This window comes from Mitsuokella jalaludinii DSM 13811 (genome assembly GCF_000702905.1).
Taxonomy (GTDB): Bacteria; Bacillota; Negativicutes; order Selenomonadales; family Selenomonadaceae; genus Mitsuokella; species Mitsuokella jalaludinii.
Genome location: NZ_JNKR01000004.1, coordinates 57,672 through 115,342 on the forward strand (window position 1 = coordinate 57,672; position 57,671 = coordinate 115,342).

Consider the following 57,671-nt stretch of genomic DNA (forward strand, 5'->3'; position numbering starts at 1 on the left):
CAGCAGCAGCAGCAGGAAGCGAACGACGCGCTCGACCAGTCGCGCAAGGATGTCGAGACGCTCAAGGCACAGCAGCAGGAGCTCGAGGCAGAGTCGCAGCGCCTGCAGGAGGGCAACCGCCTCCTGGAGCTCGCAAAGGCTGAACTCATGCAGCGCAACGACGCGCTCGTCGCGCAGAACGACCAGCTCGGGCAGCAGAACAGCTCACTTTCTTCTGCCAACACCGCACTGCAGGGCCAGAATTCGCTGCTGACCGGCAAGAATGAGGAGCTCACGGGCAAGAACGCGAGCCTGACGGCCGATAACAAGGACCTCGAGACGCGCAACCAGGATCTGCGCAACGGACTCTTGACGATCCGCGAGGGCGACATCGTCTTCCGCGCCGGCGAGGTCATCGCGAGCGGCGTCATCCGCGGCAACCGCCCGGCAGCCGAGGTCGACAAGGACCTCCAGTCACTGGCGCAGCTTGCGAGCCGCAATGTCTCGTCGCGCCTTGGCCGCAATGTCTCCGACAAGGACGTCTGGATCTACAAGCCGGAGTACAATTCGGCCGTACAGGCCATCGCGAGCAGTCCGCAGGACATGGTCGTGCGCATCGTGGCGGCCGGCAACCTCGTGCGCGGCGAGGAAGTGCGCGCCTCGCTCGAGCTCTACAAGAACAGCATCATCTACAAGGACCGCGAGTTCATCCTCGCGCGTCCAATCGCGCTCAAGGGCGCCGGCAGCGGTGGCGCTGAGCAGGCTGTCATGAGCTTCCTCAAGGAGGTCAATGCGGCGGCATCGGCCAAGGGCATCCTGCCCGATCCGATCCGCGGCTCCATCGGCGTCATGGACGGCGCGCAGTTCTACGAGGTCGTCAACGCCATCAACGGCATGCACGGCACGGTCGTGCTCTCTGCCTACGCCAAGGGCGATACGGACGCGCTCGGACCGCTGCGCCTGATCATCAAGGAAGAACAGATGCCAGATCAGCCGTGAAGATAAGCAGGGCTCTGCAAGGCCGACAGCCTGTGCAGGGCCCCTTTTGCTGTCCGGCGCACAGTCGAGGCAGCAAGAGCAGAGAGAATCAAGAAAGGAAATGCACCGTGGATATTGTAGATACGATGGACACCATGGAACGGGAACGGATCGCGGCACTCGATCCCGGACGCGAGAAGTGCGGCTTTGCTGTGCTCGCGCTGGACGGCAGCGTCCTCCTGCAGCGCGTCATCGAGACGGCGAAGCTCGAGCAGGAAGTCAGGGCGGCGCAGCAGTCGTACGGCTTCTCTGTGCTTGTCGAGGGCAATGGCACGACGAGCCTTGAGGCGCGCGCGCGCCTCAAGGAGGCCCTGCCAGACCTTCGCATCGAGGTTATCGACGAGTACCGGACGACGGACCTCGCCAAGAAGGCGTACTGGAAGGCCAAGCCGCCGCGCGGTTGGAGGCGGCTGCTGCCGGTGACCATGCAGGTACCGCCAGAGCCTGTCGACGACTTCGTCGCCGTCATCCTCGCATCACGCTATATAGAAAGCATCGAACAAAAAGGAGACTACCATCATGAATGAGAAACAGCAGCGTCCCGACTGGACGGAATACTTCCTCGACATCGCCAAGGCCGTCGGCCGCCGCGCGACCTGCCTGCGACGCCGTTACGGCGCAATCATCGTCAAGGACAAGATCATCATCAGCACGGGCTACAATGGCGCGCCGCGCGGTGAGGCCAACTGCATCGATACGGGCAACTGCGAGCGCGAGCGCCTCCACGTGCCGAAGGGGCAGAACTACGAGCTCTGCGTCGCTGTCCATGCCGAGCAGAATGCCATCATCAACGCCGATTCCGCCGCGATGGAGGGCGCGACGATCTACATCGTCGGCGTCAACGCCGACGGCAGCCTCGCGTCGGGCAAGCCGTGCCTGCTCTGCCGCCGCATGCTGCGCAATGCGAAGCTTGCCAGGGTTGTCTACTACGAGACGGATGGCAGCATCGTGAGCTGCCGCCCCGACGAGATCCACGACTGACAAATGATTGACAGTGTCATGGCCTTGCGTTAAAATAGGTTTGTTATAATGGATGGCACCCTGGATGCCCTGCGGCATCGCAGGAGTGCAGCTGTGTATTCGAGAAAAAGGAGTGCGCTTGTATGCCAGTCTATATGTTGGCGTTCATCATCGCTGCCGGTGTGGCACTGCTGGTGACGCCTGGTGTCATCTGCCTTGCGGGGAAGACGGGAGCCATGGATGCCCCGGATGCGAGAAAGGTCCACAAGAAGCCAATCCCGCGCATCGGCGGTATCGGCATCTACGTCGCCTTCATGGTGGCAATCCTCAGCGTCCTGGCGTTCACCGAGGTTTCGCCGGAGGTGCTCTATGAGATCATTGGCCTCCTGGTCGGCGGCTCGATCATCTTCATCGTCGGCCTCATCGACGACTACGTCAACCTGCCGGCCAAGGTGAAGCTCCTGGGCCAGATCATCGCGGCCTGCGTGCTCGTCTTTGCCTTTGATGTCCGCATCGATTTCATCACGGATCCGTTCGGCGACTACATCTACCTCGAGTTCCTCGCCATCCCGGCGACGATCTTCTGGCTCGTCGGCCTGACGAATACGGTCAACCTCATCGACGGCCTCGACGGCCTCGCCGCAGGCGTCTCGACGATCGCGTCCATCACGATCTTCCTCGTGGCACTGCAGCAGGGCATCATCCTCGTCGCCGTGCTGACGGCCGCGCTTGCCGGCGCAGCGTTCGGCTTTCTGTACTACAACTTCAATCCGGCTAAGATCTTCATGGGCGATTCGGGCAGCCAGTTCCTCGGCTTCATGCTCGCGGGCATCTCGGTCATCGGCGCCGTCAAGAGCGCCGCGACGATCGCGCTGATCGTGCCAATCCTGGCGCTCGGCCTGCCGATCCTCGACACGACGTTCGCCATCGTGCGCCGCTACCGCGGCGGCGTGCCGATCTTCAAGCCGGATAAGGGACATCTCCATCACCGTCTGCTCGATCTCGGTTTCTCGCAGCGCCAGGCCGTCCTGCTGATGTACGTCATCAGCGCGCTCTTGGGTCTCAGCGCTGTGGCCCTGACGGAAGTCAGCAGCCAGATCGCCATCGCGATTGTCTGCGTCGTTGTGGCCGTCGTGCTCATCGGCGCCAAGAAACTCGGGATCTTCCATATGAAGGATTCTGCACACCAGCACTGAAAAGAGGAGGTCTTGCAGTGGAAAAGAAGAAGATCAAGGTCATGACGGTCTTCGGCACGCGCCCGGAGGCAATCAAGATGGCACCAATCGTGCTCGAGCTCCAGAAGCATCCGGACACCATCCTGCCGGTCGTGGCCGTCACGGCACAGCATCGCGAGATGCTCGATCAGGTACTCAATCTCTTCCAGATCAAACCGGACCATGATCTCAACATCATGGCGGCCGGCCAGACACTTTTTGACATCACGACGCGAGCCATGATGGGCCTCGACAAGGTCCTGACGGAGGAGAAGCCGGACATCGTGCTCGTCCACGGCGACACGACGACGACATTCGCCGGCGCACTCGCTGCCTATTACCATCAGACGGCCGTCGGCCACGTCGAGGCGGGCTTGCGCACCCACAACAAGTACTCGCCGTTCCCCGAGGAGATGAACCGCCGACTGACAGGCTGCATCGCCGACCTCAACTTCGCGCCGACGAGCACGTCGGAGGCTAATCTGCTCGCAGAGAATGTGCCGCCCGAGTCCATCTTCGTCACGGGCAACACAGTCATCGATGCGTTGCACCACACGGTGCGCGATGACTTTGACTTCCAGGAGGAAGCCCTCAAGGACGTCGACTTCCAAAACAAGCGCATCATCCTCGTCACGACGCACCGCCGCGAGAACCTCGGCGAGCCGATGCGCCATGTCTACAAGGCGCTCAAGCAGCTGACGGAGGAGTTCGACGACGTCGAGGTCGTCTTCCCCGTCCACAAGAACCCGAAGGTCCGCGAAGTCGTCAACGAAGAACTCGGCGGGCTCGCGAAGGTCCACCTCATCGATCCGCTCGACTACGAGCCGTTTGCCAACCTCATGCACAAGGCGCACCTGATCCTCACGGATTCGGGCGGCGTCCAGGAGGAGGCGCCGGCGCTCGGTAAGCCGGTCCTCGTGCTGCGTGATACGACGGAGCGCCCGGAGGCAGTCGATGCCGGTACGGTCAAGCTCATCGGCACGGACCGCGAGCGCGTCTACGAAGAGGCGAAGAAGCTCTTGACGGACGAGGCGGAGTACAGCCGCATGGCTGAATCGGTCAATCCGTACGGCGACGGCAAGGCAGCCGCGCGCATCATCCAGGCCATCCTCTACCACTACGGACTGGCAGACGGCCGACCGGATGTCTTTGAAGGCTAAGCGATATAAGCCCTCCCTATGGGAGGGCTTTTTTGGTACAAGCGCACCATAAATCCGATTTTGCAGTACGATGAAATTCTTTTATGTGCCTGTCGGTTTTTATCGAATCTGCAAGGTGCATGGTAGAATGAAAAGAGGGGTTCAAATGGACGAGAAAAACAAGGACACGACGCATGAGATGCTGCGCACGGGCCTGCGCCAGGCCATCAAGGCTTTCGCTGTCTTGAGTGGCGTCGGCATCTACCTCGCCGTCTTCGTCGGCATCTGTCTGTTCCTCGGGAATCTGGCGGACACGTATCTCTTGGGCGGCGGCTATGCAGGCAAGCTCACGGGCATCCTCGTCGGCTTCCCCGGCGCCTTCTACACCCTGTTCCGTCAGCTCAAGCAGAACGGGATTGTCTGAGGGAAGTCAGGCATCTTACTGTCGCAATCGCAAGACTTTTTTGTTTGGTGAAAAAAAGCTTGCCATCTGGGTGCCTATCGCATATAATAGTCATTGCGATAAATCAATAGTAAACAATACCGATGATTTATCCTACTATAAATACTTCTTATCGATATTGTCCGTGATAATAGAAAACATCGATGCTTTCTTTTTGCAGATGGCAGGATTCTTGTCACGCATGTCGAATTGGAAGAAGAAAGAGGAGACCTTGGCTTCCTCGCATCCACATGATATTCATCAAAGACGGCGCCTGCCGTCGTCAGAGGAGGAATATGAAACAGATTTTATCGGTCTTCATGAAGCGCCTCGCGATTGCCCTTGGGCTTGCGGCGCTGATGATCGGCAGCCTTCTGCTCGCGAGAGGAGAAGGGCAGCTCATCGGCGCACTCTTCCTCGGCTATTTCGCGGCGCTGGTATTTGTCTGGAACATGGCCTGGCGCCTCTGGCGCCTGACGTACATGCAGAGTGGCGGCAAGAGGCAGATGCTCTGGGGCATGGTGCTCCGGATGCTCGTGCTCTTCCTCGTCCTGCTCGTCGCGGTGACGATCTCCGTACCGGTATTCCTCGTCACGGCGCTCGGTTTTCTCGTCTGCTATGGACTCGCCCTGTTCCTGCTGATCCACATGAACCTCGGTAAAAAATAATTTGGGTTTTACCTAGGAGGGAGGTATAGGTTATGCATGAAATTGGTGTTCGCGAAGTAGTGCATTTCGCCGGGTTGACATTCAACTGGGAGACCCTTTGCATGACTTGGCTCACGATGGCGATCGTCATCCTGATCTCATGGCTGGCAACGCGGAACCTCAAGATGATTCCGACGGGCTGGCAGAATGTGGTGGAGATCCTCGTCTCGTGGCTCGACACGCAGGTGAGCTCCATGATGGGCAAGCGGGGACTGTTCCTGGCGCCGTTCATCATGTCGCTGTTCATGTTCCTGCTGACGTCAAACTGGCTGGGACTCATCCCGACGTTGTCTTCGCCGACGAATGACTTGAACACCACCTTGGGGCTGGCGCTGCTCGTCGTCGTACTGGTACACGTACTGGGTGTCCACATGAAGGGCGGTCATTATATCGCGCATTTCTTCAAGCCGACGCCGGTATTTGTCATCATCAACGCGATCGAAGAGATTGCCAAGCCAATCACGCTGTCGTTCCGTCTATTCGGCAACATCCTGGCAGGTGAGATCTTGATCATCATCCTGCTCAAGCTGATGCCGATCTGGATGCCGATCCCGTCAGTCATCTGGCTGGCATTCAGTATCTTTGTCGGCGGAGTCCAGGCGTTCATCTTCACGATGCTGTCGATGGCTTACCTTGCGAATGCAGTCAAGGAAGATGAAGAAGAGTCGTGATGTCTGTCGCATGGTGTAAAAAAGCATTGTTCATTCCGTATTCTGTTTTTAATTGTTGAATCAAGGAGGATCTTTTCATGGAAAACGCAATCATGGTCGCAGCAGCTCTCGTAGGTGCAGGTCTTTGCATGGGTTTGGCTGCAGTCGGCGCTGGCCTCGGTGATGGTCTTGTCACGAGCCGCTTTATCGAAGGTATCACGCGTCAGCCGGAAGCACAGAGCAAGCTCTTCACGAATACGCTGATCTCCGTCGGCCTCATCGAGTCCATGGCAATCATCGCAACGGTCGTTGCCCTGATCATGCTCTATGCGAACCCGCTCATCAAATAATTCCATTTTGATGAAGAACGTAAAAGGGGGGCATAGCAATTGATAGATATCAATGCCACATTGATCGCTCAGATCTTGAACTTCTTGATCTTGGCTGGTCTCCTTCGTGCTGTTGCCTATAAACCGGTCGTGCGGATGCTCAAAGCTCGTCAGGACCGCATCCAGGAAAGCCTCGACAAGGCGGATGCAGATGCTGAGGAAGCCGACAAGCTCCTGGCTGAGTACAAGGCAAAACTTGCGGAGGCGAACGTCAAGGCGGAGAACATCGTCCTGATGGCCGAGAAGCGTGCAAGTGAGGAGCGCGAGGCAAAGCGCGCTGAAGTCAAGCGCGAGATTGAACAGATGCGCAAGGCAGCAAAGGCTGAGATCGACCGTGAGCGCGAGCATGCGGTCCAGCAGCTGCGCACCGAGATGATTACGCTGTCCATGGCAGCCGCCGGTAAGATCGTTGCTAAGAACATGGACAAGTCCGAGAACGAAGCGCTGATCTCGGATTTCGTCAAGGAACTCGACAAGGACAAGATTGGTGATCTGCCATGCTAAACTTACAGCTTGTACGGAAATACGCCAAGGCAATCTTCGAGATTGCGCAGGAAGAGGAAAAGCTCGTGGAGTATGGCGATGAACTCAAGGCTGCGCGCGAGGGCATCGAGTCCGTGCCGCAGGCGATGGAGTTCTTCTCCAATCCGCAGGTTGATCCGAAGCAGAAGAAGGAGCTCCTGCAGAAATGCTTCAAGAAAGAGCTCTCGAAGAACGTGTACCATTTCCTGCTGCTGCTGGTCGACAAGCACCGCTTCGTGCTGTTCCCGGCAATAGTGGATGAGTACCGCGTGCTCTCGAATGAAGCCAGGGGCATCCTGATCGCGGACGTGACGACGGTCGCGCCTGCCTCGAAGAAGCAGCAGAAGGCCATCGCAGACAAATTGGAACAGATAACGGGCAAGAAGGTGGAGCTCCGCCTCCACGAGGACAAGTCCCTTATCGGCGGCGTCGTCGTCAAGATCGGTGACCGCCGCATCGATGGCAGTGTCGCTGGCCGTCTCGAGACGATGAAGAGAAAATTACTGGCTAACGAGTGATGAAACTGGGGTGACAGCGAAGTTATGAAAATGAATCCGGAAGAAATAACGGCCATCATCAAGGACCAGATCAAGAATTACGATGTGGACCTCAATGTTGATGATGTTGGTTCCGTTATCGAGATCGGTGACGGCATCGCACACATCCATGGCCTCGACAAGGCTATGGCGGGCGAGCTGCTCGATTTCGGCAATGATATTTATGGTCTGGTCCTGAACCTTGAGCAGGACAACGTCGGTGCCGTTATCTTAGGCGGCGAGACGAAAATCAAAGAGGGCTCGCAGGTCAAGCGCACGGGCCGCATCATGCAGGTTCCTGTCGGTGAGGCCATGATCGGCCGCGTCGTCGATGCCCTCGGCCGTCCAATCGACGGCAAGGGCAAGATCGAGACGACGGAGACGCGTCCGGTCGAGTACCCGGCACCGGGCATCGCAGACCGCAAGCCGGTCAAGGAGCCGCTGCAGACGGGCATCAAGGCCATCGACGCCCTCGTACCGATCGGCCGCGGCCAGCGCGAGCTCATCATCGGTGACCGCGGCATCGGCAAGACGGCCATCGCCATCGACACGATCCTCAACCAGCACGACCAGAACTGCATCTGCGTCTACGTCGCCATCGGCCAGAAGGCCTCGACGGTCGCGCGCGTCGTCAAGACGCTCGAAGAGCGCGGCGCCATGGACTACACGATCGTCGTCGCTGCTACGGCTGCTGACAGCTCGCCGCTGCAGTACCTCGCACCGTATGCCGGTGTCGCTATGGCTGAGCACTTCATGTATCAGGGCAAGGCCTGCCTCTGCGTCTACGATGACCTCACGAAGCACGCAGCTGCTTACCGCGCCATGTCCCTGCTGCTCCGCAGACCGCCAGGACGTGAAGCATATCCGGGCGATGTCTTCTACTTGCATTCCCGCCTGCTCGAGCGCGCAGCGAAGCTCAACGATGAGCTCGGCGGCGGCTCCATCACGGCTCTGCCGATCATCGAGACGCAGGCCGGCGACCTCTCGGCCTACATCCCGACGAACGTCATCTCCATCACGGACGGCCAGATCATGCTCGAGACGGACTCCTTCTATTCTGGTATCCGCCCGGCCATCAACGTCGGCCTCTCCGTATCGCGTGTCGGCGGTTCGGCTCAGATCAAGGCCATGAAGCAGGTAGCAGGTACCCTGCGCCTCGACCTCGCGCAGTACCGCGAGCTCGCAGCGTTCTCGCAGTTCGCCTCGGACCTCGACAAGGAGACGAAGGCACAGCTCGACCGCGGTATCCGCATGGTCGAGACGCTGAAGCAGCCGCAGTACAGCCCGCTGCTCGTCCAGGAACAGGTCATGGTCATCTACACGGCCGCCAAGGGCTATCTCGTTGATATCCCGGTCGAGAAGGTCGTCGAGTTCCAGACGGACTTCCTGAAGTTCATGCGCACGCAGCATCCGGAAGTCGCACAGAAGATCATTGACCAGAAGAAACTCGATGATGCTCTGGAGACGGAGCTCAAGAACGCGATCGTGGAGTTCAAGGAAACTGTACCGTATAAAATGGCGTAAGGCGAGGTGATTCTTTTTGGCTAGTTTACAGGATATTCGCCATCGCATCAAGAGCGTAAAGAGTACCAAGCAGATCACGAGTGCCATGAACATGGTCGCTACGAGCCGTCTGCGCCATGCCAAAGAGGCTGCAACCGCGAACCGTCCCTATGCACAGAAGGTCAGCGAGGTCGTCCACGCCATCGCCAAGAATGCAGGCATGGACTTCTCGCACCCACTGCTCGAGAAGCACGAGGATGGCAGGAAGCTCGTCTTCCTGATCACCTCGGACAAGGGACTGGCAGGTGCGTATTCGTCGAATGCCTGCAAGGCGGCAGAGGCCCTCATCGAGAAAGCGGACGATACGGACTTCGTCATCGTCGGCCGCAAGGGCGTGGGCCACTTCAAGACCCGCGGCCACAAGGTCATCAAGGAGTTCATCGGCATCAGCGAGCACCCGTCTTCTGAGGCGGCGCGGGACATCGCTCTCGAGCTCATCCGGCTCTACAAGACGGGCGAGTACCGCGAGATCGACATGGTCTACACGAAGTTCGTCTCGGCCATCAGCTGCGAGCCGAAATCGGGGGCGCTGCTCCCGTTCGCCCCGCTGAAGGCAGAGGACCAGGACGACCTGAACGTCGAGTACATCTATGAGCCAGATGCCGCTACGGTGCTCGGTTTCATACTGCCGCAGTATCTCTTCACGGTCGTTTATGCAGCGCTTCTGCAGTCGGCAGCCAGCGAGCTCTCCTCGCGCATGAACGCGATGAGCAACGCGACGGACAACGCAGAAGACCTCATGGATAAACTCAATCTGCATTACAACAAAGTACGTCAGGCTGGCATTACCCGTGAGATCACTGAGATTGTCGGCGGCGCCGAAGCCCTTAAGTGAGGGCATATAAGGAGGTTTACCATTGGCAAAAGGTAAAGTCGTACAGGTCATCGGACCTGTCGTAGATATTGAATTCCCGGCGGGCGAGCTGCCGGCAATCCTCAATGCCGTCACCATCAAGGGCAAGACGAGCATTGACATCGACCTCGTCGTCGAGGTCATGCAGCATCTTGGCGACAGCGTCACGCGCTGCATCGCCATGAGCTCGACGGACGGTCTGACGCGCGGCATGGAAGCAGTCGACACGGGCAACCCGATCATGGTCCCGGTCGGCACGGAGTGCCTCGGCCGCGTCTTCAACGTACTCGGTCAGACGGTTGACCACAACCCAGCTCCTGTCGGCAACAAGGAGTCCTGGCCGATCCATCGCCCGGCTCCGAAGTTCGACGAGCAGGAGACGAGCGCACAGGTCCTCGAGACGGGCATCAAGGTCGTCGACCTCATCGCTCCGTACTCCAAGGGCGGCAAGACGGGCCTCTTCGGCGGCGCAGGCGTCGGCAAGACGGTCCTCATCATGGAGCTCATCCACAACATCGCGACGGAGCACGGCGGTTACTCCGTCTTCGCCGGCGTCGGCGAGCGCACCCGTGAGGGCAACGACCTCTGGGGCGAGATGACTGAGTCGGGCGTCATCGACAAGACGGCACTCGTCTACGGCCAGATGAACGAGCCGCCAGGAGCACGTATGCGCGTCGCCCTGACGGGCCTGACGATGGCAGAGTACTTCCGCGATGTCCAGCATCAGGACGTGCTGCTCTTCATCGACAACATCTTCCGCTTCATCCAGGCTGGTTCTGAGGTTTCGGCACTGCTCGGCCGCATGCCGTCGGCCGTCGGTTATCAGCCGACGCTGTCCACGGATATCGGTGCTCTGCAGGAGCGCATCACCTCGACGAAGAATGGTTCCATCACGTCGGTTCAGGCAGTCTATGTCCCGGCCGATGACCTGACGGACCCGGCACCGGCTGGTACGTTCACGCACCTCGATGCCACGACGGTCCTCTCGCGTCAGATTGCCGAGCTCGGCATCTACCCGGCCGTCGATCCGCTCGATTCGACGAGCCGCATCCTCAACGCCGAAGTCCTCGGCGAGGAGCATTACGAAGTTGCCCGTGGTGTCCAGGCCGTGCTCCAGAAGTACAAGGAACTCCAGGACATCATCGCCATCCTCGGCATGGAAGAGCTCTCCGATGAGGATAAGCTGACTGTCTCGCGTGCGCGCAAGATCCAGCGCTTCCTCTCGCAGCCGTTCTTCGTCGCAGAGGTGTTCACGGGTTCGCCGGGCAAGTACGTGCCGCTCAAGGAGACGGTACGCGGCTTCAAGGAGATCCTCGAGGGCAAGTACGATGACCTGCCGGAGAATGCCTTCTACATGGTCGGCACGATCGATGAGGCAGTGGAGAAAGCACGGAAGATCAAAGAAGAGGAGGGATAATCGATGGCGACTATCAAGCTGGAGATTGTCTCACCGGATAAAGTGGTCTACGAGAATGACATCAGCATGCTGATCGTCCGCTCGACGGGCGGTGAGCTCGGCATCCTGCCGCACCATGCCCCGCTCGTCGCGGGTCTCGTGCCGCATGCCATGCGCATCCGCCTCGGCGCAGACCGCGATGAGCAGCTCATCGCGGTTGCGGGCGGCTTCATGGAAGTCACGCCGGAGAAGATCACGGTCCTCGCGACGGCTGCTGAGCAGCCAATCGACATCGACATCAACCGCGCGAAGGAGGCCATGGCCCGCGCCAAGGCCCGCATCGCCGCCTTCCATCAGGGCACGCCTGAGGGCAAGGACGTCGATATCGACCGCGCCGAACTCGCACTGCGCCGCTCGATTGCGCGTCTGCGCGCACTCGGCTCGCAATTCGAAGAATAAGGATTGACTCGAAAGTCCTGCAGCACTGCTGCGGGGCTTTTCTTTTTTCTTGTTGTGTGCGGATTTATGCTATAATGATGAGAGATATCATGCAAGAAAGGGCGTTATTTTATGGAATTATTGGATGTGAACACACTCGCATTCCTCGTATTCTTCGGTTTCATGGCGGCGTTCATCGACTCCGTCGTCGGCGGTGGCGGCCTCATCTCAATCCCCGCGCTGATGTGGACGGGTCTGCCGCCTCTCACAGTGCTCGGCACCAACAAGGTAGCGGCCGTCATGGGGGCCTTCACGAGCTTCGTGACGTTCGTACGTTCCGGCAAGGTCGACGGCTGGCTCATCCGCCGGCTCTTTCCGATCTCCCTGATCGGCTCTGGTGTCGGCGTCGTGACGGTGCGCCTGATCCCGTCGGAGTTTTTGCGGCCGCTCGTCGTCGTCATGCTGGTCCTCGTGTTGATCTACAGCATCTGCAAGAAGGACTGGGGCAAGGAGTCGACGTATCAGGGCATGAGCGCAAAGCTGCTCGCGCTCTCGTGTCTCGTGGCCTTCACCTTCGGCTTCTACGACGGCTTCTTCGGTCCGGGCACGGGCTCCTTCCTGCTCTTCGCTTTCCTGATGGTCGGCTTCGACTTCCTCGGTGCTGCGGCCAATGCGCGCGCGCTGAACTTTGCGAGCAATATCTCGGCAGCTGTCCTTTTCAGCTACTTCGGCATCGTCGATTTCGCACACGCCATTCCGATGGGCCTCGCGATGATCGTCGGTGCCTGGTGCGGTGCGCGAGTGGCGCTCTCGAAGGGCGCGGGCTATGTGCGTCCGCTCTTCATCGTCATGACGACGGTGCTCATCGGCAAGCAGCTCTTCGAGCTCTTCAAGTGAGTGCGGCCTTGCTTTTCTTTGCCGTTGACCTTACAATAGAGTAGTATTTATCTTTTGAAACCACAGTGAAGGGTGATTGACATGAGTATTTTCTCGCGTTTCCTGCCGAAGAAGAAACCGGTAGAGATCAAGAATAATATCCCGAAGGAGAAGGCGAATATCCGCAAGGCGTTCGGCATCTACTGCCACAGCCATCACGGCACGTCGGGCGACAAGCTCTGCCCGAAGTGCACGGCACTCCTGGCGACGGTCATGACGAAGATGAACCGCTGCCCGTACGGCATCACGAAGCCGATCTGCGACCGCTGCGAGCGCCCGTGCTTCGGCGCGAAGCAGACGCAGGAGTTCCTCAAGATCATGGACTCGACGAGCAAGCGCATGTTCCTGCGTCATCCGATGATGAGCGTCAAGCACAAGCTGGCGAGCATGGGCGTCGACTACGCGAAGTACCAGCAGCAGAAGAAGCTCGACGACAAGGTCAAGGCGAAGGAGAAGGCTGCGAAGGAGCGTGCCAAGGAGCGCAAGGGCAAGAAATGAACCGTTCAACACTCAGGAAGGTATCGAATCTCCTCGTCGTCGTGCTCGTCGGACTGGCATTCTGCGCAAAGGTAGAGGATAGCGGCTCGGAGGCTCTCTTCGGCAAGAATGACATCGCTATCGTCATCGGCGCGGTGGTCATCTTCCTGGCCATCCTGTTCGCGCGGCGGCAGAAAAAACGATAACGATAAGGATGCAGTCTGTGGATAACTTGGCGTTTTTTGGCGTAGTTATCCACATTTTTATGCACATTTTTAACAGGGACGGTGGATAAGTGATCGAAAGGGGAAAGAATGATATGGAGCAGCACAGGGATGACATCCTGCGGGCACCGATTGCCGAGGCCATGCGTGCCTATGCGGCGGACGGCGCGCGTGCCTATCACACGCCGGGCCACAAGCAGGGACTCGGCGCGCATCCTCTCTTGAAGGCGCTCGTGACGGAAGAAGGCCTTCGCGAGGAAGTCTCGCTGATGGAGGAGCTCGACGACCTGCACGAGCCGACGATGTGCATCAAGGAGGCGCAGGAAATGGCGGCCGCGCTCTACGGCGCCGATCAGGCGTACTTCATGATCAACGGCACGACGGGGGCTATCCACACGATGCTCATGGGCGCGCTGCGCCCGGGCGATGCGGTGCTCGTGCCGCGCAATGCGCACCGCTCGATGATCGGCGGCATCATCCTCGCGGGCGCGCACCCCGTCTTTTTGCAGCCGGAGGTCGACGAGCGCCTCGGCATCGCGATGGGCTTGACGGAGGAGACAGTGGCCCGGGCCATTGCAGCGCATCCTGAGGCCAAGGCACTGGCCTGCGTCTACCCGACGTACTACGGCGTGACCTTTGACCTTGCGCGCATCGCAGCGCTCGTCCATGCGCACGATATGCTGCTGCTCGTCGACGAGGCGCACGGCCCGCACCTGCGCTTCTCGGAGGCCCTGCCGCCGCAGGCCATCGACTGCGGCGCCGACATGGCGGCGCAGAGCACCCACAAGATACTCGGTGCGATGACGCAGGCTTCTATGCTGCTCGTCAACGGGCCGCGCGTGGACCGCGAGCGCGTGCGCGAGGCCGCGAGCCTGCTGCAGTCGACGAGTCCGAACCAGCTCCTGCTGGCGTCGCTTGACATCGCGCGGCTGCAGATGGCGGAGAATGGCCGCGAGACGGTCGGCCGGGCCGTGCGCCTCGCGGGCAGGCTGCGCAGTGCCATCAACGCGATCGATGGCCTCTGGTCGTTTGGCCCGGAATACACATGTTATCCTGGTGCGACAGGGCTCGATGCGACGAAGATCACCGTGCAGGTCACGGGGCTCGGCCTCAGCGGCGTCGAAGCCGAGGCCATCCTGCGCCATGAGTACAAGGTCCAGTGCGAGCTCTCCGATGCGCGCAACCTGCTCTTCATCCTCTCGTACGCAGACAAGGACGAGCAGGCGGATTATCTGCTGCGGGCCCTGCAGGGGCTCGCGCGCGACCATCGCAGAGGAAGCGAGGCGTCTGGGGCCGTGTCGACAAAATTGCCCGCTGTGCCCGCGCAGGGCATGACGCCGCGCGAGGCGTTCTTTGCACCGAAGGGCAGTGTGGCCTTTTCCGAGGCAGAGGGGCATATCGCGGCGGAGCAGGTCATGTTCTACCCGCCAGGCATCCCAATCCTGTGCCCCGGCGATGTCATCGATGCGGCGAGCCTGCGCTACATCGAGGCGATGCAGGCGCTCGGCCTCAAGGTCGTCGGCCCACGCGACGCATCGCTCGGGCGTATTCAGGTCGTCAAGTGAGCAGAGGGGGAAACGCACATGGAGAAAAAAGGCAAACTCATCATCATTGAGGCTGGCGACGGCTCAGGCAAGGCCACGCAGACGAAGGCGCTCTACGAGCACCTCTGCCGCGAGGGCTACCGCGTGCACCGCGTCGAGTTCCCCGACTACGCGGCGGATTCCTCGATGCTCGTGCGCATGTACCTGCGCGGCGACTTCGGCGGCCATGCGGAAGATGTCAATGCCTATGCGGCCTCGACATTCTTCGCCGTCGACCGCTACGCGTCGTACCGCATGAAGTGGAAGAAGGCGTACGAGGCAGGCGCGATCATCCTCGCCGACCGCTACACGACGTCGAACATGGTCCATCAGGCCGTCAAGCTGACGGACAGGGAGGAGCGCGAATCGTTCCTCGACTGGCTCTGGGACTTCGAGTTCAACAAGCTCGGCCTGCCCGTGCCCGACAAGGTCGTCTTCCTCGACATGGATCCTGAGGTGGCCGACCGCCTGATTGCGGCGCGAGCCGCGGCGCAGGCGCAGGAGAGGGACATCCACGAGCGCGACAAAGAATACCTGCACCGCTGCCATGCGGCTTACGAGGAGCTGGCCAAGAAATACGGCTGGACGCGCGTTGCTTGCAGCGAGCACGGCGAGCCGCGCGCCGTCGAGGCCATCCACGCCGATGTCTACGCGGCCATTATGCCGCTGCTCGAAGGTATGGAATGAAGAGAGGACAAGGCCCGGATATGGAAGGGCCCGAGAAAGGAATACTATGATCAAAGAAGTTCTGGTGGTCGAGGGCAAGATGGATGTCGTCGCCATCGACAAGGCAGTCGAGGCCGACTGCATCATCACGGAGGGATTCAACCTCAAGCCGCAGGCGCTCAAGAATATCGAGCAGGCCTACAAGAAGCGCGGCATCATCATCATGACGGACCCCGATTCGGCCGGCGAGCGCATCCGCAAGTACCTCTCGCGTCGCTTCCCCGAGGCCAAGCACGCTTTCGTGCCCGTCGAAGAGGCGACGGATAACGACGACATCGGCATCGAACAGGCGAAGCCTGACGCCATCCGCAAGGCGCTCGCCAAGGTCCGCACGCTGGACTGGGAGCCCAAGAAGACGTTCACGGGTGCCGACCTCATCATCCACGGCCTCTCAGGCGCTGCGGATGCCTCGGTGCGCCGCGCGCGCCTCGGCGAGAAGCTCGGCCTCGGCTTTGCCAACGCCAAGACGTTCCTGACGCGCCTCAACCACTACGGCGTGTCGCGAGAAGAATTTGAACGCGCCCTCGAGGATATGGAGCGTGAGAACAGAGAGCAGGAGGAGAGTCATGAATAAAGAAGACGAGAAGGTACTGCAGCCGAAGATCGCGAGCCGCGATGTCACGATGCACATCCTCAAGGCGTTCGGCCTGCGCATGAGCAAGAAGCTCGGCCAGAACTTCCTCATCGATGCGCGCATCGTTCAGGGCATCGTCGATGCCGCTGAGGTCAAGCCGGGCGACCGCGTCCTGGAGATCGGCCCGGGCATCGGCACGCTGACGCAGGGCCTCGCCGAGGCCGGCGCCGATGTCACGGCCGTCGAGCTCGACAAGAAATTGCCGGCCGTTCTCAAGGAGACGCTCAAGGCGTACGACAACGTGCGCATCGTGCCGGGCGACATCCTCAAGGTCAACATCCCCGAGATCATGGGCGAGGCGCCGTTCAAGGTCGCGGCCAACCTGCCGTACTACATCACAACGCCGATCCTCATGGCGCTCCTCGAGCGCCATCTGCCCATCACGCACATGGTCACGATGGTCCAGAAGGAAGTGGCGGAGCGCATGACGGCCAAGCCGGGCTCGCGCATCTACGGCGCGCTCTCGGTCGCCGTCCAGTACTACACGGAGCCCGAGATCGTGCTCGACGTGCCGCCGCGCTCCTTCATCCCCGCGCCGGAGGTCATGAGCGTCGTCGTCTCGTGCCGCGTGCGCAAGGAGCCGGCCGTGGCCGTGCGGGACGAGAAGCTCTTCTTCCGCGTCGTCAAGGCTGCCTTCGGCCAGCGCCGCAAGACGCTCATGAACGCCCTGAAGGGCGGCGGCTTCCAGAAGGAGGCCGTGCGCGATGCGCTCGAGCAGTCGGGCATCGATCCGACGCGCCGCGGCGAGACCTTGACGCTTGAAGAATTCGGTCGCCTTGCCGACGCCTTTTCTGTGCAGGAAAATGCATAAAGTATTTGCTACTATGACAATCTTGTTATAGAATATGTCTGTATCAATAAGCAAACCATATATAAGAAAGTAGGTATGATAATGGCAGCAACAGCCTGGTCCGTCCTGCCGCCGATCATCACGATCGTGCTGGCTCTTTGGACAAAAGAGGTGTACATGTCCCTGATCATCGGCATCTTCTCCGGTGCCCTGCTGTTCACGGGCGGCAACATCCTCGAATCCATCCTCACGATGTTCACCGTCATGTCCGACAAAGTCGGCAGCAACGTCAACATCCTCGTATTCCTCGTCATCCTCGGCATCCTCGTCGCGGCCATCAGCCGCTCGGGCGCGACGCGCGCCTACGGCGAATGGGCCTCGAAGACCATCAAGGGACAGCGCAGTGCGCTCCTCTTGACGGCACTCTTAGGCATCGTCATCTTCATCGACGATTACTTCAACTGCCTGACTGTCGGCACCGTCATGCGCCCGGTCACGGACAAGCTCAAGGTCGCGCGCACGAAGCTCGCCTACATCATCGATGCGACGGCGGCGCCAATCTGCATCATCGCGCCAGTCTCGAGCTGGGCCGCCGCCGTCGGTTCTTCGCTGCCGGAAGACAGCACGATTGATGGCTTCAGTCTCTTCCTGCAGACGATCCCGTTTAACCTCTACGCTTGGCTGACGATCCTCTTCATGCTCTTCATCATCTGGACGGCCCGCGACTTCGCGGCGATGGGTGAGAGCATCCGCGCGAACAGCAAGAAGTTCGTCATCCCGAAGGAGTACGCTGACGCCGAGCAGAAGTCGGCCGACATGGAGCTCGGCCACGGCAAGATCATCGACCTCATCCTGCCGCTCCTCGTGCTCATCGCAGCTTGCGTCTACGGCATGCTCTACACGGGCGGCATCCACGAGGGCAAGACGATTGCGGAGGCATTTGCGAACTGCGATTCGGCCAAGTCGCTCGTGCTCGGCTCCTTCATCGCCTTCGTCTTCACGGGTGTCCTCTACCTGCCGCGCCGCATCATCACGTTCAATGCCTTCTGCGACAGCTTTGGCTGGGGCTTCAAGGCGATGACGCCGGCCATCTTCATCCTCTGCCTCGCCTGGACGCTCTCGGGCATCTGCAGCAAGGACTACCTGAACCTCGGCGGCTTCGTCGGCGCAATCGTCAGCGCCCATGCCTCCATCATCATGTTCCTGCCGCCGATCTTCTTCCTCGTGGCGGCGGGCCTCGCCTTTGCGACGGGCACGTCGTGGGGCACGTTCGGCATCTTGATTCCGATCGCCATTGCCGTGCTCGGCATGAATGACCCGAGCATGCTCGTCGTCTGCGTGGCGGCCGTCCTCTCGGGCGCTGTCTGCGGCGACCACGCCTCGCCAATCTCCGACACGACGATCCTCGCATCGGCCGGCGCACAGTGCCACCACATCGACCACGTCAGCACGCAGCTGCCGTACGTCGGCGTCGTCGCGACCTGCAGCTTCTTCGGCTACATCGTGGACGGCCTGACGGAGAACGGCTGGCTCGGCCTCTTGACGGGCATCATCTGCCTGGCCATCGCGATGGTCATCATCCGCGCGAAGGTCCCGGCTATCGAAGAAGAGAAAGGCTGATGGACCATGATCTTTGACAGTCACAGCCACACGACCTTCTCGGCCGACTCCGAGATGAAGGCGGCCGACGCCATCGCGATGGCCGAGAAGGCCGGCGTAGGGCTTGTCTTCACCGAGCACCTCGACCTCGACTACCCGGGCGAGATGGATTTTTCCTTTGACCCGCAGGCGTACTGGCAGGCCTATGAGCCGTACCGCGGCGACAATCTGCGCCTCGGCATCGAGATCGGCATGAATGAGGCCATCCTTGAGGGCAACCTGCACTTCCTCGAGCAGGAGCCCTTCGACCTCGTCATCGGCTCCCAGCACATCGTCGACGGCCAGGACATCTACTACCCGGCCTATTACGAGGGCAAGAGCAAAGAAGCAGCGTTTCATCGTTATTATGAGCTCATGGCAGAGAATGTCCGCCGCTACGGCGCCCACATCGATGTGCTCGGCCATATCGACTACATCTCGCGCTATGCGCCTTATGCGAACCCAGAAGTCTCCTACGGGACATTCCAGGAGGATATCGACAAGATCCTGCGCGCGGCCATCGAGACGGATACCGTCCTCGAGCTCAACACGCGCCGCCTCGGCAGCCGCCTTGCCTGTAAGGAGCTCATGCCCGTCTACGCGCGTTACCGCGAGCTCGGCGGCCGCTATGTGACGCTCGGTTCAGACGCGCACATCTCCGATGCTGTCGCTGTGAACTTCGGCGCGGCCGAGGAGCTCGCCGCGATGGTCGGCCTCGGGCTCGTGACGTTTGCTGAGCGCCGCATGGTGTCCTGCACAAAATAAATTCTTGCGAATACAGGCGAAAACAGATAAAATAAAAGAAGATATGATTTTATCTAGTTAGGAGGGCTGACGATGAAACACATCAAGACGGTCAACAAACCTTCGATGCAGGCTTCGCTCAAGACGGGCGGCTGCGGCGAGTGCCAGGCATCCTGCCAGTCTGCTTGCAAGACTTCCTGCACGGTAGGCAACCAGGTTTGCGAGAAATAATGTTTCGTGAAGAGCCTTCCCATCTGGGAAGGCTTTTTTCTATCAAGGAGTAACTGATGAAAGCGAAAATCCATAAATTCGAGCAGGGCGGCCACTACATCCTGCTCGACATCAACAGCGGAGCCGTCCACGTCATCGACAAGATGATCTACGACATGATGGACACGTTCGACGGCGCGAATGACGAGGCAGTCGTGGCGGCCCTCAAGGATGCGTATCCGGAAGCGGATCTGCGCGAGGCGCTCGGGGAACTCCATGAGCTCATGGAGATGGGCGAGCTCTTCGCGCCGGACATCGATGTGCCGCCGACGTTCAAGCAGAAGGGCCTCATCAAGTCCATCTGCCTCATGGTCGCCCAGGACTGCAACCTGCGCTGCAAGTACTGCTTCGGCGACGGCGGCAGCTACGGTCAGGAGCGCGCCGTCATGACGCCGGAGGTCGGCAAGCGCGCCATCGACTTCCTCATCGAGAGCTGCGGCCCGCGCAAGCACTGCGAGGTCGACTTCTTCGGCGGCGAGCCGCTGATGAACATGAAGACAGTCAAGGCTGTGACGGAGTACGCCCGCCAGCGCGAGAAGGAGACGGGCAAGAAGTTCAAGCTCACGATGACGACGAACGGCATGCTGCTGAACGACGAGAACATCAAGTGGCTCAACGACAACGACTTCTCGCTCGTGCTCTCGCTCGACGGCCGCAAGGAAGTCAACGATGCCATGCGCCCGGACGCGGGCGGCCACGGCACTTACGACCGCATTGTCAAGAACTTCAAGAAGTGCATCGCGAGCCGCAAGGGCGGCGACTGGGATTACCGCGGCGTCTACACGTATCTGCGCGGCACCTACACCCACAACAACATGGACTTCACGAAGGACGTCCTCTCGATGGTCGACGAGGGCTTCAACATCCTCTCGGTCGAGCCGGTCGTCATGAAGGACAGCCCGCTCGGCTTCACGGAGGAGGACCTGCCGCGCATCCGCGAGGAGTACGACCGCCTGACGGAGGCCTACATGAAGCGCCATCGCGAGGGCAGGGGCTTCTGGTTCTTCCACTTCAACATGGACCTCTCGAACGGGCCGTGTGTCGCCAAGCGCCTCTCGGGCTGCGGCGCCGGCCACGAGTACGTCGCCGTGTCCGAAAACGGCGACCTCTACCCGTGCCACCAGTTCGTCGGCCGCGAGGGCTACAAGCTCGGCGACATCTACGAGGGCATCACGAACACGGAGCTTCCTCAGTACTTCCGCGAGAGCCACGTGCTCAACAAAGAGAAGTGCCGCGACTGCTGGGCGCGCTTCTTCTGTTCGGGCGGCTGCCACGCCAATGCCGACCTCTTCCACGGCGATATCCGCCAGCCGTATGAAGTCGGCTGCGAGATCCAGAAAAAGCGCCTCGAATGCGCCATCCTCGTGCAGGCATTGCTGGCCCTCGAGAAGATGGAGAAAGAGGAGCAGACGACTGCGGATGGGGAATGATATTTCCCTGAAGTATTAATATAATTTATGTATAATAGAAAAGCTGACAAGCAAAAATGCTTGTCAGCTTTTCTATGGGAAGGGTGGACTTCCTATTGTTTATCAGTGTTCTCGACCGTCACAAGGGAGAAAATTCTTGTTGGAAATTAAGAGCAAAATATTCTGACAATATACATTTTTACCGCGACTGTAATTGCTTCAATTTATGACAAAACCATTGACATTTGGACAGCGTTTATTGTATCATTAGACCTGTAAGAACTGAAACTTCTAAGACTATTTAGGGGGTAATTTTCAAATGGCAGTAAAAGTTGCTATCAATGGTTTTGGCCGTATCGGTCGTCTCGCATTCCGTCAGATGTTCGATGCTGAGGGTTATGAAGTCGTTGCAATCAACGATCTCACGAAGCCGTCCATGCTCGCATACCTGCTGAAGTACGATTCTTCCCAGGGCAGATACGAGTATGCTGACACGGTCTCCGCTGATGACGAAGCTGGCACGATCACGGTCAAAGGCAAGACGATCAAGATCTATGCTGAGCGCGATGCAAAAGACATTCCTTGGGCTAAGCACGATGTAGATGTCGTTCTCGAGTGCACGGGCTTCTACACGTCCAAGGAGAAGGCTTCCGCTCACCTCGCAGCAGGCGCTAAGAAAGTTGTTATCTCCGCTCCGGCTGGTAACGACCTCCCGACGATCGTTTTCAACACGAACCACAAGACGATCCCGGCTGGCACGAAAGTTATCTCCGCTGCATCCTGCACGACGAACTGCCTCGCTCCGATGGCTGACGCTCTGAACAAGTTCGCTCCGATCAAGAGCGGCATCATGCAGACGATCCACGCTTTCACGGGCGACCAGATGGTCCTCGATGGCCCGCAGCGCAAGGGTAACCTCCGCCGCAGCCGTGCTGCTTCCGAGAACATCGTTCCGGCTTCCTCGGGTGCTGCTAAAGCTATCGGCCTCGTTCTGCCGGACCTGAACGGCAAGCTCATCGGTGCTGCACAGCGCGTTCCGACCCCGACGGGCTCCACGACGCTGCTCTACGCTGTTGTTGAGGGTGAAGTCACGGTTGAGGGCATCAACGCTGCTATGAAGGCTGCTGCTACGGAGTCCTTCGGCTACAACGAAGACGAGATCGTTTCGAAGGATATCGTCGGCATGCGTTATGGCTCCCTGTTCGATGCTACGCAGACGATGGTTTCCCACACGGGCGACGGCAACTCCCTCGTACAGGTTGTTTCCTGGTACGACAACGAGAACTCCTACACGAGCCAGATGGTTCGCACGATCAAGTACTTCGCTGAGGAAGTAAAGTAATTGAATTAAGAGTTCTCAACTGAATACAGTAGAAGATCTCTTGAGGTCCGGCCGTTTGTTTGGGCCGGGCCTCATTTTTTATGAGAAAATGACCTTGGAGGTTTTACGATGAACAAGAAAACCATCAAAGATGTTGACGTCAACGGCAAAAAGGTATTTGTCCGCGTCGACTACAACGTCCCGTTCGACGACAAGATGAACATCACGAACGACACGCGCATGGTCCGCACGCTGCCGACTCTGAACTACCTGCTCGACCACGGTGCAGCTCTCGTCATCGCCTGCCACATCGGCCGTCCGACCGAGGCTCGCGAGGACAAGTTCTCTACGAAGTACCTCGTCAAGCACCTCTCCGAGCTGCTCGGCCGCGATGTCAAGTGGGCTTCCGACTGCGTCGGCGCAGAGGCAGATGCTGCAAAAGCTGCGCTGAAGCCGGGCGATGTCCTGCTGCTTGAGAACCTCCGCTACCACAAGGAAGAGAAGAAGAACGATCCTGAGTTCGCAAAACAGCTCGCTTCCGGCTGCGACCTCGCAGTCGATGATGCATTCGGCGTTTCTCACCGCGCTCATGCTTCGAACGCAGGTGTTCCGAAGTACATCGAGACGGTCGCAGGCTTCCTGATGGAAAAGGAAATCAACTACATCGGCAAGACGCTTGAGAACCCGCAGCATCCGTTCGTTGCCATCATCGGCGGCGCAAAGGTCTCCGATAAGATCGGCGTCATCAGCAACATGATCGACAAGGTTGACACGATTATCATCGGCGGCGGCATGGCTCACACGTTCGACGCAGCCAAGGGCCTGCCAATCGGCACGTCCCTCTGCGAGCCGGACAAGTACGACCTCGCCCGCGAGCTGCTCAAGAAGGCTGCTGACAAGGGCGTCAAGGTTGTCCTGCCGGTCGATCTCGTCATCGCCGACAAGTTTGCTGCTGATGCCAACACGCAGACGGTCGACGTCGACAAGGTACCGGATGGCTGGATGGCCCTCGACTCCGGCGTGAAGACGTCGAAAGAGTACCAGAAGGCTCTCGAAGGCGCTAAGACGGTCATCTGGAACGGACCGATGGGCGTATTCGAGTTCGACAAGTTCGCACATGGCACGCTGGCTGTCGCTGAGGCTGTTGCCAAGGCTACGGACAACGGTGCTATCTCTATCGTCGGCGGCGGCGATTCCGTTGCAGCCCTCAAGAAGACGGGCCTGACGGACAAGATCTCGCACGTCTCGACGGGCGGCGGTGCTACGCTCGAGTTCCTCGAAGGCAAAGAGATGCCGGGCATCGCAGCTCTGGCTGACAAATAAGACGGTTTTTATTCCGGGGCCTGCGCGAAGCGGGCCTTCGGAAGTGCAGATAAGAATTCAGGGGGTATTTCAAAAATGGCAAGAACTCCAATCATTGCAGGCAACTGGAAGATGAACAACACGATCGTCGAGGGCAAGAACCTCGTCCGTGGCCTGGCTCCGCTCGTCAAGGATGCCAAGGTGACGGTTGTCGTCTGCCCGACGGCTACGGCTCTCGCAGCTGTCGCTGACGCAGCACTCGGCACGAACATCCACGTCGGTGCACAGAACGTCCATTGGGAAAGCCATGGTGCCTTCACGGGCGAGATCTCCACGGGCATGCTCAACGAGATCGGCGTAGATTACTGCGTACTCGGTCACAGCGAGCGCCGCGGCTACTTTGGCGAGACGGATGAGGGCGTCAACAAGCGCGCTCATGCTGCTTTCGCTGCTGGCATCACGCCGATCATCTGCTGCGGTGAGTCCCTCGAGCAGCGCGAAGCTGGCGTTTACCTCGACTTCGTCGCAGGCCAGGTCAAGGCTGCCCTCGCTGGCTTCCAGCCGGAAGAGGTAGCAAAGCTCGTCATCGCTTACGAGCCGATCTGGGCTATCGGCACGGGCAAGACGGCTTCCTTCGAGCAGGCTGAGGAAGTCTGCTCGCACATCCGCAAGACGGTTGCTGCAGAATTCGGCCAGGAAGCAGCTGACGGCATCCGCATCCAGTACGGCGGCAGCGTCAAGCCGGCTACGATCAAAGACCTCATGAAGCAGCCGAATGTCGACGGCGCTCTCGTTGGCGGCGCATCGCTCAAGGCTAAGGACTTCAGCGAGATCGTCAACTTCTGATTGATTCTTCATCCTTTCGGAGTTAGAAGGAGTAATAATCCACAATGGCAAAGATCAAACACGCACCGGTCGCACTCATCATCATGGATGGCTGCGGTCTCGGTGGCAAGCTCGACAAGAGCAATGCCGTAGAAGCTGCGAAGACGCCTGTCCTCGACGGCCTCATGGCAAACTACAACACGAGCCACCTGCAGGCTTCTGGCGAATTCGTCGGCCTGCCGGACGGTCAGATGGGCAACTCGGAAGTCGGTCACACGAATATCGGCGCCGGCCGCCTCGTCTACCAGCAGCTCACGCGCATCACGCGTGACATCAAGAACGGCGACTTCTTCAAGAACGAAGTCCTCGTCAAGATCATGCAGGATGCCAAGGCAAATGGCGGTGCAGTCCACCTGCTCGGCCTCGTTTCCCCGGGCGGCGTACACAGCCACCAGGGCCACCTCTACGCACTTCTCGAGATGGCAAAGCAGCAGGGCGTCAAGGACGTTTACGTCCACGCCTTCCTCGATGGCCGTGATGTGCCGCCGCAGAGCGCACAGCCGTACCTCGAGGAGCTCGAGGCGAAGTGCAAGGAGATCGGCGTCGGCACGATCGCGACGGTTGCTGGCCGCTACTACGCCATGGACCGCGACAACCGCTGGGACCGCGAGCAGAAGGCCTATGAGGCCATCGCCCATGCAGAGGGCGTCGTAGCAGATGACCCGGTAGCAGGCCTCAAGGCAAGCTACGAGAATGGCGTCAACGACGAGTTCGTCGTGCCGTTCGTCGTCAAGGGCTACGAGGGCATGAAGAACGGCGACGGCGCCATCTTCTTCAACTTCCGCCCGGACCGCGCGCGCCAGCTCACGCATGCATTCGTCGATGAGAAATTCGACGGCTTTGAGCGCGACGAGAACCTCAAGGTCCCGTTCGCCACGTTCTCCCAGTATGAAGACGGCATGAATGCAGCTGTTGCCTTCCCGCCGGAGCACATCGACAAGACGCTCGGCGAGATCATCCAGGATCACGGCCTCACGCAGCTCCGCATCGCAGAGACGGAGAAGTACGCGCACGTCACGTTCTTCTTCAACGGTGGTGTCGAGGAGCCGTACAAGGGCGAGGATCGCATCCTCGTCCCGAGCCCGAAAGTCGCTACTTACGACCTCAAGCCGGAGATGAGTGCGGTTGAAGTCACGGACAAGGTCTGCGAGGCTATCCGCTCCGAGAAGTACGACTTCATCATCCTCAACTACGCGAACTGCGACATGGTCGGCCATACGGGTGTCTTCCCGGCAGTCGTCAAGGCCGTTGAGACGGTTGACTCCTGCGTCGGCCGCTTCGTTGCAGCCATCAAGGAAGTCGGCGGCGAGGTCTGCATCACGGCAGATCACGGCAATGCCGATAAGATGATGGACTACGTCAACAACCAGCCGTTCACGAAGCACACGACGAACGCTGTGCCGTTCATCGTCGTTTCGGACCGCGTCAAATCCGTCAAGGACGGCGCTCTCTGTGACATCGCACCGACGCTCCTGACGCTCGCTGGTCTTGACATCCCGGAAGAAATGACGGGCAAGAACCTCGTAGAGCTTTGATAGCGAGATAGAGGCAGCATTCCCTTGAGCAAGGAAGGGCAGGGGCCACTGCCCTCAATGCTGGCCCCAGAGAGAATGCACCTCAGTATTATATTTTAGAAAAGAGAGGAATACGAACAATGATTGCTTATTCACAGAAAGTGGAAGATATGGCATGCGTAGCACAGGAAGTACATCACGGTGCTGCCCCGATTCCTGAAGAAGGCAAATGGGTAAAATCCAAGAACGTCCAGGACATCAGCGGCCTGACGCACGGTGTTGGCTGGTGCGCTCCGCAGCAGGGTGCCTGCAAGCTGACGCTCAACGTCAAAGACGGCATCATCCAGGAAGCCCTCGTTGAGACGATCGGCTGCTCGGGCATGACGCATTCCGCTGCTATGGCTGCCGAAATCCTTCCGGGCCTGACGGTCCTCGAAGCACTCAACACGGACCTCGTCTGCGATGCCATCAACACGGCTATGCGTGAGCTCTTCCTGCAGATCGCTTACGGCCGCAGCCAGACGGCATTCTCCGACAACGGCCTGCCGGTCGGCGCTGGTCTCGATGACCTCGGCAAGGGCCTGCGCAGCCAGGTCGGTACGCTCTACGGCACGCTCAAGAAGGGCCCGCGTTACCTCGAACTCGCAGAAGGCTACGTCACGAAGCTCGCTCTCGACAACGAAGGCCGCATCATCGGTTACGAAGTCGTACAGGTCGGCAAAGTCCTCGAAGCTGTCCGCGCTGGCAAGGATGCCAATGAGGCAATCAAGGCCAACACGAGCACGAAGGGCCGCTTCGCTGACGGCGTCAAGTTCATCGATCCGCGCGAAGAGTAATCTCCCCGCTTGATGATTTCCGAGTTTCAAGGTAAAAGGAAGGAATGAATAGAATGTCATTATTCGAAGGCTATGAGCGCCGTATTGATCAAATCAACGAAGTCTGCAAACAGTATGGTCTTGCTTCCATCGAGGATGCCAAGAAGGTCTGCGACGAGAAGGGCATCAACCCGTATCAGATCGTAGAGGACCTGCAGCCGATCGCATTCGAGAATGCAAAGTGGGCTTACACGCTCGGCGCTGCAATCGCAATCAAGAAGGGCTGCACGAAGGCTGCTGACGCCGCTAAGGCTATCGGCGAAGGCCTCCAGGCTTTCTGCGTACCGGGTTCTGTTGCTGACCACCGCAAGGTAGGCCTCGGCCACGGCAACCTCGGCGCTATGCTCCTCTCCGAGGATGCTGGCTGCTTCGCATTCCTCGCAGGCCACGAGTCCTTCGCAGCTGCTGAGGGTGCTATCGGCATCGCCAAGACGGCCAACAAGGTCCGCAAGAACCCGCTGCGCGTCATCCTCAACGGCCTCGGCAAGGATGCTGCTCAGATCATCAGCCGCATCAACGGCTTCACGTATGTCGTAACGGATTACGACTTCAAGACGGGCAAGCTCAACATCGTCGAGGAGATCAAGTACGGTTCCGATCCGGAGCGCGCAAAGGTCAAGTGCTACGGCGCTGACTCCGTCCAGGAAGGCGTTGCCATCATGGAGCACGAAGATGTCGATATCTCCATCACGGGTAACTCCACGAACCCGACGCGCTTCCAGCATCCGGTCGCTGGCTGCTACAAGAAGGCCTGCATCGAGAAGGGCAAGAAGTACTTCTCGGTCGCTTCGGGCGGCGGCACGGGCCGTACGCTCCATCCGGATAACATGGCAGCCGGCCCGGCTTCCTATGGTATGACGGATACGATGGGCCGCATGCACGGCGATGCTCAGTTCGCAGGTTCTTCCTCCGTTCCGGCACACGTCGACATGATGGGCCTCATCGGTGCAGGCAACAACCCGATGGTCGGCATGACGGTCGCTGTCGCTGTTGCTGTACAGGAAGCAATGAACAAATAATTCCCGCTGACGGGAAACTTGCATAGAGAGGGCGCTCAAAAGGGTGCTCTCAGGCAGCAAAAGAGCCGCAATCCAAAAGGATTGCGGCTCTTTGCTTTGCCCGCAGGACGCTCTAGAAGTCGTTCTTCTGGCGATGCTGCTCGAGTTTCTGGCGGTACATCAGAGCATCGGCCTGCTTCAGCACATCATCGATGTTGTCGATCGGCGTGACAGCTGTGGTACAGCCGAGTGCAATGCTGATCTTTGACGCCTCGAAGTGCGCCTGCAGCCGTTCCAGCAGAGGTGCGGCATCTTCCTCTCGTTCGATTTCCTGCATCATGAGGAATTCATCGCCGCCCATGCGGAAGATGGATCCCTCATGACCGACGTGGCGGAAGATTTCGGCTGCGGCGCAGATGAGCTGGTCGCCGGCTTCGTGGCCGAGCGTGTCATTCGTCTCCTTGAGCCCGTTGAGGTCGCCGAAGATAAAGGCGATGCACCTTCCGGCGGGCAGGGACGCGAGCGACTCCTTGAAGCCGCGCCGGTTCAGCAGCCCTGTGAGCTGGTCGGATTTGCTCAGGCGGTCGAGGCGCTTCATCATGTCGCGGTTGCGCAGCAGGATTGCGAAGAAGCGCGTCAGCGAGGCCAGCAGATCGGATGCGTAATGGAATTTTTGGTCCGACGGATTGATGGCTTCGATGTAGCCGAGCGGTTCGCCGTCGAGCGCGAGGCGGGCGAGCGCGACGCGCTTCAGACCCGGGATGTGCGGGGAGACATCTGGATTCTCCTGCCAGTAGATATCCATGTCGGGGATGCTGAAGCTGCTCTCCTTGACAAAGCGGGCGAAGACGGGGCGCATGTCGGACCTTGGGACAGGCTGGAAGTCGTCGCCGAGCGGCAGGATTCCCTCGGCATTCCACCGATAGGTGAGATGGAGGAAATCGCCCTGTTCTTCGGCCAGGACGATGCGGTCGGCTTCGAGCTGCCGGCCGATGCGCGCCATCATCTGGCGGATGCCATGTACGGGGTCCGTCTCGTACATGCCGAGGCGGACGGCGTCGTTGATGGAAGCCTCCTGGAACAGCATTTCATTGACGCGGACGTCTCTAGACAGGTAGTAGTCGAGATCCAGGCAGGAGCAGTAGTGGCTGTTCTTGCCGTGCCAGGGGATCAGCGTGTCGTGCAGCAGGAAGTCCACGCCGGCGACCGGATTGTGGAAGACGCGCGAGATGAAACGATTGCGGCTCAGCTGCGGCAGGCAGCAGTCGCTGCACGGCGTAGAAATGCCCGCGAGCAGCTCGTAGCACTTCCTGCCCGCCAGCGTCTCGTTCTGCGCGATGCCGAGCTTCTTGCGCATGTAAGGGTTGCAGTAGAGGAGTTCGTACGTTTCGGGGTCAGAGACGATGACCCCGAGCTGGGCGTGATCGAATGCCTCGCGGTCGAAGATGAAGCGGTCGCTCGTGTAGATGGCCTGGCCGTACTGCTCTTCTTCCGACTCGTGCATGCGCTTGACCAGGAGCTGCAGGAGGCTGTCGAGGCTGCGGCCCTCCGAGCCGCGCACCGTAGCGTAGTGCATGTAGAGCGTGCAGGGGCAGCCGTCGACGCTCTGGATGGCATGGATGGCATCGGCAATCTCGATATACGATTTCTGCAGGGAGGCGATGAGGGTGGCCTTCTGGAACAGCAGGAAACAACAGCTGCCGATATGAGAGATCGTGACGGTCTGCGGCAGCATCGTTCGCAGGATCGAACAGATTTGCTGCAGGAGATGCGAGCGGAATTCCTCGCCGTATGTCAGGCCGATGGAATCGAATTCCGGCACATCGATGAGCGTCGCCGCGTAATCGTCGCCGTTGAGGCGGAAGTCATCGGCATAGCGAAGCCCTACCATGACCATGCCGCGGTAGTTGAGAAAGCCCGTCTCTTCGTCGGTGACGGAGGCGCTCACATCGCGCATCTTTTCGTGCTGTTCCACGTCGACATCGTGCAGGATGGTGATGAGGCCCGCAATCCTGTCGTTCCGGTAGAGCGGGAACTTCTCGGCGCGCGCCAGGTGCGGCATCTGGCCGATGACGAGGTGGAGATAGGCGTCCCGGAGCGTCGTTCCCGTGCTCATGACGCGCTCGTCCATCGCGTATAGTTCCTGGCGGTCCACGCAGTAGCTGAGCTCCTGCGGCGTCTTGCCGATGAGCGCATCTTCCGGGATGCCGAGCCAGTCGATAATGGACTGGCTCACGCCGAGAATGCAGTGCGAGCGGTCCTGCCAGATGATTTTCTCATGGCTGTGTTTCAGGAAAGCCTGCCAGAGGGCATGAGAGACGTCCTCCTGTACGACAGCAAACGACGCTGAGGTGATGCCGCAGCTCTCGAGCATCTCGAAGAGCTGCGGCTGGATCTCTTCCGGGGTGGTGATGCGCGGCCTGGCGATACAGAAGAGGATGCCCTTGGCGGGCGATTTGAGGAGCGCGAGCCCCGTGATGAAGAACCAGTCGAAATTGCCGTTGGAGCGCAGCAGCCGGAAGGGCTCTGTGATGGTTGCGCTCTGCGATTCGGCTGCGCGCTGATGGAAGTCCCTGTAATCCGTGAAGCGCAGGAAGCGCTCGCGGTCCTTGGGATGGACGTAGTAATCGGCAAAGTGATGGAGTGTTCCGGCGATGTCCCTGTTTGTGCTCCGCTCCCTCCGGTCATCCGTCAGCGGCTCGATGATTTCCAGTGTCTCGTGCTCCGTGTCGAGGTACCAGATTCCCTCGAACATCAGCAGGATGTTGCGCAGGATATTGTCGAAATGATGAGCGCTCTTGTCCTTGACGGCCTCGTCGAGGCTGACGTTGTAGAGCTCTGCGCGATGGATGTAGTGATGACCGACGCGTGCGATCGTCCGGAGGTTGACGCGCATGTACTGGCCGTTGTCGACATACGTCATCGTCTCGGTCCTGCCGCTCTTGATTGCCTGGTCGGCGAAGCGGCGGAACTTCCGGTGCATGGGATAATCCGGGGCCTGCAGGAAGTGGTTGCTGTCCGTCATTGTCTTCGTGCCCATGCTCTGCAGTGCCTTGAGGTACGCCTGGTTGACCTGCAGGAACTGCAGGTCGACCGAATCGTCGTAGACAATGCTGACGGGTGTCGGCTGATTGACGTCGATGAGTCCGGCCTGGCTGAGCAGCAGGGCCTCCTGCATCGTCTCAAACTCCATACCGCGCTCACGGCAGTATGCGTAGCAGTCTCTGCCGGGAAGGGGACGGCCGTAATAGAAGCCCTGCAGTTTCTCGCAGCCGATATCCCGCAGGAACTCGGCCTGCTCCTTTGTCTCGACGCCCTCGGCGAGCGTGTGGATGCCGAGTTCCTTGGCCATGCGTATGATCGAGGCCACGATGGTGCGGCTCTCCTTCGTGAAGGGATGGAGGAACGCCATGTCGAGCTTGAGCGTGTGGAAGCGGTAGTCCTTGAGCACGTTGAGCGAGGAATAGCCGCTGCCGAAGTCGTCGAGCCAGACCTTGCAGCCTTCCTGCTGGAGATGGCGCAGTCCCCGGCGTATGGCATCGTCCTGGAGCACGAGTGCATTTTCTGTGACCTCCAGGCAGAGGAGATGGCGGGCCAGCTGATAGCGGTGCAGGACGTCCTCCAGGAATGCCACGGGATCGAAGAGCTGGAAGTCGATTCTTGAGAGATTGACGGAGATGGGCAGGATGTTTCGCTTCTGTTTGATGTGGTCGTGGAGGTTTTCGGCGACGCGTTCGACGATATAGCGGTCGAGCTTGTCGATGAGCCTTGCCTCCTCCAGTACAGGGATGAAAACAGCGGGCGAGAGCAGGCCGTAGTCGGGCGACTCCCAGCGCGCCAGTGCCTCAAACCCGCAGACCTTGCCGCTGAGTGCGTGGATGATGGGCTGGTAGTACACCTTGATGTGACGGCTCGCGAGCGCACTGTTGAGATTCTCGCGCACGTAGTTCTGGAGGTGATGCAGGCGGCCCATCTCATTCGTGTAGACGGCGTAGTGGCGTGTCGCGTCTTTCTGGATCGATTTGCAGGCGAGCGCCGCTTCGTTGTCGAAGGCCAGGTTCAGCGGCGCATCGGCAGGCGGCTGGCTCAGGTAGCGGATGCCCGCCTTGAGGTCGATGTTCGTGTTGGCGATGAAGCCCTGGACCTCGTGGCAGGCTGCTTCGATGCGATTTGTCACATCTGCTGTATCGGCGAGCACGGCAAAGTGATCGGCGCCGAGATGCGTCAGTAGCCTGCCAGGGAAATTCTTCTGGAGGATTTCAGCGATGCGGTGCAGGCAGCGGTCGCCCTGCTCAATGCCGTAGGTTGCATTGTAGAGATGAAAATTCGTGATATTGAAGAAGACAGGACAGGAGCGCAGTGCATGCAGATGCTCCCATTCCTGCTCGAGCTGCTCCTGGGCAGCCTCAAAGAAGACTTGCATGGGAGGCAGGTCTGTGAGCACTGGATGTTTGCCTGAAGGTGCATCGTGTGTGTATGCCATGAGGATGATCCCTTCTATTTACCATAATGTTACATAAATCATATAGTTTTATTTCATTATAGATGTTTTCCAAGGGAGATGCCAGCGAGGCACCAGAAAATAAATTTTAATTTTTACCATTTGACCTATTGACATTTTGACCAATAGTGGTACAATAATAATTGAAGCGAGGGAGAGAGCCCCGGAGAAGAGATCGAGAGATCTGAAGGGGCGCGCGCCCGAGACTTCATCGAATTGTTCAAAAGTTCCCGGACAGCAACACGCGTCCGCGTGCCACTCCGGCAAGTTGCAGAAAGGGGATTTGCTTTATGTTTGGTTTGGTTCCATTTGCATCGCGTCATGATCTCGCAAAAGAAGAAAATGATTTTGATCGTCTGTTTGATGTCTTCGATGAGCCGTTCCTGACGAACTTCAAGGCTCCGGACTTCAAGGTCGATGTCAAGGATAATGGTACGAGCTATGAGCTCACGGCTGAACTGCCGGGCCTCAAGAAAGAGGATATCTCCCTGACGTATGAGGACCATTACCTGACGATTGCCACGAAGAAATCCGAAGACAATGATGAGAAAGACGAGAAGGGCAATTACGTCCGCCGCGAGCGCCGCTCGAGTTCGATGAGCCGCTCGTTCTACATCGACAACGTCGATGAGGCAAAGGTTACGGCTGATTATAAGGACGGCGTCCTGACGGTTTGCCTGCCGAAGCAGACGGAAAAGACAGAACCCTCTCATACGATCGCCATTACCGACTGATGCAGGTCGCTGGTGATTGGACCTAGTTTTCCCTCATAACTCTCTCTACGATATACAGTGAAGAGCCGCAGCTCCTCTTTGGAGCTGCGGCTCTTTGTGTTCTGTAACCCTTTTTCCGCGCCCGATTGGATACCGGTTGGAAACAGATTAGTTTTTGCAATGTATATTGACAATCACTATCATAGGCTATACAATACGAAAAGGTTTATCAAAGAGAATGAGTATCAAATGATAGCCGGAGGAAGATAGGATCAAGAGGTGTAGTATGAAGGAACGTATTTTGTACAGCAGGATTGCACTGGCTCTGGCCAGCCTGGCCATCGTTTCCCCGTTCGTGGCTCAGCCGGCCATGGCGGCAGCTCAGGATGAAATCTACGATTTCGGCTCGAGCGATATCTATGCAGAGAAGTCGGCAGAGCCGGTGGAGCCTGCAGAAGCGGAACAAGCTCCAGCATCTGTGGAACCGGTAGCGGAATCGACGGAAGAACCGGCGCCCGAGAAGGCGTATCCGGGCGGCCAGGTGGCGACAGAGGTACAGCTCGGCGTGCTCGGCGACCACCCGACGCTCGATGTGCCATTCAACATCACGGGTTACACGGACAAGATGATGGAAGACAATCAGGTCTCGACTGTCGATGATGTCATCGTCCACGATCCGTCGGTCAGCGACCAGACGCTCTCGGGCGTCTCCAGCGCCTGGAATATCCGCGGCTTCAAGGCACAGCAGCAGGATGTCCAGCTCAACGGCCTCTACGGCATCGCGCCGCGCTTTTACGGCGGCGTTGAGGGTGTGGACCGCGTCGACGTGCTCAAGGGACCGAGTGCCATTCTTGCCGGCATCGCGCCGAACGGTTCCCTGGGCGGCACGATCAACTACATCACGAAGCGTGCCGGCAGTGAGCCGTTGAACCGCGTCAAGATCTCGTACGGCAACGGCGGGGTCTTCACGCAGCAGGTCGACTTCGGCAGGCGCACAGATGACGGCAAGGCCGGCCTGCGCGTCAATGTCCTGAACCGCAACGGCGACACTTCGTTTGATGAGCATATGCGCACGGACTCCATCACGGTCGGTGCAGACTACAAGGGCGACCGCTACCGTCTCGGCTTTGATTACGGCTATGTCTACAACAAGGTATCGGACCAGCAGTATCAGGTGACGATCGGCAGCGGCGCACTCAAGACGATGTCGAGTATGTTCAAGGTGCCGCGCGGCACGAAGTTCGGCGCTGACGGCGGTTACCGCTCCATCCACGAGCAGTACGGCATGCTGCACGGCGAGTACGACCTCAGCAAGGACTGGACGGGATACTTCTCCTATGGCCTGCGCAACACGAAGATGGAGTACTTCTACAACAACTTCTCGCTCTCTGGCCTCAGCGGCGCGGCGACGATGAAATACTCGTACAACAATCAGATCAACAAGGCGGATTCGGCCGAGGCCGGCGTGCGCGGCAAATTCTTCACGGGCGACCTCAAGCATGAGCTCACGGTAGCGGCGAACCGCATCCACTACACGCGCTACATGAATAACCGCAAGGTGGCGGAGGGGCTCAAGACGAACATCTGGAACATCGTCTTCCAGACGCCTGAGAATCCGTACAGCTGGTCTGCACCGAAAAATGATGAGAACACGTTCACGGGCGTGGCTCTGACGGACTCGATCACGACGCCGAATGACAAGTGGCAGTTCGTGCTCGGCGGCCGCGAGCAGCGCGTCAAGGTGGATACCTACAATACGACGACGGGCGCGGTCAAGACGCATTACGATGAGTCGGTCTTCACGCCGGCCTTTGCACTCGTCTACAAGCCGCAGAAGAACGTCTCACTCTACGCTAACTACATGCAGGGCCTCGATGCCGGTGATTCTCTCGTCACAGATACGGATGCAGCGAATTACGGCGAAGCCTTTGCGCCGTTCAAGACGAAGCAGTATGAGGTCGGCGTGAAATACGACTTCGGCAAATGGGCATCGACGCTCTCTGCCTTTGACATCAAATCCCCGACGCTCCTCGAGAATTCGGCTACGAAGATCTATTCGCCGAACGGCGAGGTGCGCCACCGCGGCCTTGAGTGGAATGTCTTCGGTGAGCCGCGCAAGGGCACGCGCCTCATGGGCGGCCTGATGTTCCTCGACGCGACGTACCGTAATACGGAAGGCGGCCTCTACGACGGCAACCGCGTCGCCGCGACGTCGCGCTGGAATGCTGTCATGGGCCTTGAGCAGGACATCGCTTCGGTTCCGGGTCTGACGCTGACGACGAATCTCACCTACAACAGCTCGTCGTACATCAATGAAGCCAACAGCTTCCGCGTTTCGCCGTGGGCGACCTGGGATCTCGGTGCGCGCTATAAATTCAAGTCAGGCGGTGTGCCGCTCACGCTGCGCGGTGATGTCTACAACGTCACGAACCGCAACTACTGGCGCGCGCTCCAGAACAACGGCATCTTCCTCGGCAAGTCGAGAACGTTCATGCTGTCCCTGACGGCAGACTTCTGACGAGGGGAGATATCGTAATGGCATCCACAAGGAATGCATCTCTGCTGGCGGTCCTTCTGCTTGTACTGCTGGCCGTGCTTTCCCTTTTCTTCCTGACGACAGGCATGCGGGAAATCCCGCTGTCTGGCGTCATGCATGCGCTGCAGGCTGGCAGCAGCCAGGATCCTTCTGACCTCGTGGCCTGGACGCTGCGCCTGCCGCGCCTGCTGGCAGCGCTTGTCTGCGGTCTGAGTTTTGCAGTGGCGGGCGCGCTCATGCAGGGCGTGACGAATAATCCGCTGGCCAGCCCGTCCATCCTCGGTATCAACGCCGGTGCGAGCTTTGGCCTGGCGCTCGCGATGATCGTCCTGCCGGCGGCTTCGCTGCAGGTGACGATCATCAGTGCGTTTTTCGGCGCGGCGCTCGCGACCGCCTTTATCCTCGTCCTGGCTTCGCTCAAGCACGGCCTGACGCCCGTCTACATTGCCCTGGCGGGCACGGCGGTCAGCGCGGTATTCATGGCCGTCACGCAGGTCCTCGTCGTCTTCTTTGACGTTGCACAGGAACTCAGCTACTGGACGGCCGGCGGCATTGGCGGGATCCGGATGGCTTCGATCCTGGGCGTCATGCCATGGACCATCCTGGGACTCCTCCTTGCCGTATCGGTCTCCCGCTCGGTGACGCTGCTCTCCTTCGGAGAGGATATGGCCATCGGGCTCGGCGGAAAGCTTTCGCGCATCCGCCTGCGGGCAGGCCTTGCCGTGCTGATCCTCGCAGGGTCGGCCGTGGCGGTAGCGGGACCGGTCGGCTTTGTCGGACTCGTCGTGCCGCACATCACGCGGCGCCTCGTGGGCATTGACTACCGCCTCGTCGTGCCGTTCTCGGCGCTCTTTGGCGCACTGCTCGTCCTGGTTGCCGACATCGTGGCCAGGACGGTCTTTCCGCCATTTGAGATCCCGCTCGGCGCTGTGACGGCGCTCGTCGGCGTGCCGTTCTTCCTCTACCTCGCCAACCGGAAGGAGGTGCGGGGCTGATGGGAAACAGGCGCTATCTCGCCACGCTACTCACACTGGCAGCACTGCTCACGGGGCTCTTCTTCCTGCACTTGGCGACAGGATTCCACTATTTCACGAAAGCGCATCTGATTGGTGTGCTTTTGGGAGGCGGAACACCGGAGGAGGTCCTGACGGTCTTTGACTTCCGCATGGTGCGGTCCATCCTGGCCGTCCTCATCGGCATGGGGCTGGCCGTCTCTGGTGCCGTATTCCAGACCATCTCCAAGAATGAGCTGGCGAGCCCGAGCCTCTTGGGCGTCAATGCCGGTGCTGCGCTGGGCGTCATGCTGCTCATCTACGGGACGCCCCAGGCGACGGGCCTCGGCATCTGGGAGCAGCCGCTTGCCGCTGTCATCGGCGGCGGCCTGGCTGCGGGTCTTGTCTTTTTCCTCTCGCACCAGCGCGGCCGCATGACCTCTACCTATAAACTCGTCCTCAACGGCATTGCCGTCACGGCCGGCCTGCACGCGCTGCAGATCCTGCTGATCGTCGGCCTGGATCCGACGCGCTTCCAGCAGATCAATACCTGGCTGATCGGCAGCATTTTCGGCAACAGCTGGACGCATGTGGACATCCTGTTTCTCGTCGTGCTCCTCATCACGTTCTTTTTCCTGGCGAGCCATGAGACACTCGACCTCCTGGCCCTGCGCGAGGAGAACGCGCTGGGCCTGGGCATCCGGGTGAACCGGACGCGCTTCCTGTTCCTGATGGCTGCTGTCGTGCTGGCCTCATCCTGTGTAGCTGTAGGCGGCAGCATCGGGTTTATCGGGCTCATCTGCCCGCATATCGCAAGGCGGCTCGTCGGCGTGGCGCACAAGCGCTATCTTCCAGTGACGGCTCTTTTGGGCGGCGTGCTGCTCGTGGCGGCGGATTACACAGCCCGTGTGATCATCGCGCCGGATGAGATGCTCGTCGGCCTGATCGTCTCGCTGATCGGCGCGCCGTATTTCCTGTACATCCTCGTGCGCAGCAGGGGCTGACGGCACGGTGGAATCACTTGAAAAGGAAGGATGGAATCCATGGAACTTTCAGCCAGGCATCTGAAGGCCGGCTACGACAAGAATGTGATCATAGAAAACATGAACCTCGATGTGCCGGCGCACAAGGTGACGGCGCTCATCGGGGCGAATGGTTGCGGCAAGTCGACGCTTTTGAAGACGCTCTGCCGCATTCAGCCGCCGCTCGGCGGCGAGGTGCTCCTGGATGGCCGCTCGATCTTCTCGGAAGACAGCCGGGAACTGGCCAAAAAGGTCGCCATACTGCCGCAGAACCCGATGGCCCCTGCGGGGCTCACGGTGCGGGAACTCGTCAACTACGGCCGCGCTCCGCATCGTTCGCGCTTCTTTGCGCGCACGACGCAGGAAGATAAGCGCATGGTCGAATGGGCCCTGCAGGAGACCGATATGACGGCCTTTGCGGACCGGCCGGTGGAGGCCTTGTCGGGCGGCCAGCGCCAGCGCGCCTGGATCGCGATGGCCATCGCGCAGGACACAGAGATCCTGTTCCTCGATGAACCGACGAGTTTCCTCGATGTGGCACATCAGATGGATGTGCTGACGCTCGTGCGCCACCTCAATACGGCTTATGGAAAGACCATTGTCATGGTCATCCATGAGATCAATGAAGCGGCGCGCTTTGCCGATTACCTGCTCGCCATGCGGCACGGCACACTCCTCTATGAGGGGACGCCGGATGAAGTCTTCACGAGGGAGATGCTCGCCGATGTCTTCGGGATCGATGCCGAGCTGCTGCGCGATCCGCGCACCGGCCGGCCGTACTGCATCCCCTACGTGAACCGTGAGCGCCCGGCAGGCAGCGCATCGAAAGAGGAGAAGGCCTATGCGTAACCGGCTTCTGAGCGCGGGCTTTTTCGCACTGCTCATTGCGCTGAGTGCGGTGCTGGCCGGCTGCGGCAGCCAGGCTTCTTCCGGCAGTGCCAAGAGCACGGCGCTCTTTGATCCCGATGTGCCGCGGTCGGATGCGCCGGAGGCGATTGATGCCGAGCTTGCCAATCGATTTATCCAGACGAAGAATGCCTCCGATAAGATGTTTTCGGAAGAAGATGGCCGCACCGTCATCACCCATAAATACGGCAGGACGGTCCTTCCGGAGAATCCGCAGCGCATCGTAGTCGTCGGCCTGGAGGATACGGCGGTGTCTCTCGGTATCCCCATCGCGGCAGCACACCTTGCCCCTTCGTCGTATCTCTATGACACGATGAAGGAGCAGGGCATCGAGAATATCCCCATCAATGTGGAGACGAAGACGGTCAACCTGGAAGCCGTGCAGCAGGCAAGCCCGGACATCATCCTCCTGCGCGACAGCTATGACAGGAATACGTACCGCGCCCTGTCCAAGATCGCTCCCGTCGTGCCGCTCGACCTGCAGAAAGAAGAGGTCACAGAGCTCGCTGCAGCGCGGGCCATCGGGCAGAGCGAAAGGGGGGAGGCGCGCCTGCGCGCCTATTACGATACGGTGAAGCAGGCAAGACTCGCCATCAAGAACCATATCGGCGATGCGACGGTGGCGTATCTGCGCATCATGCAGAAAGAGATCCGCCTCTATCCGTACTCCGCCAATGCGACGAACCGGTTCATGTATGAACTGCTCAACCTCAGGCCGGACCCGATGGTCGTAGCGCTCGACCGCACGAAGAACAATCTCGCCATCTCGATGGAATCCCTGCCGGATCTCCAGGCGGATTATCTCGTCCTTTCGAGCGGCTACGGTGCGAGCAGCGCTGGCAGCACAGAAACGGCGGAAAAGCGGTATGAGGAGCTCCGGGAAGACCCGCTCTGGCAGACGCTGCCAGCTGTCCGTGAGAATCACCTCTTAGAGGTCGATTCTGTCATCTGGAATGCGCACGGACTCATCGCGAAAGAACTGGCAATCGCCAATCTCAAAGACTGGCTCGGCGGACAGCCGTGACAGCGGTCAAGGATAGAAGACAGATCCTGGGGACCTGTCATGAATCGTATAGAAAGGTATAAAAGGAGATCATAATGGAACTTTTGACGACAGGAATCACGTTTTTCCAGAAGGGCGGCATTGTCATGTACGTACTGCTGCTCTGTTCGCTTTTTGTGTTCTCAATCGGCATTGAGCGCGCGATGTACTTCCGGCGCATGGATTCTGGCCGCGCGTTTGCCCGTGACTTTTACCTGGCCCTGGCCAACAACAAGTGGCAGAAGGCCGAGCAGCTCGCCGACCATGCGCGTGGCGCCCTGGCTGACATCCTGTTCGCGGTCATCACGAAAAAGCCGGAAGCCCGCAAGAATCCGTCTGCTTACATGGAAATCCAGTCCGGCATCGCGCTCGCGAAAATGCGCAAGCGCCTCTACTACCTCAGCGTCATCGTCACGATGGCACCGCTGCTCGGCCTGCTCGGCACGATTAGCGGCATGATCACCTCCTTCTCGGTCTTCAATCTGGAATCGGGACAGGCTACGGCCATCACGGGTGGCGTCGGCGAGGCGCTCATTGCGACGGCCATGGGCCTCTGCGTCGCCATCATCTCGCTCACGGTTCATGCTTACTTCTCGCAGCGCATCGAGAACATCGTCACGGACATGGAGCAGTGCTTCTCGATGGTCGAGACGGCTGAAGCAGGCGATATCCATGCTGTCAAAGAGGAGGCTGCCTGATGAGATTACGCGACAGAAGGAGCTTCGCGAAGCCGGAAGTCATGATCATCCCGATGATCGACATCATGTTCTTCCTGCTGGTCTTTTTCATGATCAGCACGCTTTACATGGTCAACCTCAAGACGGTTGACGTCAATATGCCGAAGGCGGCCAGTGCTCAGACGCAGATGAACGTGACGTATCTCGTCACGCTCAAGAAGGACGGTACCCTGTACCTTGAGGACCAGCCCATCGAAGAGAAGGCGCTCATCAAGCAGGCGCAGCAGGAAAACCGCAGCAACAATCACTTTGCGATTGTCGTGCGCGCCGATGAGGGCATCGATTACGGCGAGGTTGTCGACCTCCTCGATCACTTCCGCAAAGCTGGCATCAGCCGGTTCGGACTCGCGGCTGATGCCGGCGGAAAGTGAGGCAGAGGATGCTTCGAGAAGATAAAGAGAATGCAGCCGGCTGGGGGATTTCCTGCGGTGTCCATATCATCATCCTGATGATCGTGGCCGCGACGGGCCTCTTCCAGGCCGTTTCATCCGAAAGCCATCCCGTCGATGTCGAGATTTACGACAATGTGACAGAGGATGAGCAGCCGTCGGATGACAATTCAGAGGCAGAGGCGGCGCCGGCCGAATCGGAGCCGGATGCGCCTCAGCCAGATCCGATCGTCGTCGACCAGAGTGTCGCCGTTCCGGAAATCGAGACTGAGCGGAAGGACGAGAAGGAACAGCCAGAGAAGAAGCAGGCGGATGCAGCGGATCCGTCCGCCAAGCATCCTGCTGCTGATGCGAAGCCGAATGCCAAGGGCTCGCCGAACGGCAAGCCGGGCGGCGATGCAGACAAGCCAAAGGCCGGCCCGGCCCGCGATCCGGCTCACGTCAAGCACGTCAAGGTGCACGCACAGCAGCTCAGCACCGCGCAGCCGGCCTACCCGGTTTCCCTGCAGGCGAAGAAAGCGGTCGGCACCGTCACCGTCAATTACATCATCAATGCCTCAGGCGGCGTCGAGAGCCCGCAGATTGAAGCATCCTCCGGCTATCCGGAGATGGATGCAGCGGCTCTTGCGGCTATCGTGAACTTCACCTACAGTCCTGCGCGCAATGATTATGATGAACCCGTCAACACGCACGGACGCTACACGTTCCGTTTCCATCCCTGATGATCGGATGCCAAAAAACCTGACCGTTTCTGGTCAGGTTTTTTTGATGGGGTAGCGTCACGGTGCTGCTTTTTCGCGCAGCAAAGCGATTTCTCTTGCGTAGCCTGCAGCATCATTTGGCGTCTCGAGGATGAAGGGCAGGTCTTTGAGCGCCGGGTGACGGACGACGCGCACGAGCGCCTCGAGTCCGATATGGCCTTCGCCGATGCGGGCGTGGCGGTCCTTGTGGCTGCCGCGCTCGTTCTGGCTGTCGTTGAGATGGATGGCCTTGAGGCGTGCGAGGCCGATGACGAGGTCGAACTCCGTCAGCACCTCGTCGAGATGCTCGCGTATGTCGTAGCCGCCGTCCCAGACGTGGCAGGTGTCGAGGCAGACGCCGAGCTTGTCATCGAGCTCGACGCGGTCGATGATGGCGCGCAGCTCTTCGAACGTGCGACCGACTTCGGTGCCCTTGCCCGCCATGGTTTCCAAGAGCACGGTCGTCTGCTGGTCCGGCGTGAGCACATCGTTGAGCTGTTGCGCGATGAGCTCAATGCCTTTCTCGGCACTCTGCCCGACGTGACTGCCAGGGTGGAAATTGTAGAAATTGCCGGGCAGGTGCTCGAGGCGCTGCAGGTCATCGGCCATCGCCTCATGTGCAAAGCGCCGCAGATTTTCCTTAGCAGCACAGGCATTCATCGTGTAGGGAGCATGGGCGACAAGCGTGCCGATACCGTGCTCGTCCTTGTAGTGCAGGAACGCCTCGACATCCGCAAGGTCGAGTTCCTTGGCTCGGCCGCCGCGCGGATTGCGCGTGAAAAAGGCAAACGTGTCCGCATCGAGCCGCGACGCCTCACGCCCCATGGCGAGGAACCCCTTGGCTGAGGACAGGTGGCAGCCGATGTGCAATTTATGTTCCATAGGCATGTGATACTCCAATCTGTTATCGAGAATTGTTATTTGTTATAGTATAACACATAAAAAAGCCGTCCGCATGCGATTTTGCGGACGGCTCTGTTTTTGCAGTTCTATTGTGCCCAGGTCTTGCGGTACTTGCCGGGCGGCATGCCGACGATGTTGCTGAAGACGGACTGGAAGTAGTTGGAGTTGTTGTAGCCACACTGCATGGCGATATCGGTAATCGTCATGTTCGTCGTGAGCAGCAGCGTCTGCGCTTCTTCGATGCGCTTGCGGATGATGTACTGCATCGGCGAAGAACCCGTCAGGTCCTTGAACGTGTGGGAGAGGTAGTAGAGGTTGATGTGGAGCGCCTCGGCGATGTCGGGGAGCTTGAGGTCCTCGAGGTAATGGGCATCGATGTACTCCTTGATGCGCGTGCCCATGGTGTAGGAAGGGTTCTCCTCACTCGTCGCCTTTGCCTCGGCCAATGCAGTGACCGCGACGACGATGGCCTGCGTCAAGGCGGCGCCAATCTCGCGGCGCTCATCGTCCTCGCCGTTGAGCGCTGCCAGGAGTTTCATCTCGCGCAGCAGATCGCGCAAGAAGGCATGCCTCCCTTCTTTGCTGAGATGCAGCACGAGCGGTGTGTCATGTTTGGTGAGGTGGCCGGGGGCCAGGCCGCAGAGATGCAGCGCACCGATGCGCATCGTGAAGCCCATGAAGGAGCTGCTCGTCTTGAAGTCGTGCAGCGTATCGCTGTTGATCAAGACGAGATCTTCAGTGCGCAGCTGCTGGCTGCCCTCTTTGAGGCGCATGCGGCAATGCCCCTTCTCGACGAAGAGGATCTCTGCGACGTCATGATGTGATTTCAAGGTGCCGAACGGTGTGGTAGCGGCGAGGTTCTCGATGGACTCGAGGTGAGGACGCCTGCTGAGCTCGAATCGCGATTGTTTCGGACTGCCAAATGGTAGGATAGACATATCTTTCGACCTTTCTTTCGACCTTTCTGCGCCAGAACACGGATAAATGCGAATTTAAAACAAAAATTATAAGTTTTCGCAAAATGCCGAACAAGAAAACGGAGAAATCCATGCCAGCATTTCGGTATAATAGACTCCAGAAAGATCAGTTAATGATGATTTGATGGTTGCCTTTTGAGGAAGTGAGCTTCATATCTATTATTATACTGATAAATCACAAAAAATCCAGTCTTTTCCGGAGAGTCTGGAGAAAAAGGAATAATCAAAGTTGCTTTTTCGTAGGAAAGGTAAGGTGGAGAAAATGCTGAAATGGTTCCTGACTGGACCGGATAAGCCTCGCATCCAAGACAAGGCTGTGGTCAAGAAGATGTATCATACAGCACGTGTTCAGGCCGTCACGGCCATGATCCTCGGCTATGGCATGTACTATGTCATGCGCATGACACTCGGTGTTGCGAAGAAGCCGATGCTCCAGGACGGCTTCACGCCGACAGAACTCGGCATGATGGGTGCGGGCATGCTCGTCGCCATCGCCATCGGCAAATGCGCCAACGGCTTCATCGCTGACCACTGCAACATCAAGAAAATCGTGCCGCTCGGCTTGCTCGGCGCAGCTATCGTCAATGCCATCCTCGGCATGAGCAATACGACCTGGGTCTTCATCGTGCTCTGGGCTGTCAACGGTGTGTTCCAGAGCATGGGCTCAGCACCGTGTATCGTCTCCCTGTCACAATGGTTTGCCAAGAGTCAGCTCGCTACGTACTACGGTGTCTTCAGTATCGCACATTACGTCGGTGAAGGCGCTACGTACCTCGGCACCTCGATGATCATCGTCGCCCTCGGCTGGCATGCCGCCTTCTTCGTACCGGGCGTCGCCTGCATCGTGCTCGCATTCATCATGTATCGCTTCATGCGCGACCGGCCAGAGACGTACGGCCTGCCGTCTGCCAATGAGTTTGAGGGCGAAGTCGCCCAGGAAAAGAAAGAGCAGCAGGTTTCCACGAAGGAAGCACAGCTCATGGTCATCAAGAACCCGTACGTATGGCTGCTCGCCGCTGCGGCAATCTGCCTCGGCATTTCCCGTTATTCCATCTCGAGCTGGGGCGTCATCTTCCTGCAGGAAGCGAAGGGCTTTGACCTCGTGACGGCCGGCAGTATCATGTCGCTCTCCCCGATTCTCGGCGGTGTCGGCTCCTTTTTCTCCGGCATCATCTCCGATAAGATCTTCCATTCGCATCACTCCGTCACGACGATTGTCTTCGGCATTGTCATGCTGATCGGCATTACCGGTGTCTGCTACGTGCCGGCTGGTGATCCGACGCTCGCAGCTGCCTGTGTTGCCATCTTCGGCTTCGGTCTCGGCGTCATCCTCTGCTTCGTCGGCGGTCTGCTCGCTGTTGACCTCTGCCCGCGCAAGGCAACTGGTGCCGCGATGGGCGTCATCGGTCTGCTCGCTTACGGCGGCGCAGCCCTGCAGGATATCGTCAACGGCATCCTGATGGATTCGGCAAAGGTCGTTGTCGACGGTGTCACGACGTATCATTTCGAGACGATCACGAACTTCTGGATTGCCTCGGTCGTCATCATGACACTGCTCATCGTGCCGACGCTCTGGGCTAAGAAGCACAAAGAAGCAGACGAAGAAGCATAACAAAAGATTTGCAGGATCATTCTTTCTCTACTATTATACTGATATAGAGAAAGAATGATTTGCATTAAGGAAATCAGAGTACGAATATGACCGCGGTCCCTTGGTGTCCTGTTTTTCGGCTGCAGTTGAAGCAAGGATTACGTCAGGTCTCGGAAGGAAGATACTATGAACAAGAATATCATCAATGGGCCCTATCTTCTGGACCCGCGTGCCACGCAGATCACAGTCGCTTGGGAGACCGTCGAGCCGACGGATTTCAAGGTGACGGCGAGCAGTGCAGACGGTGCGGAGTACTTCGGCGATGTTGTGTATGAGCGCGAGGAACCCTGCCAGGAGTACCCGAAAGGGGCCTGTGTCTACACGGCGGTCATCAAGGGACTGGAACCGGCGACGGAATATGCATACACGGTCATGGGCGGCGGCGAGGTTTCAGCTGCGTCGTTTCAGACGCTGGCAGAGGCACCAAAGCACCTTCATCTGTTGACGCTGTCAGACTCGCATCTCTTTCACAACAGTTCGTTCTTCAAGAAGATTGCCGTACAGGAAGCACCGGAGTTCATCCTGCACGGCGGTGACATTTCTTTCGGTACGGGCTATCAGCACGATCAGTATCAGGACAACTGGTTCCACAAGATTCCCGATGTCCTCGCGCGCATCCCGGCCTACTACATCCACGGCAATCACGATGACGGCCCTTACTACGACGCGTTCTTCACGGCGACGCAGGGGCGCACAGTCCACACGGCCGACGGCGGCAACACATTCTCGTTCGATTACGGGCCTGCACATTTTACGATGATTGACAGCAATCCCTGGGGCCTCTTTGAGATGAATGCCGTCAATTCCGAGATGCCGCTTGACCGGGAGACGCGCAAGCGCATTGATGATACACTCAAGTGGATTGAGGAAGACCTGACGAGCCCGGCGGCTAAGAAGGCGAAGTGGCGCATCCTCATGATGCATCACCCGTACACGGACCCGTTCAACAACCGCTACATCGTGCCGATTGCGGAGCGCTGCCAGGCACAGCTCGTGCTTGGCGGCCATCTCCACTACTACATCAAGTCGGTCTCCGTCGACCCGAAAGTCGGTGCCCGCACGGTATACGTCTGCGAGGGCAGTGCGCAGGATCCGGAGGCCGAGTACACGGCGGCCCGCGAGGATAAGCGCCTGCTCAGCGAATTCCCGGAAATCACCGCTACGGGACGCAGCAATTACGGCATTCTCGACGTGACGGAAGAGGCGCTTGACTACCGGCTCTACGGCTTTGAGAAAGATGGCAGTACGAAACTCGTCGACACGATCCATCTGACGCACGATGAGCCCGACGTCGAGTTCACGGATATCGAGCTGCGCCGCTTGGATAACAACGGCAATGTCGAAGTCCGGGCGCTGGCCGAGAACAAGGGAACGGCCATGGCAGAAGCTGTCATCCACCTGCTCGACAACAAGTGTGAGCATGCCATCAATCTCTTCGGCAGTGAGGAGAATAGCCAGGTCGCCGTGCTCGAACCGGGGGAGAAGCGCAAGCTCGCAGCCGTCTATCAGGCCGTGCAGCCCGGTGAGCACACGCTGCGCGTCGGCGAGACGGAACTGAAGCTCGTCGTCTTTGAGCCGACGCAGCTCTCTTTCGCGCACATGCGCGTGCGCGCCGGACAGGGCGAGGCTGCTGACTGCATGATCGCAGGCATTGAGGCGACGAACAACCTCGACCACGAGATCTTCGTCTCGGTACCGCTCTACATCAATCAGCGCATCGCCGAGACGAAGAGCCTGTTCTTCCGCGGCCATGAGAAGCGCTATATTGAGTTCCACTACAAGTTCCAGCAGGGCGGCGAATATCAGGTCAGCATTGCCGACCAGCTGCCGAAGGAAGTCTCGATTGAAGGCGGCATCCGCATCATCCCGCGCATCCTCGACAAGTCGGGGCACGGCCATACGGCCCTGCTGCACGGCTCGCCGAAGGTCCGTGAAGTCGACGGCCACATGGAAGTCGCGCTCGAGCAGTATGGCGATTACATCGAGATACCGGCGAGCCGCGATCTTCGCGCGCCGCAGGGCTTCACCGGCATGGTCTGGGCAGACATCGACCGCCTGGCAAGGCCGAGCGAGATGGGCCACAACCCGCTGATGGTCCGCGGCAAGTCCGTGGGCTGGGGAGCGACGTACTGCCTGCGCATGGTCGTAGAGCGCGCCGGCGGTCTCAAATGGGGCATCTGCCATGATATCACGGAGTATTCGTGGCAGGGCGGCGAGGCAAAGATCGGCGAATGGGCGCAGTACACGATGACCTTCGACAAGAAGGCAGGCGGCGATTCGTACTGTGACGGCAAGCCGCTGGCGCATGTGGCGGGCATCTCGGATGACAGCGAGATACGCCAGTGGGACGATCAGCCAATCTTTGTCGGCTATTCCTACATCGGCCATGTCATCCCTGAGATCGGCCGGCCGAAGTACTTCACGCATCTGCCCGGCCGCATCAGCCAGGTCCGCTTCTACAAGAAAGGACTGACGGCGGAGGAGAATCGGGAGATTTACGAGCATCCCGAGGCAGAAGGCCCCGAGCGCGATGACCTCGCGGTCTGGCTCGACTTCCACAGCATTCTCAAGGTCGGTACGCACACGACAGAGTGGCGCCATCCGGCCATCTACGATCCGGCTTTCAAGACGCAGAAGAAGTATTGGCGTTTCAAGCAGCTCAAGGCCAAGACGCATCTGCCGTTGCAGGCCAGCCTGCGCGCGCGTGTGGAGGTGTCGGATGACATGGCGACGGTCAAGGCGAGCCGTCCAATCAATCTAAAGGACGGCACGAATTACGTCGACATCTCGAACCTGCCAGAGGCGCAGTATCTGCGCATCGTGACGGAATTCGCGGCAGAAGTCGGTCCCGACGGCACGTTCGTGCCGGAGCTTCTCTCATATCAGGTCGTGGCGGAAAACGGGCGCGACTTCACCGACATGTTCTGGTCAACGCGCCCCGACTGGGAGCGCGGCCGCTTCACTGGAGCCGTCGGCTTCCCGCCGGTCGACCGCCTGCGCGACTATCCCGAATACACCGACGTCATCCATGGTTGAAGACCTTTCCACCTTTTTTACGAGGACAGGAACTCCTGTCCTCTTTTTTGTGCTGAGACGCATCCAGCAGAACGCCGAAGCCGAAACAGGTCCCCGCGCCCCGTAGGACGTGCACAAACAAAAAAATCCGGCTGCATGGAAATCCATGCAGCCGGATCGCTATATGCAGCTTAATCAAAATTCATGATGATGGTCTTTTCTTCCGTGAGCTCGCGGATGGCGTATTCCGGGCCTTCTTTGCCCATGCCGCTGTCTTTTACGCCGCCGTAGGGCATGTTATCCATGCGGAAGCTGGAGCCGTCGTTGATGACGACGCCGCCGGCTTCGATGTGCTCGGCTGCGTAATGTGCGATGTAGAGGGACGTCGTAAAGACGCCGGCCTGCAGGCCGTAGCGGGAGTTGTTGACGCCGGCGATGGCTTCTTCAATCGTGTCATAGGGGATGATCGAGAAGATCGGTGCGAATGCTTCATTCTTGACGACATCCATGTCGGGCGTTACATCGGTAAGGATGGTCGGCTCGTAGAAAGCACCGCGGCGGTGGCCGCCGGTCAGTACCTTGGCGCCGGCTGCTGCGGCATCCTTGACCCAGCCCTCGATGCGGACGGCTTCTTTCTCCGCAATCATCGGGCCGAGGCAGGTCGATTCGTCGCTGAGCTTGCCACCCTTGAAGTTCTTGGCAAAGGCGACGGCGTAGTCACAGAACTCTTGGTAGATGCTGCGCGAGACGTAGACGCGCTGGCAGGAGATGCAGACCTGGCCGGCGTTGAGGAAGGCGTACTTGGCACAGAGCTCGGCGACCTTCTTGACGTCCTTGACGTCCTCGTGCACGACGTTGGCGGAGTTCGAGCCGAGCTCGAGTGCCACGCGGCGGAATCCGGCGGCTTCCTGCAGGGATTTGCCGACGGGGACGCTGCCGGTGAAGGAGAACATGCGGATGCGTGCATCCTTTGTCAGGTATTTGCCGACGAGCGCACCGGGGCCGGTCAGCAGGTTGAGGCAGCCTGCCGGCAGCCCCGCTTCACGGAAGACGTCACAGAGGAGCGCGGCGGTCAGAGGCGTGGCCGATGCAGGCTTGTAGATGACGGTGTTGCCGGCCGCGAGCGCCGGTCCGATCTTGTGGGCAGCGAGATTTACCGGGAAGTTAAACGGCGTGATGGCGCAGACGACGCCGAGCGGTTGGCGGATGGTGAAGGCGAGCTTGTTCTGGCAGCCCGGGGCACCGGCAAGCGGGATCGTCTCTCCCTTGAGGCGCTTGGCTTCTTCTGCCGAGAGGATCAGCGTCTGGTAGGCGCGCCCAATCTCGCCACGGGCATCGCGCAGGGGCTTGCCCGCTTCAGCCGACAGTGCTGCGGCGAATTCCTCGGTGCGCTCGCGCATGAGGTTGGCGGCCTTGAGGATGATCTCGTAGCGCTCGTAGGCAGAGAGCTTGACCTCGCGGAAGGCCTTCTCGGCTGCGTCGACGGCCGCACGGCATTCTGCCTCGCCAGCGACGGCAATCTCGGCAATGGTTTCGTTCGTCTCTTTATTGTAGACAGGGACGGTCTTCTCGGTCATGACTTCCTGGCCGCCGATGTAGAGTGGCTGTTTTTTCATAGTGATTCCTCCTGATCAATGATGTGCGGCGAGTTTCTCAATCTCTTCCTCGCGTATCGTGTCCGGCGTGATGAGCTGGATGTGGTTGGCCGTGCAGTACGAGATGTACTTTTCAGGCGGCATCTTGTTGGTCACGATGTACTGCATCTCCTTGAGCGTACAGTAGCTCATCAGGGAGGAGATGTCGAATTTCGAATCGTCGACGAGCAGGAAGTGCTCGCAGTCCTTCTCGACGAGGCAGCGCTTGATCTCGCATTCGAGCGGCGAGGCGTTCGTCGCGCCGTGCTCGAGCGAGATGCCCGTGCTCGCGAGGAAGACCTTCGATATATTATAGCGGCGCAGGACCTGGATGACCTGCGGTCCGACGAACGCCTTGGACGGGGTGAAGAGCGAACCGCCCGTCGCGAGGACATTGAGGTTGCTGTAGTTGGATGCAGCATTGATGACGTGGACACTCGCCGTGACGATGGTCAGGCGGTGCTTCTCCGTCAGGTACGGGATCATGTGCATCGTGGTCGTGCCGGAGTCGATGTAGATGACATCGCCGTCGTGGACGAAGTCTGCTGCCATGCGGGCAATCTGCTTTTTGGCATCGGCATTGCGGCTCTCGCGCGAGGCGAAAGGTTCCGGGCTGCCGGACGGCTCGGCGAGGACAATGCCGCCGTAGACCTTCTTGATGAGGCCCTGCTGTTCGAGCTCTGCGATATCGCGGCGTATGGTGTTCTTAGAGACCTGGAACGTATCACAGAGATCGTTGATAGATATGTTGTGCACACTCTTCAACAATTCATGGATGCGGTTGATTCGATCGATTTTCATGAGAGATCACCTGCTTCTGCGCCTGAGGCACATGGGGTGTCGAATCATTACACAACATACGCCAACAGACATTCAAGAAATAACCAATTTATGAGTAGGTTCGTTTACTTTCATTATAAGCGAATTGTCGGTAAGAAACAAGAGAAAACAGAAAAAAGTACCATTTTTCATGGACTGGACGGTGCGGGAACGGCAAGTCTTAAGCAACACTTATCATATAGAGCAATCATGATTACTCATGATTATCAGAAAAAATAAAATTCCGCAAAATCTTGCCAAAAAGCTCAAAACAGTATTGACAACGTGATGTAAAAGTATTAAATTATAGCCATAAGGTAATCAAAAGGTTATCAACAACAGCGTTGATACTATCATCAGAATAGGAGAGTGGACAACATGGGTTATACGTTTATGGTTCCGGCAAAGATCATCTCGGGCACGAATGTCATTGAAGAACTCGGCCAGCACATCCAGGGCAAGGGCACGAAGGCCCTGATCGTCACGGATCAGTTCATGGTGAAGTTCGGCAATGCGGCGAAGGTTGAGAATGCACTCGCTAAGGCAAACATCCCGTACGTCACTTTCGCTGGTGCCAATTCGGAGCCGACGGATAAGATCGTCGATGCCGGCCTGAAGGTATACCGTGAGGAAGGCTGCGACTTCCTCGTCGCTCTCGGCGGCGGCAGCCCCATGGATACGGCAAAGGCAATCATGTTCATGTCGACGCAGCCGGAAGGCAAGAAGATCAACGAGTTCATGCATGTCAACATCGACATGCCGGTCCCGTATCTCGTCGCTATCCCGACGACGGCTGGCACGGGCTCTGAGGTCACGAAGAACACAATCATCGCTGATACGGAGAACAACGTCAAGATGCTGCTCGGCGGCCCATCCATCATCCCGGCTCTCGCTGTTGTCGATCCGACCTTCACGATGACGGCTCCGCCATCTGTCACGGCTGCAACGGGTATCGATGCGCTCTGCCATTCGATCGAGGCTTACACGAGCCGCAAGGCACAGCCGCTGACCGATACGTTCGCACTCTCGGCCATCAAGAAGATCCACAAGAACCTGCCAATCTGCTACAAGGATGGCAAGAACGTCGAAGCCCGCCTGCAGATGAGCATCGCGGCAACGGAAGCCGGCATCGCCTTCAACAATGCCTCCGTCACGATCGTCCATGGCATGAGCCGCCCGATCGGCGCTCTGTTCCACATCGCACACGGCGTCTCGAATGCCATCCTGCTGCCGGCCTGCATGAAGTTCGCCATCGAGGAGAACACGGCACGCTTTGCCACGATTGCACGCGTCATGGGTGTTGCGGATGACGCTACGCCGGACCACGATGCAGCTGAGGCATTCGTCGCAGAGGTCACGCGCTTCTGCAAGGAAGTCGGCATCCCGTCGGCAGAGTCCCTGCTCGAGCAGCGCGGCTTCAAGAAGGAAGACTTCCTCGCACAGCTCGACAAGATGGCTTCCGATGCGCTCGAGAGCGGCAGCCCGCAGAACACGATGCGCATCCCGACGAAGGAACAGCTCATCGAGATCTACAAGGAACTCTTCTGATTTCGCAAGAACCCGCATGATAGAATAGGAGGGGTGGTCATGCCACTCGTACATTTGACAGACCTCATAAGCAAGCCAGACAACACATACGCAATTGGCGCGTTCAATGTCTCGGATATGGAGATGGCCATGGGTGCCATCAAGGCGGCAGAAGAGCTCCATGCTCCGCTGATCCTGCAGATTGCAGAAGGCCGCCTGCGCTACTCGCCGCTCGACCTGCTTGGCCCCGTGATGATCGCGGCCGCCAAGAAGTGCTCGATGCCGACGGCCGTTCATCTCGACCACGGCAGCACGATGGAGACAATCAAGCTTGCGCTCGACCTCGGCTTCACGTCCGTCATGTTCGACGGTTCGAAATATCCGCTCGATGAGAACATCGCCCGCACGCAGGAAGTCGTCAAGCTTGCGAGGAGCTACGGCGCTGACGTCGAAGGTGAGATCGGCCGCGTCGGCGGCGCGGAGGGCGACTACAAGAGCGTGGATGTCCTCGTCACGAGCGTCGAGGAAGCCAAGCGCTTTGCCGAGGAATCCGGCATCGATGCGATGGCCGTCGCAATCGGAACGGCACATGGCAACTACAAGGAGAAGCCGCAGCTCCGCATCGACCGCCTCAAGGAAATCCATGCGGCCGTCAAGACGCCGCTCGTCCTGCACGGCGGCACGGGCCTGACGGAAGAGGATTTCCGGACTTGCCTTGCCAACGGCATCCAGAAGATCAACATCGCCACGGCGTCGTACGACGCTTCGGCAGCGAAGATAAAGGAAGTCGCTGCAGCGAACCCGCAGGCAAAGTACTTCGATTTCAGCGATGCCATCGTACAGGGCACCTACGAGAATGTAAAGAAACACATGCACATCTTCGGGCTCGAACAGAAGGCATGAGGAGGATAAAGAAATGGCACTCATTAGCTTTGATGAAAACAAGAAACGCGATGTCGTCCTGATTGGCCGCGTCACGCTGGATTTCAATCCGAATGAACTGAACCGCACGCTGGACAAGGTCAAGACTTTCTCCATGTACCTCGGCGGTTCGCCGGGAAACATGGCTGTCGGCATCAACAAGTTGGGCAAGAACGTCGGCTTCATCGGCTGTGTATCTGACGACCAGTTCGGCGACTTCGTTCTCAATTACTTCAATGAGCGTGGCATTGACACGTCCCAGATGACGCGCGCCAAGAACGGCGAGCGCATGGGCCTGACGTTCACGGAGATCAAGAGCCCGACGGAGTCGAGCATCCTGATGTACCGCGACCAGGTCGCTGACCTCGAGATTGCGCCGGAAGATGTCGATGAGCAGTACATCGCTGACAGCAAGATCCTGATTGTCTCCGGTACGGCGCTCTCGAAGAGCCCGTCGCGTGAGGCATGCCTGCTGGCTGTCCAGTATGCCAAGAAACATGGCACGCGCGTCATCTTCGATATCGACTATCGCCCGTACAGCTGGCGCAGCAAGAAGGACATCCAGATCTACTACTCGCTGCTCGCGAGCATGGCCGATGTCATCATCGGTTCGCGCGATGAGGTCAACCTCACGGAAGGTCTCGATGAGGAGGCAACGGAGCCGGCAGATCACGTCATCGCTGAGAAGTACATCGAGCAGGGTGCCAAGATTGTCATCATCAAGCACGGCAAGAAGGGCTCGATCGCTTACACGGCCGACAAGAAGGCCTACAAGGTTGAGTCGTACCACATCAAGCTGCTGAAGTCGTTCGGCGGCGGCGATGCGTATGGCAGCGCCTTTGTCTATGGCCTGCTCGCAGGCTGGACGGTGCCGCAGGCTCTGCAGCACGGCACGGCACACGCCGCTATGGTCGTCGCAAGCCACAGCTGCTCGGATGCCATGCAGACGGTCGAGCAGATTGACGCTTTCATGCAGGAACATAAAGACGAGAAAGTCATCACGGAATTGGATTGGGAGGCAGCATTATGAGATTCGGTCGCTTAGGTCAGCTCAAGCACGGCTACAATGCAATGACGACGCGCGAGAGCGATATGCTCATGGATATCGGTTACCAGGAGATGGATGAGAACGAGATCGTCGAGTTCGAAGATCCCCTTCAGGAGACGGCCTTCGTCATCACGACGGGCGATGTGGAGATCTGCTGGAATGGCAAGAAAGAGCTCATGCATCGCGAGTCGCTGCTCGACGAGAACCCGTACTGCCTGCACGTGCCGCACGGCGTCAAGGTCGTCGTCAAGGCCCTGAAGAAATCGGAGCTCCTGATCCAGAAGACGCTCAACGACCGCGACTTTGAGCCGGTCTTCTACCGTCCGAAAGATGTCCAGGCTGACGTTTTCGGCGGCGGCGTATGGCAGGGCACGGCAGAGCGCACGGTCCGCACGATCTTCGATTACGACAATGCGCCGTACTCCAACATGGTCAACGGCGAAGTCATCATGACGCCGGGCTGCTGGACGGGCTACACGCCGCACAATCATCCGCAGCCGGAAGTCTATACCTACAAAGTCGACCGTCCGCAGGGCTTTGGCTGTGCGTTCATCGGCGACAACGTCTTCAAGATCGAGGACAACACCTGGTCGGAGATCTCGGGCGGCTACATGCATCCGCAGTGCGCAGCTCCTGGCTACGCCATCTGGTACAGCTGGATGATTCGTCATCTCGACGGCGATCCGTGGAAGAAGACGCGCAATGACCTGCCGGAGCACACCTGGCTGCTCGAGCCGGATGCCGATTCGAAGATCTGGCAGCCGCACAAGAAGTGATAGCGTATCCGCGACGTGGTGAAACGTGGCATAGTGGAGGGGATTCCAATGGCTAAGACAATCAGACTCACGGTAGCACAGGCTCTCGTGAAGTTCCTCAATAATCAGTATGTAGAATTTGACGGCAAGGAAGTGCCGATGTTCGAAGGCATCTTCGGCATCTTCGGCCACGGCAATGTCATCGGCATCGGCCAGGCTCTCGAAGAGGATCCGGGCCATCTGATCATGCGCATGGGCCGCAATGAGCAGGGCATGGCACATGCAGCGATGGGCTTTGCCAAGCAGAAGCGCCGCAAGCAGATGTACGCCTGCACGTCTTCCGTCGGCCCGGGCGCTGCCAACATGGTCACGGCAGCTGCTACGGCTACGGCAAACTGCATCCCAGTCCTGTTCCTGCCGGGTGACACGTACGCTGACCGCCAGCCGGATCCGGTACTCCAGCAGATGGAGCAGACGGTAAGCCTGACGACGACGACGAACGACGCCTTCCGCGCTGTCTGCAAATACTGGGACCGCGTCACGCGTCCTGAAATCCTCATGACGGCCTGCATCAATGCGATGCGCGTCCTGACGGATCCGGCTGAGACGGGTGCTGTCTGCATCGCTCTGCCGCAGGATGTCGAAGGCGAGGCCTGGGATTACCCGGATTACTTCTTCCAGAAGCGCGTTCATCACATCGACCGCGTAAAACCGACGGAGCGCGCCATTGAAGAGGCTGTCAAGGCCATCGCGAAGGCTGAGCGCCCGCTGATGATCTTCGGCGGCGGCGTCAAGTACTCCGAGGCAGAGGCTGTCTTCCAGAAATTCGCTGAGAAGTACGGCATCCCGTTCGGCGAGACGCAGGCCGGCAAGGGCACGATCACGTGGGAGCACGAGCTCAACATGGGCGGTGTTGGTGAGACGGGCGGCCTCGCAGCCAACACGCTTGCAAAAGATGCAGATGTCGTCATCGGCGTCGGCACGCGCTACACGGACTTCACGACGTCCTCCAAGTGGATCTTCCAGAACCCGAACGTCCAGTACGTCAACATCAACGTCTCCCGTTTCCACGCCTACAAGCTCGACGGCATCCAGGTCGTCGGCGATGCCGGTGCGGCACTCGAGATGCTCGACGAGGCACTCGGCAAGACGGGCTACCATGTATCAGATGCTTACGCCGCGGACATCAAAGCCGCAAAGGCAGCCTACACGAAGGAAGTCGAGCGTGTCTTCCACATCCAGTTCGGCGACAACTTCGTGCCGGAAGTCGACGATGATTTCGATTACAAGGCTGCAGAGAAAGCCTATAAAGAGGCAGTCGGCGAGACGCTGCCGCAGACGCGCGTCCTCGGTCTGCTCGAAGAGCACATGGATCCGAACGGCATCATCGTCGGTGCATCGGGCTCCCTGCCGGGCGACCTGCAGCGCGTATGGCGTCCGAAGACGGTTGGCAGCTACCATGTCGAGTACGGCTTCTCCTGCATGGGTTATGAAGTCAACGCAGCACTCGGCGTCAAGCTCGCTGAGCCGCAGCGCGAAGTCTATGCGCTCGTTGGCGACTACGCTTACATGATGCTCCATTCGGAACTGCCGACGTCCATCGCTGAGGGCAAGAAGATCAACGTCATCCTGTTCGACAACATGCAGGGCGGTTGCATCAACAACCTCGAGATCGGCCATGGCCAGGGCAGCTACGGCACGGAGTTCCGCTTCCGCAACGAGAAGACGGGCCAGCTCGACGGTGCCTATGTACCGGTTGACTTCGCCATGAACGCCGCTTCCTACGGCTGCAAGAGCTACACGGCTCATACCGAGGAAGAGCTCATCGCGGCTATCGAGGATGCCAAGAAGCAGAAGGTCTCGACGCTCATCGACTGCAAGGTCATGCCGAAGACGATGGTTCATGGTTACGGTGACTGGTGGCGTGTCGGCGTCGCACAGGTCTCCAAGAGCAAGAAGATCCACGACTGCTACGAGAATCTCATGAAGCCGCATTACGATGCAGCTCGCAAGTATTGATTTGTTTTCTTGTCTATCTTGTGTATGAAGGGTACCTGCCGCATCTGCGGCGGGGAGGCCCTGTTGTATAAATTGAATTTTGGGGGTTTATCAAATGGCTAATATCAAACTTGGTATCGCTCCGATTGCTTGGACGAACGACGACATGCCGGATCTCGGCAAAGAGAATACGTTTGAACAGTGCGTCAGTGAGATGGCACTGGCTGGCTTCACGGGCTGCGAGATCGGCAACAAGTACCCGAAAGATCCGGCTGTCCTCAAGAAAGCACTCGACCTTCGCGGACTCCAGATCGCCAGCGCATGGTTCAGCTCCTACCTCCTCACGCAGCCGTACGAGCAGGTCGAGAAGGACTTCATCAAGCACTGCGAATTCCTCAAGGCCATGGGCGCGAAGTTCTGCAACGTCGCAGAGCAGGGCACGAGCGTTCAGGGCAAGCTCGACAAGGCTGTCTTCCGCGACAAGCCACACAACACGGAAGAGCAGTGGAAGACGCTCGCTGAGGGCCTCAACAAGCTCGGTGCTGTCGCCAAGAAGATTGGCCTGACGATGACGTACCATCATCACATGGGCACCTGTGTCCAGACGACGGAAGAGATTGACCGCCTCATGGAGATGACGGATCCAGACCTCGTCTTCCTGCTCTACGATACGGGCCATCTCGTCTGCTCCGG

General features: G+C 58.9%; 54 protein-coding genes (2 of these 54 cut by a window edge). 49 read left to right on the forward strand and 5 right to left on the reverse strand.

From position 1 onward, the window contains the following. The 32 genes from T518_RS04175 to T518_RS04325 all read left to right on the forward strand — a co-directional run. Positions 1-978, forward strand: partial view of a DUF3084 domain-containing protein gene (locus tag T518_RS04175; protein WP_036375719.1) — the 3' portion only. 303 nt of this gene lie to the left of the window's left edge; the window shows 978 of its 1,281 coding nt (coding positions 304-1,281); the start codon falls outside the window, past its left edge; it ends in the stop codon at positions 976-978. 134 nt (positions 979-1,112) lie between these two features. Continuing rightward, the gene (locus T518_RS04180) at positions 1,113-1,544 is read left to right on the forward strand and encodes a RuvC family protein (RefSeq protein WP_036375882.1); all 432 of its coding nucleotides are present in this window, start codon (positions 1,113-1,115) and stop codon (positions 1,542-1,544) included. Next, entirely contained in the window at positions 1,537-1,998 is a 462-nt protein-coding gene (locus T518_RS04185) for a deoxycytidylate deaminase (protein ID WP_036375721.1), read from the forward strand. Before T518_RS04180 ends, T518_RS04185 begins: the two co-directional genes overlap by 8 nt. Positions 1,999-2,120: 122 nt before the next feature. Further along, the gene (locus T518_RS04190) at positions 2,121-3,173 is read left to right on the forward strand and encodes an MraY family glycosyltransferase (protein WP_036375723.1); all 1,053 of its coding nucleotides are present in this window, start codon (positions 2,121-2,123) and stop codon (positions 3,171-3,173) included. Positions 3,174-3,214: 41 nt separating this feature from the next. Beyond that, positions 3,215-4,351 (forward strand): non-hydrolyzing UDP-N-acetylglucosamine 2-epimerase, encoded by a 1,137-nt coding sequence (gene wecB / locus T518_RS04195; RefSeq protein WP_036375885.1) that lies wholly within the window; start codon positions 3,215-3,217, stop codon positions 4,349-4,351. 145 nt (positions 4,352-4,496) lie between these two features. Then, entirely contained in the window at positions 4,497-4,754 is a 258-nt protein-coding gene (locus tag T518_RS04200; RefSeq protein ID WP_036375726.1) for an AtpZ/AtpI family protein, read from the forward strand. Between the two features lie 314 nt (positions 4,755-5,068). Next, the gene (locus T518_RS04205; RefSeq protein ID WP_036375727.1) at positions 5,069-5,440 is read left to right on the forward strand and encodes a hypothetical protein; all 372 of its coding nucleotides are present in this window, start codon (positions 5,069-5,071) and stop codon (positions 5,438-5,440) included. 32 nt (positions 5,441-5,472) lie between these two features. After that, positions 5,473-6,150 (forward strand): F0F1 ATP synthase subunit A, encoded by a 678-nt coding sequence (gene atpB / locus T518_RS04210; RefSeq protein ID WP_036375730.1) that lies wholly within the window; start codon positions 5,473-5,475, stop codon positions 6,148-6,150. A 77-nt stretch (positions 6,151-6,227) separates the two neighbouring features. Then, positions 6,228-6,479, forward strand: a complete 252-nt coding sequence (gene atpE, locus T518_RS04215) for a F0F1 ATP synthase subunit C (protein ID WP_036375732.1) — start codon at positions 6,228-6,230, stop codon at positions 6,477-6,479. Positions 6,480-6,518: 39 nt separating this feature from the next. Then, entirely contained in the window at positions 6,519-7,022 is a 504-nt protein-coding gene (atpF, locus tag T518_RS04220; RefSeq protein ID WP_036375735.1) for a F0F1 ATP synthase subunit B, read from the forward strand. After that, positions 7,016-7,558: an ATP synthase F1 subunit delta gene (gene atpH, locus T518_RS04225; RefSeq protein WP_036375738.1), complete on the forward strand. Its 543-nt coding sequence runs from the start codon at positions 7,016-7,018 to the stop codon at positions 7,556-7,558. Before atpF ends, atpH begins: the two co-directional genes overlap by 7 nt. Positions 7,559-7,582: 24 nt before the next feature. Beyond that, positions 7,583-9,100 (forward strand): F0F1 ATP synthase subunit alpha, encoded by a 1,518-nt coding sequence (atpA, locus tag T518_RS04230; RefSeq protein WP_036375740.1) that lies wholly within the window; start codon positions 7,583-7,585, stop codon positions 9,098-9,100. A 16-nt stretch (positions 9,101-9,116) separates the two neighbouring features. Next, entirely contained in the window at positions 9,117-9,974 is an 858-nt protein-coding gene (gene atpG / locus T518_RS04235; protein WP_036375743.1) for an ATP synthase F1 subunit gamma, read from the forward strand. 22 nt (positions 9,975-9,996) lie between these two features. Next, positions 9,997-11,409, forward strand: coding sequence for a F0F1 ATP synthase subunit beta (gene atpD / locus T518_RS04240; RefSeq protein ID WP_036375746.1), 1,413 nt, complete (start codon positions 9,997-9,999; stop codon positions 11,407-11,409). A gap of 3 nt (positions 11,410-11,412) precedes the next feature. After that, complete coding sequence (gene atpC / locus T518_RS04245) at positions 11,413-11,847, forward strand: ATP synthase F1 subunit epsilon (protein ID WP_036375749.1); 435 nt, start codon at positions 11,413-11,415, stop codon at positions 11,845-11,847. Between the two features lie 111 nt (positions 11,848-11,958). Beyond that, a complete protein-coding gene (locus tag T518_RS04250) occupies positions 11,959-12,723 on the forward strand; it encodes a TSUP family transporter (RefSeq protein WP_036375752.1) in 765 nt (254 codons plus the stop codon). Between the two features lie 81 nt (positions 12,724-12,804). Further along, complete coding sequence (locus T518_RS04255) at positions 12,805-13,260, forward strand: nitrous oxide-stimulated promoter family protein (protein ID WP_036375756.1); 456 nt, start codon at positions 12,805-12,807, stop codon at positions 13,258-13,260. After that, on the forward strand, positions 13,257-13,445 hold the full coding sequence (locus T518_RS04260; protein WP_036375759.1) for a hypothetical protein: 189 nt from the start codon (positions 13,257-13,259) through the stop codon (positions 13,443-13,445). Before T518_RS04255 ends, T518_RS04260 begins: the two co-directional genes overlap by 4 nt. A 113-nt stretch (positions 13,446-13,558) precedes the next feature. Beyond that, positions 13,559-15,028, forward strand: a complete 1,470-nt coding sequence (locus T518_RS04265) for an aminotransferase class I/II-fold pyridoxal phosphate-dependent enzyme (protein ID WP_081828414.1) — start codon at positions 13,559-13,561, stop codon at positions 15,026-15,028. A gap of 18 nt (positions 15,029-15,046) precedes the next feature. After that, entirely contained in the window at positions 15,047-15,733 is a 687-nt protein-coding gene (locus T518_RS04270; protein WP_036375762.1) for a dTMP kinase, read from the forward strand. A 46-nt stretch (positions 15,734-15,779) separates the two neighbouring features. Continuing rightward, a complete protein-coding gene (rnmV, locus tag T518_RS04275) occupies positions 15,780-16,346 on the forward strand; it encodes a ribonuclease M5 (RefSeq protein ID WP_036375764.1) in 567 nt (188 codons plus the stop codon). Then, positions 16,339-17,217, forward strand: a complete 879-nt coding sequence (gene rsmA / locus T518_RS04280; protein WP_036375767.1) for a 16S rRNA (adenine(1518)-N(6)/adenine(1519)-N(6))-dimethyltransferase RsmA — start codon at positions 16,339-16,341, stop codon at positions 17,215-17,217. The genes rnmV and rsmA overlap by 8 nt, the downstream gene beginning before the upstream one ends. Positions 17,218-17,298: 81 nt before the next feature. Beyond that, positions 17,299-18,816 carry a Na+/H+ antiporter NhaC family protein gene (locus tag T518_RS04285; RefSeq protein WP_036375770.1) on the forward strand — a complete coding sequence of 506 codons (1,518 nt, stop codon included), beginning with the start codon at positions 17,299-17,301 and terminating at the stop codon, positions 18,814-18,816. Between the two features lie 6 nt (positions 18,817-18,822). After that, a complete protein-coding gene (locus tag T518_RS04290) occupies positions 18,823-19,599 on the forward strand; it encodes a histidinol-phosphatase HisJ family protein (RefSeq protein ID WP_036375772.1) in 777 nt (258 codons plus the stop codon). Positions 19,600-19,671: 72 nt separating this feature from the next. Then, positions 19,672-19,809 carry a six-cysteine ranthipeptide SCIFF gene (gene scfA / locus T518_RS11565; protein ID WP_005841055.1) on the forward strand — a complete coding sequence of 46 codons (138 nt, stop codon included), beginning with the start codon at positions 19,672-19,674 and terminating at the stop codon, positions 19,807-19,809. Positions 19,810-19,865: 56 nt separating this feature from the next. Beyond that, positions 19,866-21,278, forward strand: coding sequence for a thioether cross-link-forming SCIFF peptide maturase (gene scfB / locus T518_RS04295; RefSeq protein WP_036375775.1), 1,413 nt, complete (start codon positions 19,866-19,868; stop codon positions 21,276-21,278). 298 nt (positions 21,279-21,576) lie between these two features. Next, entirely contained in the window at positions 21,577-22,599 is a 1,023-nt protein-coding gene (gene gap / locus T518_RS04300; protein ID WP_005841058.1) for a type I glyceraldehyde-3-phosphate dehydrogenase, read from the forward strand. Between the two features lie 108 nt (positions 22,600-22,707). Then, positions 22,708-23,901 carry a phosphoglycerate kinase gene (locus T518_RS04305; RefSeq protein ID WP_036375778.1) on the forward strand — a complete coding sequence of 398 codons (1,194 nt, stop codon included), beginning with the start codon at positions 22,708-22,710 and terminating at the stop codon, positions 23,899-23,901. A 75-nt stretch (positions 23,902-23,976) separates the two neighbouring features. Continuing rightward, a complete protein-coding gene (gene tpiA, locus T518_RS04310) occupies positions 23,977-24,726 on the forward strand; it encodes a triose-phosphate isomerase (protein ID WP_036375781.1) in 750 nt (249 codons plus the stop codon). 44 nt (positions 24,727-24,770) lie between these two features. Next, a complete protein-coding gene (gpmI, locus tag T518_RS04315; protein ID WP_036375784.1) occupies positions 24,771-26,300 on the forward strand; it encodes a 2,3-bisphosphoglycerate-independent phosphoglycerate mutase in 1,530 nt (509 codons plus the stop codon). A gap of 119 nt (positions 26,301-26,419) precedes the next feature. Then, positions 26,420-27,115 carry an iron-sulfur cluster assembly scaffold protein gene (locus T518_RS04320; protein WP_036375787.1) on the forward strand — a complete coding sequence of 232 codons (696 nt, stop codon included), beginning with the start codon at positions 26,420-26,422 and terminating at the stop codon, positions 27,113-27,115. Positions 27,116-27,168: 53 nt separating this feature from the next. After that, entirely contained in the window at positions 27,169-28,173 is a 1,005-nt protein-coding gene (locus T518_RS04325; RefSeq protein WP_036375790.1) for a GGGtGRT protein, read from the forward strand. Positions 28,174-28,285: 112 nt separating this feature from the next. Here T518_RS04325 and T518_RS11345 read toward each other — a convergent pair whose 3' ends face one another. Then, positions 28,286-32,635 (reverse strand): EAL domain-containing protein, encoded by a 4,350-nt coding sequence (locus tag T518_RS11345; RefSeq protein ID WP_051652192.1) that lies wholly within the window; start codon positions 32,633-32,635, stop codon positions 28,286-28,288. A gap of 308 nt (positions 32,636-32,943) precedes the next feature. Between T518_RS11345 and T518_RS04335 the strand changes: the two genes are divergently transcribed. The 9 genes from T518_RS04335 (at position 32,944) to T518_RS11350 (ending at position 41,712) form a co-directional block, all read left to right on the forward strand. Continuing rightward, entirely contained in the window at positions 32,944-33,387 is a 444-nt protein-coding gene (locus T518_RS04335; protein ID WP_036375793.1) for an Hsp20/alpha crystallin family protein, read from the forward strand. Positions 33,388-33,652: 265 nt separating this feature from the next. Then, positions 33,653-35,884, forward strand: a complete 2,232-nt coding sequence (locus tag T518_RS04340) for a TonB-dependent receptor (protein WP_036375796.1) — start codon at positions 33,653-33,655, stop codon at positions 35,882-35,884. Positions 35,885-35,901: 17 nt separating this feature from the next. Then, positions 35,902-36,897 (forward strand): FecCD family ABC transporter permease, encoded by a 996-nt coding sequence (locus T518_RS04345; RefSeq protein WP_036375799.1) that lies wholly within the window; start codon positions 35,902-35,904, stop codon positions 36,895-36,897. After that, on the forward strand, positions 36,897-37,898 hold the full coding sequence (locus T518_RS04350; RefSeq protein WP_036375802.1) for a FecCD family ABC transporter permease: 1,002 nt from the start codon (positions 36,897-36,899) through the stop codon (positions 37,896-37,898). Before T518_RS04345 ends, T518_RS04350 begins: the two co-directional genes overlap by 1 nt. A 39-nt stretch (positions 37,899-37,937) precedes the next feature. Further along, positions 37,938-38,765, forward strand: coding sequence for an ABC transporter ATP-binding protein (locus T518_RS04355; protein ID WP_036375805.1), 828 nt, complete (start codon positions 37,938-37,940; stop codon positions 38,763-38,765). Then, the gene (locus T518_RS04360) at positions 38,758-39,846 is read left to right on the forward strand and encodes an ABC transporter substrate-binding protein (RefSeq protein WP_036375808.1); all 1,089 of its coding nucleotides are present in this window, start codon (positions 38,758-38,760) and stop codon (positions 39,844-39,846) included. The genes T518_RS04355 and T518_RS04360 overlap by 8 nt, the downstream gene beginning before the upstream one ends. Positions 39,847-39,920: 74 nt before the next feature. Continuing rightward, the gene (locus T518_RS04365; protein ID WP_036375811.1) at positions 39,921-40,562 is read left to right on the forward strand and encodes a MotA/TolQ/ExbB proton channel family protein; all 642 of its coding nucleotides are present in this window, start codon (positions 39,921-39,923) and stop codon (positions 40,560-40,562) included. Next, entirely contained in the window at positions 40,562-40,972 is a 411-nt protein-coding gene (locus T518_RS04370; protein WP_036375814.1) for an ExbD/TolR family protein, read from the forward strand. Before T518_RS04365 ends, T518_RS04370 begins: the two co-directional genes overlap by 1 nt. Positions 40,973-40,980: 8 nt before the next feature. Continuing rightward, on the forward strand, positions 40,981-41,712 hold the full coding sequence (locus T518_RS11350; RefSeq protein WP_051652193.1) for an energy transducer TonB: 732 nt from the start codon (positions 40,981-40,983) through the stop codon (positions 41,710-41,712). A 57-nt stretch (positions 41,713-41,769) separates the two neighbouring features. Here the strand turns inward: T518_RS11350 and T518_RS04380 are convergent, their stop codons facing one another. Next, positions 41,770-42,618 carry a deoxyribonuclease IV gene (locus T518_RS04380; protein WP_036375817.1) on the reverse strand — a complete coding sequence of 283 codons (849 nt, stop codon included), beginning with the start codon at positions 42,616-42,618 and terminating at the stop codon, positions 41,770-41,772. A 101-nt stretch (positions 42,619-42,719) separates the two neighbouring features. Next, entirely contained in the window at positions 42,720-43,571 is an 852-nt protein-coding gene (locus T518_RS11355; RefSeq protein WP_072003569.1) for a helix-turn-helix transcriptional regulator, read from the reverse strand. Between the two features lie 301 nt (positions 43,572-43,872). Between T518_RS11355 and T518_RS04390 the strand changes: the two genes are divergently transcribed. Together T518_RS04390 and T518_RS04395 are read left to right on the forward strand one after the other, a co-directional pair. Continuing rightward, the gene (locus tag T518_RS04390) at positions 43,873-45,222 is read left to right on the forward strand and encodes an MFS transporter (protein WP_036375899.1); all 1,350 of its coding nucleotides are present in this window, start codon (positions 43,873-43,875) and stop codon (positions 45,220-45,222) included. A 165-nt stretch (positions 45,223-45,387) separates the two neighbouring features. After that, positions 45,388-48,297, forward strand: coding sequence for a metallophosphoesterase (locus T518_RS04395; protein ID WP_036375820.1), 2,910 nt, complete (start codon positions 45,388-45,390; stop codon positions 48,295-48,297). A 170-nt stretch (positions 48,298-48,467) separates the two neighbouring features. Here the strand turns inward: T518_RS04395 and T518_RS04400 are convergent, their stop codons facing one another. Together T518_RS04400 and T518_RS04405 are read right to left on the reverse strand one after the other, a co-directional pair. Continuing rightward, on the reverse strand, positions 48,468-49,892 hold the full coding sequence (locus T518_RS04400) for an aldehyde dehydrogenase family protein (protein ID WP_036375823.1): 1,425 nt from the start codon (positions 49,890-49,892) through the stop codon (positions 48,468-48,470). A gap of 15 nt (positions 49,893-49,907) precedes the next feature. Further along, positions 49,908-50,711, reverse strand: coding sequence for a DeoR/GlpR family DNA-binding transcription regulator (locus T518_RS04405; protein WP_036375826.1), 804 nt, complete (start codon positions 50,709-50,711; stop codon positions 49,908-49,910). Positions 50,712-51,107: 396 nt separating this feature from the next. Between T518_RS04405 and T518_RS04410 the strand changes: the two genes are divergently transcribed. The 6 genes from T518_RS04410 to iolE all read left to right on the forward strand — a co-directional run. Continuing rightward, positions 51,108-52,277 (forward strand): iron-containing alcohol dehydrogenase, encoded by a 1,170-nt coding sequence (locus T518_RS04410; RefSeq protein WP_036375828.1) that lies wholly within the window; start codon positions 51,108-51,110, stop codon positions 52,275-52,277. Positions 52,278-52,316: 39 nt separating this feature from the next. Further along, positions 52,317-53,159: a class II fructose-bisphosphate aldolase gene (locus T518_RS04415; RefSeq protein ID WP_036375830.1), complete on the forward strand. Its 843-nt coding sequence runs from the start codon at positions 52,317-52,319 to the stop codon at positions 53,157-53,159. Positions 53,160-53,172: 13 nt separating this feature from the next. Next, positions 53,173-54,207, forward strand: a complete 1,035-nt coding sequence (gene iolC, locus T518_RS04420) for a 5-dehydro-2-deoxygluconokinase (RefSeq protein ID WP_036375833.1) — start codon at positions 53,173-53,175, stop codon at positions 54,205-54,207. After that, positions 54,204-55,001 carry a 5-deoxy-glucuronate isomerase gene (locus tag T518_RS04425; RefSeq protein ID WP_036375835.1) on the forward strand — a complete coding sequence of 266 codons (798 nt, stop codon included), beginning with the start codon at positions 54,204-54,206 and terminating at the stop codon, positions 54,999-55,001. Before iolC ends, T518_RS04425 begins: the two co-directional genes overlap by 4 nt. Before the next feature lie 48 nt (positions 55,002-55,049). After that, positions 55,050-56,999, forward strand: a complete 1,950-nt coding sequence (iolD, locus tag T518_RS04430; RefSeq protein ID WP_036375837.1) for a 3D-(3,5/4)-trihydroxycyclohexane-1,2-dione acylhydrolase (decyclizing) — start codon at positions 55,050-55,052, stop codon at positions 56,997-56,999. 94 nt (positions 57,000-57,093) lie between these two features. Then, positions 57,094-57,671 carry the 5' portion of a myo-inosose-2 dehydratase gene (gene iolE / locus T518_RS04435; RefSeq protein ID WP_005841104.1) on the forward strand. Its footprint extends 310 nt past the window's final position, so only the first 578 of its 888 coding nucleotides appear in the window; its start codon is at positions 57,094-57,096; its stop codon lies beyond the right edge, outside the window.

Excerpts from the sequence above, each read along its gene's own strand:
- T518_RS04400 (WP_036375823.1), bottom strand. The coding sequence starts at position 49,892 with ATGAAAAAACAGCCACTCTACATCGGCGGCCAGGAAGTCATGACCGAG.
- T518_RS04380 (WP_036375817.1), bottom strand. The coding sequence starts at position 42,618 with ATGCCTATGGAACATAAATTGCACATCGGCTGCCACCTGTCCTCAGCC.
- T518_RS04345 (WP_036375799.1), top strand. The coding sequence starts at position 35,902 with ATGGCATCCACAAGGAATGCATCTCTGCTGGCGGTCCTTCTGCTTGTA.
- T518_RS04395 (WP_036375820.1), top strand. The coding sequence starts at position 45,388 with ATGAACAAGAATATCATCAATGGGCCCTATCTTCTGGACCCGCGTGCC.
- gpmI (WP_036375784.1), top strand. The coding sequence starts at position 24,771 with ATGGCAAAGATCAAACACGCACCGGTCGCACTCATCATCATGGATGGC.
- T518_RS04410 (WP_036375828.1), top strand. The coding sequence starts at position 51,108 with ATGGGTTATACGTTTATGGTTCCGGCAAAGATCATCTCGGGCACGAAT.
- atpC (WP_036375749.1), top strand. The coding sequence starts at position 11,413 with ATGGCGACTATCAAGCTGGAGATTGTCTCACCGGATAAAGTGGTCTAC.
- T518_RS04360 (WP_036375808.1), top strand. The coding sequence starts at position 38,758 with ATGCGTAACCGGCTTCTGAGCGCGGGCTTTTTCGCACTGCTCATTGCG.
- T518_RS04205 (WP_036375727.1), top strand. The coding sequence starts at position 5,069 with ATGAAACAGATTTTATCGGTCTTCATGAAGCGCCTCGCGATTGCCCTT.
- T518_RS04185 (WP_036375721.1), top strand. The coding sequence starts at position 1,537 with ATGAATGAGAAACAGCAGCGTCCCGACTGGACGGAATACTTCCTCGAC.
- T518_RS04255 (WP_036375756.1), top strand. The coding sequence starts at position 12,805 with ATGAGTATTTTCTCGCGTTTCCTGCCGAAGAAGAAACCGGTAGAGATC.
- T518_RS04405 (WP_036375826.1), bottom strand. The coding sequence starts at position 50,711 with ATGAAAATCGATCGAATCAACCGCATCCATGAATTGTTGAAGAGTGTG.
- scfB (WP_036375775.1), top strand. The coding sequence starts at position 19,866 with ATGAAAGCGAAAATCCATAAATTCGAGCAGGGCGGCCACTACATCCTG.
- T518_RS04340 (WP_036375796.1), top strand. The coding sequence starts at position 33,653 with ATGAAGGAACGTATTTTGTACAGCAGGATTGCACTGGCTCTGGCCAGC.
- T518_RS11350 (WP_051652193.1), top strand. The coding sequence starts at position 40,981 with ATGCTTCGAGAAGATAAAGAGAATGCAGCCGGCTGGGGGATTTCCTGC.
- T518_RS04200 (WP_036375726.1), top strand. The coding sequence starts at position 4,497 with ATGGACGAGAAAAACAAGGACACGACGCATGAGATGCTGCGCACGGGC.
- T518_RS04250 (WP_036375752.1), top strand. The coding sequence starts at position 11,959 with ATGGAATTATTGGATGTGAACACACTCGCATTCCTCGTATTCTTCGGT.
- T518_RS04415 (WP_036375830.1), top strand. The coding sequence starts at position 52,317 with ATGCCACTCGTACATTTGACAGACCTCATAAGCAAGCCAGACAACACA.
- gap (WP_005841058.1), top strand. The coding sequence starts at position 21,577 with ATGGCAGTAAAAGTTGCTATCAATGGTTTTGGCCGTATCGGTCGTCTC.
- T518_RS04320 (WP_036375787.1), top strand. The coding sequence starts at position 26,420 with ATGATTGCTTATTCACAGAAAGTGGAAGATATGGCATGCGTAGCACAG.
- wecB (WP_036375885.1), top strand. The coding sequence starts at position 3,215 with ATGACGGTCTTCGGCACGCGCCCGGAGGCAATCAAGATGGCACCAATC.
- T518_RS04355 (WP_036375805.1), top strand. The coding sequence starts at position 37,938 with ATGGAACTTTCAGCCAGGCATCTGAAGGCCGGCTACGACAAGAATGTG.
- T518_RS11345 (WP_051652192.1), bottom strand. The coding sequence starts at position 32,635 with ATGGCATACACACACGATGCACCTTCAGGCAAACATCCAGTGCTCACA.
- T518_RS04425 (WP_036375835.1), top strand. The coding sequence starts at position 54,204 with ATGAGATTCGGTCGCTTAGGTCAGCTCAAGCACGGCTACAATGCAATG.
- iolD (WP_036375837.1), top strand. The coding sequence starts at position 55,050 with ATGGCTAAGACAATCAGACTCACGGTAGCACAGGCTCTCGTGAAGTTC.
- T518_RS04365 (WP_036375811.1), top strand. The coding sequence starts at position 39,921 with ATGGAACTTTTGACGACAGGAATCACGTTTTTCCAGAAGGGCGGCATT.
- iolC (WP_036375833.1), top strand. The coding sequence starts at position 53,173 with ATGGCACTCATTAGCTTTGATGAAAACAAGAAACGCGATGTCGTCCTG.
- T518_RS04285 (WP_036375770.1), top strand. The coding sequence starts at position 17,299 with ATGGCAGCAACAGCCTGGTCCGTCCTGCCGCCGATCATCACGATCGTG.
- T518_RS04370 (WP_036375814.1), top strand. The coding sequence starts at position 40,562 with ATGAGATTACGCGACAGAAGGAGCTTCGCGAAGCCGGAAGTCATGATC.
- rsmA (WP_036375767.1), top strand. The coding sequence starts at position 16,339 with ATGAATAAAGAAGACGAGAAGGTACTGCAGCCGAAGATCGCGAGCCGC.
- atpE (WP_036375732.1), top strand. The coding sequence starts at position 6,228 with ATGGAAAACGCAATCATGGTCGCAGCAGCTCTCGTAGGTGCAGGTCTT.
- T518_RS04390 (WP_036375899.1), top strand. The coding sequence starts at position 43,873 with ATGCTGAAATGGTTCCTGACTGGACCGGATAAGCCTCGCATCCAAGAC.
- atpB (WP_036375730.1), top strand. The coding sequence starts at position 5,473 with ATGCATGAAATTGGTGTTCGCGAAGTAGTGCATTTCGCCGGGTTGACA.
- atpA (WP_036375740.1), top strand. The coding sequence starts at position 7,583 with ATGAAAATGAATCCGGAAGAAATAACGGCCATCATCAAGGACCAGATC.
- T518_RS04290 (WP_036375772.1), top strand. The coding sequence starts at position 18,823 with ATGATCTTTGACAGTCACAGCCACACGACCTTCTCGGCCGACTCCGAG.
- T518_RS04270 (WP_036375762.1), top strand. The coding sequence starts at position 15,047 with ATGGAGAAAAAAGGCAAACTCATCATCATTGAGGCTGGCGACGGCTCA.
- T518_RS11355 (WP_072003569.1), bottom strand. The coding sequence starts at position 43,571 with ATGTCTATCCTACCATTTGGCAGTCCGAAACAATCGCGATTCGAGCTC.
- T518_RS04335 (WP_036375793.1), top strand. The coding sequence starts at position 32,944 with ATGTTTGGTTTGGTTCCATTTGCATCGCGTCATGATCTCGCAAAAGAA.
- T518_RS04305 (WP_036375778.1), top strand. The coding sequence starts at position 22,708 with ATGAACAAGAAAACCATCAAAGATGTTGACGTCAACGGCAAAAAGGTA.
- tpiA (WP_036375781.1), top strand. The coding sequence starts at position 23,977 with ATGGCAAGAACTCCAATCATTGCAGGCAACTGGAAGATGAACAACACG.
- rnmV (WP_036375764.1), top strand. The coding sequence starts at position 15,780 with ATGATCAAAGAAGTTCTGGTGGTCGAGGGCAAGATGGATGTCGTCGCC.
- T518_RS04190 (WP_036375723.1), top strand. The coding sequence starts at position 2,121 with ATGCCAGTCTATATGTTGGCGTTCATCATCGCTGCCGGTGTGGCACTG.
- T518_RS04260 (WP_036375759.1), top strand. The coding sequence starts at position 13,257 with ATGAACCGTTCAACACTCAGGAAGGTATCGAATCTCCTCGTCGTCGTG.
- T518_RS04180 (WP_036375882.1), top strand. The coding sequence starts at position 1,113 with ATGGAACGGGAACGGATCGCGGCACTCGATCCCGGACGCGAGAAGTGC.
- T518_RS04325 (WP_036375790.1), top strand. The coding sequence starts at position 27,169 with ATGTCATTATTCGAAGGCTATGAGCGCCGTATTGATCAAATCAACGAA.
- atpH (WP_036375738.1), top strand. The coding sequence starts at position 7,016 with ATGCTAAACTTACAGCTTGTACGGAAATACGCCAAGGCAATCTTCGAG.
- scfA (WP_005841055.1), top strand. The coding sequence starts at position 19,672 with ATGAAACACATCAAGACGGTCAACAAACCTTCGATGCAGGCTTCGCTC.
- T518_RS04265 (WP_081828414.1), top strand. The coding sequence starts at position 13,559 with ATGGAGCAGCACAGGGATGACATCCTGCGGGCACCGATTGCCGAGGCC.
- T518_RS04350 (WP_036375802.1), top strand. The coding sequence starts at position 36,897 with ATGGGAAACAGGCGCTATCTCGCCACGCTACTCACACTGGCAGCACTG.